Genomic DNA, 44,704 nt, shown 5'->3' on the forward strand with positions numbered 1-44,704 from the left:
TCGTAAAATTGGTCTTGTTAAAGATGCTTTATTTTAATTCAACCAACGGGTTTTCAATATCTATTTGATTCAGTACATTAAGACGGTGCGGATTTACAAGGAGAATATTGTCATTCATCTTGTCAAGAAGTTTTTGCGTTCCATTTTTGAGCTTAAACTCCAGTTCATCTCCATATAAAGGTATTATCTGATAAAAATTGACTTCCTCTCCATCAGGTAGTGTACAAGTATTTCCACCTATATTTCCACATGGGGGATTTATCAGAATGGAAGCACAAAGCTCTGTCGTATATGAAAGAGGTCCATCATAACTGACTGTATGACCCCAACCAAGCCAAGTATTGTTTTCTCCCGGGAAGCGAGCAAGTTCTTTCAACAACCGTATAGGCCAATACCATTTTTCGTCTTTCAAATGTTCTTTATCCAATTTCCAATACTCTGGCAGACAGATGACAAGTTCTGCCCGTTCCAGCTGATCTTCTTTCAATTGGTTAGGCACATTCATCAAGTGTGCCCCCATTCCCATTGTCACAAGTGTGTACCAGTTACACTCTTCAGATGGAGGAATCAAACAAATATCCACATGAATGTCCGGTGATACTTTTTCGTGAAAAACGAATTCAAAATTACCATAATAGTGCTCGATATGCTTTTCTATAATATCTATTTCATCTTCTGAGTACATTTCTGGAGCAATAGACTTATTGTCGCCATTATCATCATCACAACAACTTTCACACTTTATTTTTCGTTTTTCCAGTTCTTCATTACACTCATTTATTACAGCAACTGCACTGCTGTCCTCCGGATCAAGTTCCGCCCAGCGTTTGGCATATTCTATCGCCTTTTCTTCCTGTTCTACAAGATATTGGTATGCGTATGCCATGCGCTTGTTCCATCCTGCCTGACTTTCTCCGGCTTCACGGATCGATTCCAGCAGTTCAAGTGCTTTATTCAACGCCCTTTCCTTTTCGTCATCTTCCGGTTCTTCGCCATTATCTCCCAGAATCGCATAATTCTCATATGCCCGCACCAGCAACATGACCATGTCGTAGTCCTGTTCAGCTTCGGGAATGTCCTCAAGTGCTTTGATACACTTGGAAAACTTTTCCATGTCATTCCATTTCTCTATCTGGGCAAGAAACTCTTCTTTATTTTCCTTGGTGTATGGTATAGCCTCGCTGGCCGCTTCTGTCAGTTGGTGTATCCGTCCATTACGGATGAAGTCTGAAATGTAGAAAGAGTATTCGGGGTATTCATCGAGCAGAGGTATAACCTTCTTGACAAAAGCCCTGAGGTCATAGACAAACAGGTCGATATAGCTGTATTCCGTTCCGGTTGCACCCCCTGTTATCACACCGAGATTGCCCGGTTCAAGAATCTCTTCCGTTATCCTGTCTTCAAGATCATGACGGAAGTTCAGTATATTATCTTCGCCAACACCATTCTGGAAAACCATATAAAGAGCCTGAACGCCGAAACCGTCGGCATGGTCAAATATCTCGGTTGAACCATGATAATAGTCAGCTACGATGGAGCTCAGACAGGTAGATCCTACTATCACATCGAAGCGCAGTTCATCACTTTCCTTCGGGGTCAGTTGATATCCCGTATAAACGTCCTTCGGATTCTCGAAGAATTCATGGCCGTGGGATTTCACGGTTTCCTCTATGTGCTGTCTCAACCCGGACAAGGCAATCATACCTTCCTCAATTCCTGACGCCCTTTCTATACCATTGACATATTTGAACGAGACGCCTTCTCCCAGTACAAGTTCCAGAATGACATGAAAGTTTCCGTCACTATTTTCTTCCGGTAAGGCACAAAGATTTTTGTCGTAATACCTGATGTTGAAGTTTTCTCTTTTTTCGTCATAGGATGCTTTTACCATGATCTTGCCCATATCGACATCGGTATCGTGTACACGGTATGCGAAAGACCCGACCTTGCCCGGGTTGAAGGGGAAGAACTTCCATTTGCCTTTCAGACACTCCGGCATACAGGATATGATGTAAGGATAGATGATGAAGAGATCCGGCCATCCTTCTACCGAGAACGTGAACTCATGGTCACCTCCAATATTGAAGTGCATGTCTTCCGATATCAGATTGGTTCCTTTACTGATAAACTCTATGAAGGCATCAGCTTCCTCCATGGAGTTCGGACACATCATGCCTGACAACTTTTCTTCGTTTTCAACAAACCAGTTCCAGAATTCTTTCACTCGCCTGGTTAACGGCATGGCCATATTGCACTGACGGATGAAACTCAGGGTGTCTTCATCCTCCGGATTAAGTTCCCTTGCCTTGCTGAAATAATCCAGGGCCTCCCGATAATTGTTCAGAAAATACTGGGCATATCCCATCTGAAATTCCACCGTTCATCTTCAGCGCCTTCCTCCCTGACGGATTCAAGCAGTTCAGCGGCTTTGGCATATTCCTCAATATTGTTGTACGCCCTTGCAAGAAAGCCGGTCGTCTCAAAATCCCGTTCTGCTTCCGGAATCTGTTCCAGAGCATCGATGATTTCCTGATGCTTTTCGGCCTTGTGCCATTCGTCTATCTGCTCCATCAATTCGTCATTCATGTTCTCTCCGGTATATATGATTTGCTTTTTTTCTGGTTCTATAGGCTGGTCTGCAACCAAAGTCGGGAGGAATTCACTTGAAAGTTTTTTCAGGTCCTCTAACCGGGAGGCACACAACGTGAAGAGGGTGTACTGGTTGGGACACAGTGCATGACAGCTGTAAACGGGATAAGGTTCTTCATCCTCTGAATCTTGGTCGATACCCATGTCATAGAGGCGGTATTTTCCGCCGTCAAATTCCCTTTCTTCAATCATTTCCTCTTCCACATCAAGGAAATCCGGCTCACCATCGGTAGAGTATCCGGTGCATCTAACCGTGTGCCAGTTGTCTGCAGCCGCATCATAATAGACGAGGGTGCCTTCATCCGTATCTTCGAGATAGCTGCCCGGTAGGCTGAACCTGATCTTCCCGACCTTATGGTTGACAATTCCGCGCCGGTAGCCGATGGCAAATTCCGTTTCGTAGGGCGGTATCCCGTCAGTCGGGACAGGAACACAACCATGGAGTCTGCAAAGTTCCTCGTATTCCTTTTTGGGGAAAGGAAGAGACGGGTCAAGTGATGCTGTCGTTTCCAGCTCGCTTATGATGTACCCGTTGATACGGGCATCTTCTTCACTTCTTTCTGACGGCATGAAATAGCAGTCCTCCCACATGGCATTCAGGGCCATGCCTCTATGAAAACGTGCATCACGTTCCGAATTGTTCCAGATGAAGAAATCATCGGCAAAAGATTCGATTCCTTCTTCCCGGATACGCCTAACGACCTCTGAAAGACGGAAAGAACCCAAAGGTGAAATGACAATGCCGTTGTCTGATTGAGGGTAATATTTATTGATATCCCAACAGAATAACAAAGACGTGCTGCCTTTGTTATTCTGCTCCTGGATGATTTCAAACAGTTTGGCCAGCCACTTGTGAAAATGTTTCTTCTTCATGGCCTCAAAGTCCCTTTCCGTGTAATAGTCCGTCTCGTCTTCAACCTCAAACCGGGTACGGGTCGCCTGTTGAAGTCTGTCGATGAACTCTATTGCTGCCTTGTGGAAGCCGGGGCCAAGCATGTTGGTCTGGCAGTCTCCGTTTACGGAAATGACGTTGTCTGTATTTCCTTCTCCCTCATGTTGATAATTTAGGAACAAGTCGCCCAGCCTGCAAAAACTTACCGTCGAAGATGATTCATCGTGCTCTGCATTATAACCGGACTCAACAGCCTGACTTTCTACAGTCTGTTGAAACTTTTCAATATCCTTGATTTTAGTGTGAATGGTGAATCCAAGTCCCATAATTTCATTATTTTGTTTATAAATGCAAGATACCGATTTTATTCCAACTGGTCACATTTAATTTGTTAATAATAACAGAAATTTGGCACTATTGTAATACAATACGCCTTCCACATGGAAATCCATGCTTTTAATCATAGTTTAGCAACATTTTGTCAGTTCACTACATTGGGGTACAAGTTCTTCCGTAACACAAAAAATCCCCCTCCCATGAAAATCATGAGGAATTTAAGCGCATTTGCAGCTTTGTGTCAGAGGATAGCAATGAATTCACTCATTCTTGTCATTCTGGCCCAGAAAGGCAAACTGAAGTCTCAGGATTTCATCCATCGGAACGACTTTTCGGACTCTGCTCTCCAGACTTTCCGCCTCAGCCCAAAGGAAAGGATAAAAAGCTACGCCCTCACTGCTCTTCAGTTTCGAAGCATCGTTCTGCCAGCCGTCCCATCTGTAATCGGTATAGAACTTATCCGTATCGCCATGCAGACACCAATAGACGAATTGTCCAAATTTTATCTCCATATCTTCCATCTCCAGACAGTCGGGGGCAAAATAGCCGATATTGCCGTCGTCAAGACAGATGAACAATCCTCCCAGTATGTCTTCGCCGATCACTATCTCGTTGAACGGGAACAGACTGTTTCTAGTGACAAAGTTTAGTTCTCCCGAACCGTACAGCCTTATCCAGTTGTCAATGACTATACCACCTGTGTTTTCAAGGATTGCAGCCATCAGGCTACCGCTCTTGATCCGGTACTTCTCTTTCATTGCCTGCCTTGCTGCTTCATCCAGAGGCAGCACATTTATCGTTTTTGACGAACTTTTTATTTCATCAAGTATTCTCTGAAACATTTCATCGTTCATAGTCTTTATTTTTTTTCTGCTTAAAATTCTACTTTTCATCATACTCATTCAAAATAAATTGCACATTTATCTTGAACGTTATACCCATAGCATTTGCCGGAGGCCGTTATTACTTTTTTCATGTTTCTGTAAATCTTAAAACTCCATATCCTCCGTCCATTCCAAAGAGTCCACCGGACAAAGCTCTACTTTCTTCATTTCGTACCAAACGGTCAGCAATATCCTAATGCTGTCAGGCGTATATCCCTTAACCCATGTACATTCTACAAATTTTCGTCTGCCGTCTCTGATTTCCTCGAATGTGGCATGGCTCAGCAACCCTACACGGAACTCTCCAGCCATGTCCTCCTTTCTTACTTGCATGGCATAGACTGGTTTCCCGTAGCGTGTCGTGCGCCCGTCTTGGTCGATCAGACGCTGCAAGACTTCATTGGGCGTTTCCTGACGGGCTACTATGGCAAAACGTAGTGAAAGGTAATCCCTCCACCTTTGCGGTACTTCAGTCCGCTCATTCTCCGGCGGCATTGTCTTGTCCGAAAAAGTGGGAAACACAATATTCGCCGCCACCACCATAGCCACGATAACTGCCCAATAGACTGCTATTGCTCGTTTCCAGTAACGGGGACGTTCACGGAGTTCCTGCCGGACTTCCTTGCATATCTTCTTGTCGTCAAAAAATCCCAGAGGGATGGCTGACAGCAGCACCGCCAGACTCGCCAGACCGTAGAAAACAACCTTTTGTGGCACGTTTACCAGATGTACATACCCGTCTTGTCCCCTTGCCGCCAGAAATGTGCCGGCCAACAGGACGAATTCCGGGAGGATGCTCAGGAAGTATATTCCGGCAGCAAATGCCTTTCGCTTCCTTTTATTGTTCCATTCCGTGAAATGCGCGTAGGAAATTTTATGCAGCATCACCAACAGGCGGAAAAAACGGCTGAATATGTTTCTTCTATTTGTCATTTGAGTATTTCAGTTATCCATTTCAGAGCAGTTCCTAATAAAACCATTGCGGGAATAAGAAGCAAATAGAGAGGGAAAAAGAACAGGTTGCGCCGGAAGGGACTGAACTTGCGTCCCGCATAATGCTGCATGACCGCTTTCCGCCGGGAAGGCGGGTATATTTTGCCGAACAGACGGTCTGTCATGAAGACAGAAACGGAGGACACGATTAGAAGAACGGCTCCAAACACCTCGAATGCCAAGTCATCCAGAAAATGACCGCCTATGGTCAGAACCGGCATGAATATAAAAAACGTGATACAGGCCCACAGCATATCACTCCCACGGGGTTGTTTGAAACTGACCTTGTGATAATGCTCCCATGTTATTTCTCCCAACCAAAACAGATAGTCGAAGAAATAATAATGTCGTTCTTGCTCTTTATATTCCTGTTTCTTCATTCTAAACATAATGTTCGGCAGCCAATCGCTGTTTATGGCAATCTTTTCATTTCGCTCAATTACAAATATATATCATAAGGAAGAAACTTCAGAACATTCGGTCTTCCTTTTTTCTATGGTATGCTCAAAAGCATTTTTTGGGGATGCTTGTTTGGACGTTCTCCCTAAGGTCGATGGAGCTGTCTCGCCCGAAAGTTTCCCGGCGTTTAACCGTTAGTTAGGGACAATAAAGCAAACCCCTATCCATAAATGACTATACAATTCCAACAACATCGAAGTAGTGTCAGTACAAAATGTACCAACAGTATTTTTCCGCTATACTTGAAACGATAGCAGGCAGATGCGACAAAGCCGATGGCACTCCAACCAATCGCCACCCGGCTTGTAAAGATATAGTTTTCGGAAGATTCATAGCTCCAACCTAATCCTTCACAACCTATCGGGTAAAGTTCCGGATGCTTTGAGAATTGTATAGAATCACTGACAACCATCCACAGCAATAGCAGACAGCATAGTCCCCACAATATCCTTAATACCAATCTTGATTTCATATTGTTTTGTTCATCATTTCAGGTTATCGTGAATGGTCTAGCTCGATGTACCAACCTTCCTTGATGGGCTTGTAAAGCGTGGTGTCGTTGTACGTCCTGCGGTAGATCTCGTTTAGGTCGCCATGTTCGGTGATACGGATATTCCGACGGCTTCTCAATCCGGGATCGTAAACGAAACTCTTGGACGTTCCTGCATCTACGATACCGAGGGAGTAGTATGGCATAAAAAGGCTCACATATACCGAATCTGCCGTTTCCCATTCCCTGCGATCAACAAGGATAAAACCGCATCCAATCTCTGATAACAGGGAGTCGAGTAGGATTCGGTCTGGCTTTAACAGCCCATATACCGGGAGGTCTTGTTCGTCATTTGATTCATAGGATGTATCACTTTGCTCCATTGAATCAAGTATAATGATCCCGTCAGGAGAAAACGGCGGGTAGTGAAAACTACCTTCTGAACTCTCTGACATGATTTCGTACACCTTGCGGAACGCCGCCTCGTGCGTGGCAAAGTGGCGTATCATTTCCTCGTCCGATGGCGGCATGGGTGGATCTCCGCAACTTGCAGCAAACAGGCTTGCTAAAAGCAGGATTATGATAGGTATTCTCATTTTCTTATTTATCTTATGTCTGACGGATAAATAGTATTCAATGGTTCTGCCCTCTACTGGCGACCTTAGTTTCAATAATTATAGCCCCGTTGATTCCGGCTATACCATATTGGCAGTACGCCTGTTTGCCGTACAGTATCTTAATCTGTACATTTTCCACATTGTCCTTGATTATTTTATTCAACTTCCCAAACACTGCGGAATCTCTTACCATCGTACCGTCATAGATCCACAACAAATCCATTCCGTTTAATATGCCTTTCACTGTTTGTGCGCTGAAATATGGGCGATTATCCCCGGATATACGTATCTCACTGTCTGAAATACGCTTCAGGTATTTCCCATCCAGCGAAGCGGATATTGGCAAATCTATGTCTATGCCTTTGGTAGCTGTCTGTTCGGCGTTTGGCATGCCGATACGTCGCAAACAACCGTCTTGTGCAATCACATAAAACAGCGTGTAAGGCGGAAATAACCCCATCCCCTTGACCTTTACGCGCAGCGTGTCTTCTTGCAGAAACAGACGGTGTGCCGGTTCTCCTTCCAATCTGTAAGAAATGAAGCCGCTATCAGGCATTTCCACACACCGGTTACACACTTGCGCATGGGTGCAAAGCACACTGCAAAACAGCAGAAGCAGAACCGTTATTTTCGTTTGTTTGACAGACCAACACATTCTTATTTTTTTTACTTGATTCGGTATAATATCCGACGGATAGCTGACCGTTATCCGCATTTACATTTCATCAAAAATTGAATCTAAAAGACTATTCAATTCATCGTCTGTAAGATTGAAATTTTCTTGTTCAATTTTCATACTCTCGTATATTTCAGCCATTGCCTCGCCTTCGGTAGAGAAAAACTGGTCAGCTGATTTTATACCGTACTCGTCAACAAGCATTTTCCTAAATACTTGTTTAGCTTTTTCGATTTTACTTTCCATATCTATTTCCTTTGTTTATTGCGGATAATAAAACTATTATTAAGCCTTTATATCCCCTCAATTTTGCCGTCATTTTTATATTTCTTGTTTAATGTTCATATCTTATTTTCGACTCCAATATCCCAAAAACCTACTGAACAGTATCATCATAACCAGATACAATACTATTATACCATTTATCTCAACAAAAAGCACTAAGTCACCTGCCGTAGGAACACTTTCATACGTATTTTCGGTTAAATACTTGCCTTCATATCCTAAATAGATGAAATAATACTCGTATGTTTTATATACACCATTGAATAGCAATAGTATAATGGCAGACAATCTGAATTTATTATGACGCAGAAACAAGTGGAAGAAAAGGTCAAGAAATATGAATAATACGCAGATTACTACAAAACCAATCAACGCCATCAATCCGTCCACCGCGGCTCCCGGACCATCATTAACTTCAGTTATGCTCATTAATTGGTTGGGCTCCATCAAGACAAGAGCAAACATAAGTAAGTATATTACCCATGCAATCAGTTGTCCAACTTTTATTTTAGCTATCTTCATTATGGTTTATCGTATATGCGGATAATGTTCGGTGGATAATCATCATTAAAGGAGATTGATCCGCTTGTTATCTGCCCGCTTTATTCCTCTTCTTCGATGAAATGATTTATAAAGTAATTGAATGACTGGGCGATGTAACGAGTATTTGTTTCAAAGTTGTATTCTCTTGAAGCGTTTTCGTCCCACTCGTCAGTCAAGTAATAGTAAATCTTTTTATTCTTCAAGTTCAACGCATAATAGTTTCCACCCGAATCCATAGCAAAAGGCAACAGATTGCATGGCATTAAATTCCTACTCCATATATCTTTGGCTATGACTTCAATTGTTTCAAAAGCATTGGTGCGTTCCTTTATCGGAAAGAACGCATTTGTCTCCACCCGATCCAAATCCTCGTCCTGCGGTTGATAACAATATGGTGATGGCATACCACCGTTGAACTTGAGGTAAAAGTTCTTCATGCCTGCCGGAATTTTTACATTCAACTCAACCTCAAAATTCTTTATATCTTCTTTTGTTAGCGAAGCCGAACAGTCCGAAAGTTCAGGCATTACACCTGCTGTCTCCGTTTGTCCCTCTTCGATTTCTTCTATTGCTGGAATTGCTTTGTGCCCGTCCAAAACAACGAGATTGTCAAAGAAATCATCTATTGAATTTGCAACAAGTCGTGGCTCTCCAAAATTGAAGATTACATCTTGCATCCCCACAATAGGGTAAAGATAGATCTTTCCATTAACCAAGTCTATGGTAATCCGACCTTCATCGGTAGATTCCATAGCAAAAATAAGAATGCTATCAGATATAGCTCCTGCTTTTCTTAACTCTAATGTTTCGCCTTCTGCCGTATATCTGGGGTCATTCTTAAAATCCTTGTTATATTTGAATGGGAAGAAATCTTCAATTTCCACCTCTTGATATTTATTTATGCTTGCGGTCTGTTTCGTAGAACCTCCATTATATTGTAAATAGAACTCTTTCAGTCTTTCCGGCAAGGCATAACCCAATTTACTCTCTATTTCTTCAAAATCTTTGAGAGTAAGACTTTTTTGGCAATTTTCTAATTCTATTTTCATATTCATTCTTTTTATGGGCAGATAATGTTTGGCAGCGTTCCACTTATTCAGTCGGTTTGCTGTTTGTTATCAAATTCTCATTTATCCATTTCTTTACTTTTTTCGTTACAAATGACATTGGAGAAACACCTGAATTATTATTCACTGTTATATCTGCACCATTTTCCAATAATGTAATCGCAGATTTGTCATTTCTATCAAAAATGGCAATGAATAGCGGGGTACGACCATTTTCTTCTTGGATATTTAAGTTTGCCTTTGACCCTGCAAGAAGTTCTATAATTTCCGGGCTATTCTCTTGAGCAGCGAAATGCAACGCCGTCCACCCAGAGTCATCTTGCAAATCCAAATTCAAACCATTCATTTTGTATTGCTTTATTAGTTCAATGGCAAACGTACTCTTTCCTTCGACAATGAAATTCATTAATAGATTTCTTCCATCTCTATCCACAAAATCACATCCATACTTATCCACAAATGATATGACTTTTGTAAAATCATCTTCGTCGAATAATTCAAACATCAGATCTTCTGCTTCTTCGTTATATTTTGTACTCATAACTGCTTTATTTTAGAATTTGATAATGTTCGGCGGATAAACCACCTTAAAAGTTTCATCTGTTTGTTATCGACCTATTTTATTTTTAGTTTTTGACTATATGCAAGTATTACGAAACGATTATCTAATCCACAATCAATTACATCATTCTTTTCTAATTGAGAATAGGCTTTTACAAATCTATTTCGACATTTACTTGAATGTATGTAATGATTGAAGTAGTTCTCGGCTTGTTCCTTTTCACCATATCTCAACATATATGGCAGGGCAAGGAGAGAGTCTTTCGTGTATTGATTGAAACAACAGCCATGTTGCGTAATGAAGTCAATAGCCATTTGTCTATTCTCAAATAAATCAAATATCGGACAAGCATATTTTTCAAGTAAATCAATTATTGTTTTTATTGATGGAGCATAGCTTAGTCCGGCAAGATCCCAAGATTGATATTGATTTATTGGCGATAGGTATCCAATATGATTATGATATACTAAGCCATCATCATTGACATTGAGATTCTCTTCTTGCACCCACTTTTTCAAGTTTTTACAGGTAATCGTAATCAGTGGATATATAGCCACATTACAAGATGAATTATATACACTTGAACGAAACCATATTTCAAAAGTCAAATTTTTGTCTTTTGAAATCTTTTTCAAACATTGTCCATTTTTAGACGGCTTAAATCCCATTGCGATAAAAGGAATAGCTATCTCATTGCAGGCTTTAATAAATATATCTCTTGGTTTCATTTCTTGTTCTTTTCAGGTCGATAATGTATTTCAGCTAACTGCATTTAGCTGTTAAGTTGATTGTTACCAACATTTATTTTTTCAATTCTCCCAATAAGCATATATTGGCTATGTGATATTAAATATTCTTCATTTTTTTCTTCGTATTTATTTTCTAAACACAAAGCACCACCGACAATAACATCAACATTCGTTTCTAAATCAAAATATTCTTTTTCATATCTGGGTTTCAAAATTAGAATACAACTTTTTTGTCCATTAAAATCTAAAAAACTATCAGATTTGAAAAGAAGAAATGTAGGAGAAAGTTGCTTTATTACTATACCATGAAGAATATTACTACCATTATGATTGAAACCCCACGGTTCATCTACTGTTAGTTTGTACTTGACCATATTTATTAATTTTCTTTAGTTGGTAATGTTCGGCAGCTAATCGCCATTTTGGGCGATTAAGGTGTATGTTAGCATCACTTCTAATAAAAGAATCACATATCAGCTAATTTCCACTTTACTTCAGAAGCTGATACATCATCATCAATATATGCTTGCAAATAAGCAGCTAAATCTTTATATCGACTTTCACCGTTGCAATCATATACCCATAATTCCGGTTCTTCTGTACCGTCAAACCATATTAGGCAAATCATTTCATAGCCATTATCGCTTGCTGCAAAAATGGAAATTCTGTTTGGCGCAAATAGTCCAGTAGCATGGTCTTCCCAATAATCCTTTGAAGCTTTTATGTCGCGAACAATTCCTATCAACCGTTCATCCTTTTCATCTTCATTCCATGGACTTTCCATTTCTTTTGTATCAAGCCAATCTCCATGTGTCGCATTAATCCATTTACCAAATGCCCCATACCTGATTTTCAACATAGGAGAGACATTTCTATAAACTCCTTTTTCAAGGGTAGGCACTCCCTTATGAAAGTCGATAGCTTGGCTTATTTGAACCTTACCTTCTAAATCAATGACTTCATCAAGCAATTCTTTTATTGTTTTCATTCTTTTTTATTTGATGCTAATGCCCGGTGGATAATCGCCATTAAAGGAGATTGATCCGCTTGTTATCTTTTTTGCTACATTCCTTTTAAGTTCTCTTTTATTTCCTCTACTCTTGCCTCAATCTTCTCAAGGGGATATTTTTCACTTCCACCGAGAGCATATATCAATACTAACTCTCTCATTTCAGCGTAAAGAGCCTCTCTTATATCTGTTTTATTCCCAAGTTGGATACTTTCTTGAACATTTTGCTCTCGTCCTTCTAATAGCGAACCGTTGCATCGACTCTTTATATTTTCAACATCCGTCTCTGCCTGCATGATTCCCGCCAATGCCTTAGATTCATGCAGAACATCTTTACTTTTTCTTGAAGCATAATAGACTAAAGCCAACACCAGTTCGACTTGTGTCCATGTATTCCAGTTGCCAGTAAACGATACAGAAAGAAGTATTGAATACAGTTGAGTAAACTGATTAGTATAACCATAAATATACAGCCAAAAACACAGGTCTTTCAGATTTTCCAAATCTTTTGAAGACTTGAAGTTCATCTTTTTCAGAACCTTCTTGCTCAAACTCTCGATACGTTTATTCCCGAGAGAAGATAGGCTCAATACAATATTTGTTAGTTCTTCGTTCATCGCTTATTATTTATTCAAAAAGATAATGTCCGGCAGATAAACCGCCTTCAATGTTTCATCTGTTTGTTAGCAACCGCTTTTACCATTCAGGAAAATTATCTTCTATATATTGTTCTAACGATGGAGCGATGGTTTTTATTTCGGCATCACTATCATGATAGTATATTTCGACCTCTCCTTTAGAATTTATCATTATGGGATTGCCAGAACCATCATCTGAAATCACATAAGTATCTGTAACTTCAGGATGAACTTCTCTTAATGATTTAGTTTCTTCGACCACATTTTCATTGCCGTCTAAAGCATTAATCATCATTCCTGCGTATGCTGTTCCGAAATTCTTGATAAAGTCTATATAGTCAGAACTAAATTTTACTCCTAACTCTTGTTCCGCACATAATACCTGCTCATCAGATGCAGGTGTCCCAATCATATCATGTGCCGTTAGAAATCTTCTCAATCGTTCTATAAGTTCCTTTTTCATATTTATTTCCTCGGTGGCTAATGGGATGTAGATAGTAACCTGTTCGGGTTGCTTATCTACTTGTTAGCAATATTTTTATTCTAATTTAAAATACCATTCCAAAAAAGAATTAAAGTCTTTCCATTGTGGTAATAACTTTCCATTCTGGAAATTGATTAGTTTTTCGCCCAATTCAATTTCAAGAACTTCCTCTGTTTTACGATTATAAAAGAAACCACCTTCTGCTTCAAAACTATCTAATGGAAGGTATTCATCTGGTAACTTTAGGATATTCCGAGCAGATTCGATAGCATAACTCAAATCGTTCGAATAAATACTGAACCAACATACATTATACATTTCACTATGCCGCCCAAGAAATGTAATTTCAGTAGTATGTAAATTGAAAAATGCAAAATCACTATTCAAATCAACACCTAAATTGATTAAAGCTGCTTTGTATTTTTCATCTTCCTTTTCAGAATAGATGCCTTGTTGTTTCAGATGTTCTATTATTTTATTGCTCAGCATAATTGAATGGTATTTTATTCATTTTACATTTTATTGCTAACGTTATACTATCAGCCGATTTGGTTGTTATTTTCTTTAAGTATCAGACCTCGTCTTCCTCCATCAACAGATCGTCCAACGGGCTTTTGATATTGCTTTTGAAAGTGTCGGCTATGTGGACATACCTTTCCGTTGTCTTGATGTTGTTATGTCCCATAAGCTCTTTCACAATTTTGATGTCGGTTCCTTGCTCCAGCAAGTGGGTGGCGAACGAATGGCGCAGCAGGTGCGGATAAATCCGTTTCGTGATTCCCGCTTCCCGAGCCGCAGCCTTCAACCGTTTCGACACGATACTCTCGGTGAAAGGTTCGCCCGGTCTGTGTTCAAAGAGCCACACTTTCGGTTTGTATAGTCTGTTATATTCCGTCAGCTTTTTCATCAACGGTTTTGACAGCAGGGTGTAGCGGTCCTTCTTGCCCTTTCCCTGACGCACCCGTATCAGGGAGCGGGGTTCGTTGATGTCGCCGGGTTTCAGTTCCAGCAGTTCGCTGATGCGCAACCCTGCGGAGTAGAGTATGGAGAACATACAGAAGAAACGCAGGTCTGTCACTGTCACGTCGAGTATTTTCTTTATTTCCTCCTTGCTCAACACGTCGGGCAGCGTCTTCTCCCGTTTGGCACGGTTCACCTTGTAACACCGCCGTTCCTGACCGAGAACTTTCTCGTAATAGAACTTGATGGCGTTGATACGCTGGTTTTGCTGGCAGGAGGATATGTTTTTCTCATGGATGAGATACAGCAGGTAGTCGTTTATCTCGTCGGGAGTAACCGTTTCAATCTTACGCCCCTCGAAATATTGTTGGAAATCGCGGAAATAGGAGGTATATACCCTTACGGTATGGTCACTGTAACGCACTTGCTGGAGTTTTTCCAGATAACCTTCCGGCAGTGGCGGCCGTTTGTCTTCCTCTTTACGGGGTGCGGTTTCCTTGATGGCGGAATAGTCTATAAACGCCATTTTCACATAGCGGTCGAAGAACTCGGCAAGCACGAAATTCTCTGCCGGCAGATAAGCTCTGCCACCGACAAGCAGTACGTTTTCTTCCTTCGACAGCGACAAGCGGATGTCATTGTCATTACCGAAAGTCACTTCGACAAATTCTCTCCCGTTTCTTACCACAGGAGAAAGTTTGATTTTGGGTTTTGGAGTATATATTTCCATGTTTTTTAAATTTTACCGGTCCCACTCGTTCAGGATTTCTCCGCTTATGATATCATATCGTATCCAGTGTCCCGTCTCGCGTCCCTCGGTGTATTCGCCTTGGACTGCGATATCGTCCCGGTCGATTTCTTTCCACGAACCGTGCTTGTAGCCGTTCTTGTACGAGCCGGATTTGTAGGCGTACAGCTTGCCATGTAGGTGGGCCGTGTATTCGTAGGGGCCGTCCAGTTCGCCGTTCTTATAGTGGCTGACGGTTTTGCTGACCCATCTCTCGGTGGTATCCTCGCTGATTTTCCATTGTTTTCCCTCTTTCCGGTCGTCGGTATAGTTTGCCTCGTAGATCTGCTTGCCGCTTTTCGGGTCAAAGCGTTGTTCCTTGCCGTTCCGCTTGCCCTGCCTATATTCCTGAACCATGTCCGGCTTCCCGTCGCTGAACCATGTCCTTACCGTACCGTCTATCTTCCCGTACTGCATGGGTGCTTCCCGTTGCGGTGTCTTTCCGTCCTGATGATAGGAAACGAACAGACCATGCCGTCTGCCGTCGGTATACTTGCCCTTTTCCCGCAGGCTGCCGTTGCGGAAACGCCTGTACTCGCCCTGCATAACCCCTTTGGAAAAATGCACTATTTCCTCATCCTGCCCCCGCAAGATACGGAATTTGCCCGATAGCGGACGTTTTCCGCCCTTCAGATAATGGACGACTGTTCCATGCTGTTCGTCCGTGGTGGTTCGCAAGTCACCGGATTCCACGATCCGCTGTGCGAAGGCAGAACAACACAGCAGCGTGAGAACGATGGCCGCAAGCATTTTTCTTATGTTTCCCTTTACCTTTCTCATTCGTCCGGATATTCAAGTTTCAATGTCATGCCGTCCAAAGCGATGCCTTCGCTAAGCGTGATGGCAAGTTTCTGTTCTTCGGAGCATCCTATGGTTTCCCCGTCCTGCAAGGTGACATCATCCGACAGGATATAATGCACGATGTCCATTAGGAAATCACGGATGTCACTCAGATCGGCAGGGGCATACACTTCGATTTCCTCTTTCCCGAATTTTCTCAGTCCGTAGGTATAGATGCCGGGGATTCCTTTCTGTGTGCGGTAGATGCCGAACCATACCCAGTCCATGACGGGCAGTTCATCTTCTTGCAGGAGTGCGGCCATATCCCTGTAAAATTCGGGTTGGAACACCATACCGTCGGTATATACCGCTGTAGCGTAGGACTGTTTCAGGCAGGAAGACGTGGCTCTGGTGAACAGTTTGGCTCTCTCCAGCAGGTTGGATTGGTCTCCGGTCACGGATACGAGGATATGAGCCTCGTGTTGTCGTGCCACTTCTGTTGCATCTTTCCACAGGTAGTTGCCCTGTGCATAGTGTTCCGCTTCTCCGTTGGGTACGGGACCGGGCATGATGGCTATTGCCAATGTCATGCCGCTGAACATTCCGACAAGTACGTCACCGTTGTCGTCGTCATCGGTAAGGACGATTCCCCAGTCTTCCTCGAAGTCATGGATGAACTGTTTCTTGTCCCATTGATTTTGTGAAAGCAACACGGACGAGACAAAGCATCCTTTGATATTATCCTTTTCCATATAGTTCTTTCTTTTTGAGTCGTCAATTATTGAAGATTCTTGCGCAAGATAGGTATTTTACCCTGATTCCTTGGTACTTTCATCTGTTAATATACGATAAATGCAGGCCCTGCCTGTGACTTTACAGATAAAGGTTGCGCTCCGTTCAATAGATGCGCACATACTGTACTTCCCCGTCAAGCAGTTCAACATAGCGGTTGTCGGAAAAGCGCAATGTCTCCAGAGTCCTGCCTTCCTTCTTGACTTCCGATTTGTGGTATGGTTCGCCCCATGCGGCGATGACCATTTCCCTCGTCATGCCGGTATCGACCTTGCGGAAGGCAATCAGCTTCCCGTATTTCTCGCCGTACCGTTTTTCCAGCTGGCCGATACGTGCCGTGCTTACAAACTCGTACACCTCGTCACCGCCTATAGGAAATGCTTCCACACGGACACCGTCAGCACCTTCCATCAGCAGAAACGCCCCGTCACTGTTCATCTTCAGGCCGATGTCCACACAACGGTACTCCGCACCTTCAGCCGGGGTGATTACCTGACCGTCCTCGGTCTCGACGGCCTTGGCAAGTGACAGGAATGTCTGTCCGACAAAGCGTTTCAGTTTCTCATAATACCCTATACAGGTCATGCTCAGCGGATACCTGAATGGGTTGTAATACATCTCATCACCGCTTTCTTTTTCACGGAGCAGCAGGCAGCATCCAGCCGACAGGTAGTCTGTCTTTGTCCAGACCTTCACTACCTCGTAATATTTCCCCACCACCTCTTTAGAAGGGGTGGTACTGATGTTGACCGCCTTGTACACCGTTCGGTCATCCCCGGTAAGGAAATTGACCGTGTAGAAAGCATCCCAGTAGCCGTTCCTGTCATTTTTTACCCCATGCATGTACAGGGTCTGTCCCGGAAGGGAAGTGAAACTCCGCTTCTCCACGTTCGTCAGGCTGTCATAGGGGTGGGCATTTGTCACCGTGTACTCTTTCAGTCCATCGTTCTTGGGAACGATGTTAAGCTGTGCATGGGCATACATCACCGTGCACAGGAAGAAGGTTATAATTGGAATTGTTTTCATACTCAATCACTTTTTAAGTTTACAGGTGGCATCCGGGAAAGAGCACTCAGCTATTTGCCGGAAATAGAGAACAGGTACAGAGACAGTCCTATCCCGACGGCAAGAATCACTCCCAGCCAGAACCGGAAAGTTTTCGGACCGAGCAGATTCATCCAGAAGTTACCTCCTGTACTACCCGGACGGGAATACGTCCACTTCCAGCCACAGATGACACCGACAAGCCATATCAGAAGCAGGCCCGCCACGACCAGATAGCCGTAGCGGGGTTCCTGCTGTATCAGATTCGGAAAATCCTTTATTTTATCCAACCATTCCATATCTCACCGGTTTATTTTTTCAAGAGCGCCGCAAATTCTTTAAGCTGTGGCAGTCCGTCAAAGAAATCAACGTCAAATTTGGCCGTTGAGCCGTTGGCGAGGGTGATTGTCAGAATACCATTGTCGTAATTGTAGTTTGAACTGGATATTTCCGACAATGTAAAAGAACGCATCTCAACATTTCCTTTCACGATGACCGGGTATGTCACCTTATCGCCGTCAACCGTGATGATACAGCTTTTGGCAGCCAACTTGCGGGCCTTATGTATCTTCCGCCAGGCTCTGAACAGCATGTACAGTCCGACAAGGGCAAGGATGATGGCTGTTGGTAACGGTCCGAGGATGCGAAGTGTACCGACTTTTATACCGAAAGGATAAACTACCGGTACTATTATCAGTCCGGCACCGACAAGGATTTCAGTCAGATTGTCCTTGATGGACGATTTGGAAGAATAATTGAATGTAGCCATATTCGGATATTAGTGAAGTTATTCGTTCGGTGATATTATTTTATGAAAAAGTACCAGATAAGCAGAGCCGCGGTGATGATTATGGACAGGACCGTCATGGCCGACCTGTATTTTTCGACAGCAGGCGATTCCTGCGGAGCTTCAAATTCCAGTATCGTAGGTGCTTGGCCTATCGCGCTATTAGGAATAGCCTCTATCTTGAACTCGTTGGGCTGTTTTTCAATGCCGATCAAGGCATAGGCACAATCAAGCTGATTGGCCTTTCTTGGCGAGAATACCGATTTGCTGAACAGGATGACGCCGTCATAATGATCGCTTATTTCCATTACCGAATCCATATCCCGTTGTCCTGTCAGTATATGACGGCCTGTATCAGGATCTACTATGTAATAGTCATAGCCACAGGACTGTACGGAATCATAACGGATTTCACCGATTTCCAGCGTATCCACTTCAGCCTTGATGCTCTGAAGGGTGGCCTCGTCAATTTCAGTCCCTTTCAACGGGCAGGCATACAGGCAATAGCGGCTGTCTTCGTGCATCACGGTTCTGATGGGATAGAGGTTTACTACTTTGCGGTTTTCCAGTTTGAGGTATGTCTTAGACAATTTGCCGATTGCTTTCCCGTTATAACCGGCCGGAACAGCACCTCCTTCAAGAATGGCTGACAGATTTTTAAGTTCGCTCATGTTGTAATTCTTTTTATTCGTTTTCGATTATTGTTGATTATTTGATTCCATTTTCTACAGTGAGACAGAAGTTCACCTCCCTGTACAGTTGTTCCAGCAGATGTTCGTCATCCAGCGACTTCCTGCCGGGACGTAAGAAACCGTCCGGAGTGTCGGATGCGTAGTAGAACATGTTCCCGTTGAAGGAGAGCATCAGGTCACGGCTGAAGGATTTCCGCAGGGCGGTCAGCTTCCGCATCATCGCCGGGGTGAGCACCATGCGGGCTTCCACCTCGTCATCCGCGTACACGGCAAAATGCCTCTCGAACTCCGGGTCTTCCAAATGTACGAATTTTGCCCCGTACTTTTCCTTCATTCCCTGGATTGTTTGCGCCAGGTAGCCGATTTTGTTTTCCAGATGGTCGGGCAGCAGCATCACGTAGCCCCTGAAGGTGCGGTTCAGCTTGCAGCACCCGAACATGCCCCTGAAACTGTGCATCGTGCTCTCTATCCTGACTCCGAATATCGGACGGATAAAATACTGGTACGGCACTTCAAGGAAGTTGAAGGCCGAGAAATCTTTCGAATTGGCTGAAGTCACACCGGCATCCACGACAGTCATCATGTCATTTCCGACGGGAATGTCAAGACGGCCGTAACAGGTCGAACTTACCGAATTGCCCGATGACAATGCCGTTCCGAACAGGCGGCTGTCCGCAAAGACTTTCGGCTGTATGGAACCGGAAGGATTGTACCTTGCTCCCGGGAACAGCAGGTAGATGATGTGGGCCATCGTGTAGGTTTCCCTCTTGTTCAGCGCGGCAAAACATTTCATGAATGCGAAATGAAGTACAAAAAATACGGCAAAGCCTATCATGAGGTATTTTCCCGTGGTGACGGAAGTCTCATAGTCAGTACGGTCCACGAGGAATCCGCCGAAGATACAGAAACCGAACCACACGACGGTACACAGATAGACAATGGAGGTCAGGATGCGGAACACAATCCGGAGCATCCTGATACGGGACATCTCTTTCTTCATGTGAAGGGAAATGCCCTTGAAATCTATATTCTGACTTTCTTCCATGCTTTACTTGAATAATTCTCCCACTTTCACTTCCTTGATCTCACTTTCCGGGAACTCTATCAACTCCTGCTGCTCATGCTTGCGCCAGGATGCGATTATCGACGACGGAAACATTTCAATGTAATTGTTATAATCGGTAGCAGCGGCATTGTAGGTGCGCCGGATTGCCTGCAGCTCATTCTCCATGTCCTCGATCTGGACCTGAAGATGAAGGAACTGCTGGTTCGCCTTCAGCTCCGGGTAGTCTTCCACCGCCACATTCAGTCTTGACAGAAGCGAGGACATTTCCGTACCGCTTTTTATCTGCTCGGACTCTGTAGCGTTCGAAGCCCTTGACCGCAAATCGGCAATGCGGATGAGAATCTCATTCTCGTGCCCCATGTATGCCTTTACGGATGCGACAAGATTGGGGATCAGGTTATTCCTCTGTTTGAGGACCACGCAGATACCACTTCTGCATTGCTTGACCCGGTTCTTCTTTGCAATAAGGCTGTTGTTAGTGAATACTGCCCATAAAATAATTATGAGCAGTACCACGATAATACATATAACGGCTATAATCATATTTTCAGATGGATTTAGACATACAATTCAGCCGGTATGACTCTGATTGTCCCTTCCCAGTAGAAGTGGGGGACGATGCCGTCTGAAGGAAGATAGCCTTGGGGAAGTTCCTTGTAATAAAGGACAAGTTTCCTTACTTCCACATCGGCGCCTTCCACGATTTCACCACTCAGTTTCACGGTTGACCAGCAGTCCTCCTCCTTGGCAAGACTGACTACGCCCTCACATCCGGGAGCTACCGGCTGCCTGCCTTCACACATGTTGCGCAGCTTTTCCATCACTCTCTTCAGCCATTCCATATCGTTCATGTGTCCCTTGTCCAGTGCGTATATGCCAATACCATGGAAAGAGTCGTCCTTGTGCTTCACGCCTTTCCACGCCTCTGCCGGGGCACTGACAATCCCCGCGTAAACGATATATCCTTCCGTGAATTTTCTCAACCACTTGCTTTTGCCCAGCCATGGTGCCTTTCCTGCAAGTTTCTTGAAGAACTCGGTCTCAGAACTGCGTGGCGTCTGCATGTACGGTTTCATCTTGTCAAGCTGTGTCGGGTTCTTGTACAGTTCCCTGTCTCGCTTGGCTTCTTCGGCCTCCTTTGCACGCCGTGCGGCCAGTTTCTCCCTGTATTTACTTACGTCAAGACCTTGTGCTTCCATTTGGTCAAGATCATTCTCTGTCATGGTTTTCTCCCATTCTGTTGCTGCATTTTTGAAAAGTGCCATAATCGTAAAACTTTTAAGATATTGTTGATTCTATTTTTTTTGGATTCTACCATTCGATTGCCTTCCAAGGGGAATCTTCTTTATTGAGAAGCGCTCCCACGACTTCATCCGCAGTCTCGTAGTCATCTGTTTCGCCTCTCCATATTCCGCGTCCCACGGCAAAGCTGTTGCCGTATTCTTCCCATGAACTGAAGGATTCCTTGGCTATGCCGGCAGTGGTTCTGATGGCTTCCCACATTTCGTCTTCATTGATGTAGCCGCAGATGAAAGCCCAACGGGCCATGTTCACGGCACGTACAAGGTCCCATGCCAGCACGGTTTCGGGCAGGTCCGCTTCCGTCGTTTCATTTACTCCCATTACAAATTCAGCTATCGTGAACGCATCGCCGATCTTGCTGTCCTCGTCCGCCTTTTCTTCCTCGGTGATGGCCTCGATTCCACGCTGGCGGATTTCAGCCAAGGCCGGATCCGCACCGGCATGTTGGCCTTCGTTCAGCAGCCATGAGATGGTCTCCAGGGCACTCTTCCTGTCAGTAACTTCCCACCATTCCTCAAGCATTTCCTTAAGGGTGTCCGTGCCTGCTGTACTTTCAAGGGAGTCCACGTTGTCATCGTTGTATAGGAACAGAGGTGCCCCATAAGCCAGAAGTTTGTTCTGTTCAGGTGTCAGGCTGTTGTCACCCTTGCGGGTGATTTCCCAACCTGCATATACGTCAAAACCGTCCGAGAAATCCGGTAAACCTTCCGGCATGAATCCGGCATTCATTGCCTGCTGCATCATGTTCCCTGCGAACTCGATGTTTTTGCTGTAGGTCTCCATTATCGCCTCGGGATCCTGGGCGGATTCTGCCATCATCTTTGCCTGGTATGCCTGTGCCTCCGCAACTCCCGGGAACATCTCGGCCGAGTCCTGCATCAGCTTTTCATGCATCTTCATCAGGTCGGTGCCTTCAAATCCGGGTACGTTGCCATACAAGGCTTGCGCCTGTTCCAGTGCTGCTTTCATGGCCTGAGCCTGTGCTTCTCTTGCGATTTCCTCGGGTGTCTGAGGTGTCTTCTTGGTTTCTTCTGCCATATCTTTCTAATATTAAATTTGTTAATGAATATCTTACCTGTTTATTCCGCTCCGTTTTCAAGAAGTTTTTCCACGATTTCGTTGAAGCCGCGCTCTCCTGCATAGTACAGGGCGGTGTGCTGGAGGTTGTCTGAGATGCTAACATTCGCGTGAAATTCAAGCAGGACGGACACAAAATCGTTGTGGCCCTCCTTGGCTGCAAGAATAAGCGGGGTTTCCCCGTTGTCATTCTGTGCGTCAACCGCAGCTTTGGCCTTCAGCAGAGCCTCGCCTATAAAGCGGTTACCTGAAATGGCCGCGTAATGTATCGGGGCATTGCCGCTCAGCATAGCTTTGCCGGGATCGGCTCCGGCCCCGAGAAGAAGGTTGACCATGACAAGATTCCCCTGCATACAGGCGAGTATCAGCGGAGTCTCTCCGCCGTCATTCGTCGAGTCAAGCATGGACTTGTCTGACAGGAGCAGCGTGCGGACAATTTCACCCTGTCCGTTATACACGGCCTGATGAAGCGGGGTGTTGCCACGTGCATCCCGGTCATTCCCGCACGAGAGTCGGGCGACCACTTCCCGCAGCCCGTGGGCTGTGGCATAGTCGATGGCCTTGTGGCCGGAGGCATCGGCGACCTCCGTATCGGCTCCCTGATCCATCAGGAAAAGGGCGGCATCTGTACGCTTGTTGTCAAGCAGGCATATTAGCGGGGTTTGTCCTTCATTGTCCGTCACGTTGATGTCGGCCCCCTTCTGGAGCAGCTTCCCGAGGATTTCCTTGTTGCCGCTCCGTGCCGCCGCGTGGAGCGGGCTTTCGGAACGGTTGTTGATACATGACGCGTCGGCATCGTTGTCAAGAAGCAGAGCCACTATGTCCCTGTAACCTTTCTGACAGGCATAATAAAGAGCAGTGTTTCCTTCCTGATCCCTTTTGTTGATGTCAATTCCTCCCTTTTTCAGGAATATCTGGACAATGCTTTTATGCCCGTTTCGGCAAGCATTGAGAAATGTCTGGTTGTTGTCCATATATCTTTGTTTAAGAATATTTCAATAATAGTCTTACGAGATTGTCATTGTTGTAGTCTGCCGCCACGTCCATGGCCGTTTTGCCTTCATTGTTTACGGCATTTACGTCAGGCAGCTTGAAGTCCAGCAGGAGTTCAATCGCTTTCTGTGCCATGCTGTCACGACAACATGCCGCCACATAATGCAGGAGGGTGTTTCCCCGGTTGTCCGTCTTGTTCACGTCAGCTCCGGCTTCGAGAAGCTTTTCGAGGATTTCCGTGGGGTCGTCAGAACCGGCTGACCAGCCGTAAGGCACATATTTTTCGTTCGCCTTATGACCACCGAAGAGCATCATCATGGGAGTTTGGCCGGAAAGATTGGCGGCGTTGGGGTCGGCCTTTCCCTTGAGCAGCCAACCGAATGCCATTTTACCCAACCTGTAGCCGGTATGGCGGCAGGAAAGGGCAAGTGCCGTGTTGCCTTCTGCATCAACAGGAAGCTCGGGATTCCAGCCTTTTTTCTTCATCAGGTCAAGCAGCCCCTTGTAAACCTCGGTATCCTTGCAGAAATAGTCCTTGCTCACCCATACCGAAAAAGCCGTTTCTTCATTCGGGAAACGGTAATTCGGATTCGCTCCGCCGTTCAGAATCATGGCCGGAGCATCCTGTATGCTGTCAAACCAGCTGAACGCACAAGCGAGGGGCGACTTGCCTGCAAAGTCATACATATCCTTGTGCTCGCACACCGTCTGCAGGTCTGCACCCGAACGCAGAATGGCATCCAGCGCCTCCATATCCTTCATGTACATAGCCTGGAATATGTCCATGTTGCCGTGCAAGGCCGAAAGTTCGTCAACATCGGGGTCGCTTCCGGAAAGGAAGGCCGCGATCTTCATCGCCTTGTTCTCTATGGCGGCATCCCAGGCTGTCTTTCCACTGTTTGACTTGTCTTCCGGATCGACCTTGTCTTCTTCAACAAGCCTTCTGGCAAGTCGGTAGGCGGCTTCGCCATCATCCTCCAGCCTTGCAATCCTGCTCCTGATTTCCTCTATCTTGTTTTCGGGGTAACTGTATTGTACGGATTCGTCCAGTTCCTTTTTCGCGAACCGGATATCCCTTCTGATGTCGCCTGAAGCGGCACAAAAACCGAAAAGCACGTTCTCGCCGTTAAGGTCGGTTGAGTTGACGCGTGTTCCGGAATTTATGATCGCTTCCGCCATCTTGAAATGACGGTTCCTTACGCACTCGATAAGGGCCGTCGTATTCTTAGCCGAACGCGGTATATTCGCTCCTTGTTCTATGAGCACGACGGCTATTTCTTTCAGTTTGTCTTCATCTGCACAGCCGGCACTGGTTCTGCCGAGGATATGAATCGGGGTGGAACCGTTTGCATCCTTCGTGTTGGGTTCGGCATCACGTTCAAGAAGTATCTTGACCCCCTCCGTGTCTCCATACTGGCAGGCAAGATGCAACGGAGAACGGTCTTCGTACTGTTCGTCGCTGTCATCGACGGACACTTCCCGGAGCGCCTGATGAATTGCATCCTTCGGCTGACTTGTCGAGTAAAGCCTGTATATGTCACTGTATTTCATGGTTGTATGTTTTTTATCAGTTCTTCAATGTGTTGATATTTATTGCCCAAACGGGCGTGGATAGTCCGCACCTCCGTGTGCAGGTGCAGTCTGGCCGACACTTTCGCTTTCAGCCTCAACAGTTGTACGGCGGCGAGGTTATCGGGAGCATCCTCCGGCATGGGACAACCGGCAGGGCTTTTTTCGTATTCCCAGCGGAGGACGGCTTCCGGCAGGTTTTCCGGCAGACGTTCCGTTAACGGTGGCAGCAGCCTCTCCGCTTCCAACAGCAAGGAACGGCAGTCATTATACAGAGAAAGGTAGTAGCAGCATAACGCCTTGTTGTAAAGTGTCGGCAGGTCAGACTTTCCTGCCTGCGTGAAACAGGAGAAGGCAAAGGCATATTCGCCACTTACCATATAGGTAATACCTGCGGAGAAAAGTTCTTTTTTCTGGGATTCAGGCATGGTTTGTTTATTTCCATATATTCCAATCATAGATACTTAAACACTAAAAGAGATTTCAGACTGTTATGGGTGGAAACAAAAAACCGACGATATTCGGGCGCAGAGAACGCTCCCCAGTACCGTCGGACCATAAAAATATCCTGCCTTTTTTGAGACAATATGGCAGAGGATGAGTATTTATAGGAACTTTTGTCGTAAGACAAGGATAACCCCGGATAATTGATTCCGGTAATCCATTGTAAATTAAATGTTTTATTATATATTGACGCGCGATAATTGTGTGTGTGTGTGTGTGTGTGTGTTTACACGAATTTTCCACACTGCCAAATTATCAATACACTTTTTAAGGGAATATGTAAGGTAACTAATGCACACAAGAAAAACGTCCGCTTTATGCGAAGCTTCGCTCAAACAAATATCATTTGTTAAAATCGAGCGACATTTTACAATGTATCCATTGTCATACATATCAGTTTATTAGAGTGAATACTTCTTCAAATACAAAATTAGAAAAATGTTTTGTTCTGCAATGAAATAACCGACACTTTTTTCAGGGAAAAATAAAAATGGCTTTATTATAATTGCCTTGTACCATAGAAAACGGGCAGAGAGCATGCAGTTGCTCATCTGCCCGTCCTGTAGGGAGAACCGTTTCATGCCGCTATCGGATTCACTTTCAATGTAGTCTGAAAGATGAACGCCTCTACTTTCATGTTGATTATGAAACATTGTTGGTGTGCGTGATAAGACTTCATGCCTTATTCAAACCTAAATCCAACGGGCACAAAAACAAGTAAATAATTATTCAATGTCTTGAGATTATTAAATACCGCAAAGGCAGTAAGGAATATAGCAGATTGGATTATTCTAAAAGGCCAAATTTATATCTTCTTTTGGCGGCATATTACAAGGAACTTGCCACCCGTTCAGGGGGGCTCTTGTGGAAACGGAACTAACAAACAAGCAGTAATTTCGTTTCTTGTTCATGGTAAAGACTACGACAACAAATCCGGTAGCGGTATTTACTGTTATTTAGGTCAGCCACGGGTTTCGATACGGGTCATAATCTGTTTGGAAAGTAGCCAGTTGCCAATCGGTAACCGGCTTTTTCGTGTCATCGACTTTACGGGGGATTTGTGGATTAAGTCGCAATTTGGCGGCATCATTAAGCCATTTCATGCTGTCCTCGTAATCGCGCATACGGACAACACTGACATTATTCGGGGCAATGAGTTTCGTGAGCTCGTAGATAGCCAATCGAACCATATGCTTCTTGAGGTTGTAGTTTCGTGGATCGTGTAATGATAGGTTTAGACCGACTTGCGGCGTGTCCGCGTTCACATCCGTTTCCGGGTAAAATACCCGTCCGTCATAAACTACATATTCGTGTTCCGACAATTCGTAGGCATTGTGTGATGAATCGTAATCGGCTATGGCTCCCCAACAGTCGGACACCATAGGGTCAAGATTGCAATCGAAACAGTCAAGCGTCATCAAAGTATAGAACGCCCCTTCATATTCAACGACTGACCACAGAGGATACTCGACAGGCTGCCATAACGTGACTTCCGTCTCGATCCAACCGCCGACCATCGGGATACGGATATCATCGAACTTGTACCCGTTTTCGGCAAGGCAAATATAGACAACACCGTTGTAGTTTACTTTATCACCCGGATAATAGGTGTTGAACTGGGAATAATTTACAACTTGTCCCGCATCGACGTGGATATCGGAACACTCTTCCCAATAGATTGCCGTTGCCGGCTTGCGATAGCCGCTGACGGAGCGTGTCACCTCATGGATTTGTCCCTCGAAATAGACATGCACACCCACGGGATAGGTAATTCGACGGTCGTATTCGGCGATATATTTTCCTTTTGCAAGTTCCTTTTCAATCTCGTAGTTCTCCGACAAATATTCCACAATGCTCATCTCCGCCGATTCTTCCGCCTGGATGAATCGTGCATCATTGCCCCGCGTGAGTTGTGCTAGTGCTTCCGGAGTAATTATCCCAAGATAGTCGTCATTATTGAGAAACCGTCTGTACATATCCTTGTTCCGTTATTAGTATGAAAATCCTTCCTGAATTACCGATGTGGAGACCACATACCCGTTCCCGTCGCCTCCGCTCTTGAACTTGTACCAGCTGTCGCGCAGGTAGTAACAGAGCAGGTAGTCAAGGCAGTCGGACAAGTGCCCGTACCGTTCATATTTGACACCGGTTTTCGGGTCGGTGGTCTTCTGTTTGCTCTTGGTACCGTCCTCGTTACGAAGCTGGTAAATCAGATCCTGGGTAAGTTTGCGACATTTGATATCGATTTGTATCTCCCAGCCTTCATAGCCCCCGAATACCTCGTTGACGAACTCGCACCGTGTAGCCTGCGGAGGCTGCTTGCGTAACAGCTTTACCTTCGGTCGCAGGATTCCTCTGCCGAAAGTGTCCGTGATGATGGTATAGTTGTTGATGCCGTCCTCGTTGGTGGTGGAGCGTTGTAACCCGGAAGGGTCACCGGTCACATCCACTCCGCCGATATGCTTGTCCCGGTAAAGTTTTAAGCGTACTTTCCGTGCCAACGCAGGTGTGTTGTTCTCCTTTTCCTCCGGCTTGCCGAGTATCTCTTCCAGTATATAGACCTTCCTGTTTTCATAGTCTATTTGTGCGGAGAGCACCGACATTTGGGGGGCAACATTGAAGTCCCACACCGTGATGAGCGGCTTGGTCGGATCGTATGCTTTTTCTTTCAGTCCGGTAACGAGATGCCGGGAGCCGTCGAAACTGTTATAAATCGCCATATCGTTGGCTTCCACGAAATCCCAGTTGCCATAGAGCAGGCGTTCCTTTGTCGCCTGATCCCGGATCTTGTTCAGGGCCGCCTCGTACACCTGACGGAAAGCGATATTCGGGTTGTCAAACACGGAAAAAGGTATATACGCTTCACCCTCGCGGCAGATGACCTTGTCTCCGTTTTCGTCCTGCACGAAGCGGGAACGCACCCAGTTAATCGTCGGATTGGTGGTGAGCAGCATTCTCGGAGTCTTGAATGTCTCATGGGTTCTCCAGCGGAGACGGGAGAACAGCACTTCGACGGCCCGCTCCGAGATTTCCGACACCTCGTCCACCATGGCGATGGTGTATTCCGAAGAGCCGAAACGCTCGAAGTTGGGGTCGCTGGGGATATCCGCCATCTCCTTCATGATGATGACCGAGTCATTCCAGAATGTGAGCGTGCCTTCGAGGTTGTTTATCTTGTAGTTTGTATCCTCTTTCAGTCCCCAATCCTTCAGAATCGACTTGATGGTATTCCATGTCGATTCCTTCAACGACTTGAGTGTCTTACGGGCCACCACCGCACGGATATTCTCGAACCGGATACATGAAGACACCAGCCAAACGCTGCCGATATACGATTTTCCGCCGCCGGCCGCTCCGCCTCCCAGTATCAGCTGCGGCAGGTTCTGCGACTTGCAATGCCTGCATTGGGGCCTGTACTGAGGGTTGCCTTGCTGGTCATAGCCGATAAGGATTTGCTCGATCTCCCCGCCACAATGGGGACAATAGTTCGGTTGCAACAGTTTCCAGAGTTCATACTGCCGTGGGGACGGTTTGAACTCGATGCGCAGGTTTCTGGGTGGTTTGAGCCTGTTGACCGCCATTAGATTTATACAATCTGAATGGTTATGTCCCTTTCGGACTCGAGTATAGCATACAGTTTTTGGAATGTAGTACGGGATTCCAAAACTTTTCCCTTGACCGTATTCTTTCCCACGATGATACAGCCGGCGGAATCGACTTCGGTATTGCCGGAATGGATCAGGATGCCGAGGAAATGCGGCACATCATGCAGATATGGCATTTTCTTCTTGTACCTGGGACTGTACTGAAGAGTGACTTTATAAGTCCCGGCAGGAATGGCAGTCTTGGCATAGACCTTTTCCTTGCAGGTACAGGAACGGCCGCGAGGAGTATCCGGACAGGTTGCCGGAAGTTCCCTCACGGCATCTTCGATGGTATTACAGAAAAATTTGCCGTCGATGGACAGGTCACCTATGGTATAGGTCTGACCTTTGAATTTGCGGTTGAGTGTCAGCTTCATACTTCGATACTATTTGTATCGAAAGAGTAGAGACGGACGCCGGCTAATGTTTATTATATGTGTTTGTAAAAGGAGGATATTTCAGGAAATGATGTATCTTTGTGAACGGATTGACAGTATTTAATCAAGAGTTAATATGACAAAAGCGGATATCGTCAGGGAAATAGCAACGCAGACCGGTCTGGAGAAGCAGGTCGTGTTACAAGTTGTCGAAGGATTCATGGATAGCGTAAAGTCTTCCATGATAAACGGCGAGGAGGTTTATCTTCGCGGCTTCGGCAGTTTCATCATCAAGCACCGTGCGGAAAAGACAGCACGCAACATAAGCAGGAATACCACGGTGATAGTGCCTGCCCACAATATCCCGGCATTCAAGCCGTCAAAAGCCTTTGCAGGAAGGATGAAATCAGACAAATAAGGTGATTATATGCAACAGGAGCGTTATTCAGATGCTCCTGTTACTTTATACAGGGCAACGAGGTTGGCATTGTCCGATTGGAACAGGAAACGGCCGTTGCTTAAAAGGCATTCGTGGATGGTGTTGTCATTAGGATCCGACTCCAATAAAGCCCCCGCCTTGTTTTCATCGATAAGAAGCATTTCTATGCCTTGTACGGTGGCGGCAGTTGCATCAGCAGGAATTTTCAAAAGTTCATCCATCAGATTCATGTCGTTCATAATATCTCCGTATTTGGCTTGAGTCCCGTCAAGCATTCAATGTACCAAGACCAAAAAGCGTGGGACATAACCCGTAGCACCGAGGTTCTGGTAAACCTATCCGCAAACAAGTTAAGCCCACGCAAAAGCATAGGCGAAAACTGTTTGTCCTGCGGATAAGTGAAATTTACCAGATTTCGGTGCATGACAAAAGCTAACGCTTTCCGTATTTTATTATGTCGTTCTGCCAATATGGTTTTTATGCCGCATCTGCAGAAGAACCGGCCATTATGTGATAACGACCGGACGTGTAAAGGTTATTTCTTAGACTCTTCCAAGGAAACCTTACGAAACTCTTTCATCAGTTTTTCCAGTTCCAACGAAGTCTTACGGGCACGGGTCCCTGCGGCCTTGTTGCCTTTTTCAATCTGAAGTGCCGCATCCGTGGAGAATGTAGCATATACTTCCTGTATTTTTGAAACCAATTCTTTCATATAAATTCTATTTAAGTTATTGACCACAAAGGTAATGAAAATAATCGAGAATAAGAGCGATTTTGTCAATATTGCAAATATCACATTGGTAATCAATGACTTTTAACAGCCATTACACCGTATGATTTATCCATCAGAGAAATTGTCAAGGTGTTTACAACTTTATGGATATGTCTGGTCAGAACATTTCTTCCATCTGCCGCTTGATTTCTTCCCGCTTTGTATTCTTGTAGTAATGCTTATAGATGGTCAATGGGCTGTTACCAGCCATCTCTGCAACCACATACGGATTATTACCGGCATCTACCATCTTCGATATGAAAGAGCCACGGGCGGAATACCATGTGATGTTTTCTTTAATGCGCAGCATCTTGCATGCTTTCGTCAAGGTTTGTGAAAGGCGTGTGGAAATTTGCTTGACACGTGTAGTCTTCTTGGAAGTGGTCGTGTGTTTATGAGTAAAAACAGGAAATACATAATTTCCATAACTTTGCCCACGGTATTTATTCATGATGGCTTTTGCTTTACTGAGTAATTCCGGTTTGGCTGTTTTGGGAAACTTGATACGTTCATAGACGATGCGGTCTTCCTGGACCAAATCCCATGTCAGGTTACATACATCGACATTCGCCATACCTCCGGTATAGTAGCTGAACAGGAACAAATCAAGATGCAACTGCTCTTTTTTCGTAAACAAGGTACGGTCAACATTTGCGATTTTAGCTATGACTGTTTCCGGAACTGCTCTTGAAGTGGTTTCCGGCCAATTAATATCATCACCGAGACAGAGGAAGTTATCCATATTCACCCCGTACATCTCTTTCTTTTCTGCCTGCCTGCATACGGCACGGAGCAACCTTAGTTTGTGTGTAAGTCCGGCCTTGTTGCCATTTCTGATACCTCTTTCTTTAAGCCAAAACGCAAAGTCAAGAAGAAACTCTTCTGTAATATCCGTAAAGAAATAAGAGGAAAAGGCTTTTTCATATTTTTCCTTTGTAAACGCCTGCAGTTCACGCTTGAGATAGACATACCGTTTAGCATTGGTCGTGCTGTCGACAATCTGACCGTTCTTGATGCGTTTCTTGTTTTTGAATGTCTCTTCAAGATAATCGATCATCTGCTGGACACTCTTTACTTTGACCTCGGGTTTGGCCGCCTTGATTTCATCGAAGCAATGTGATAGCTGGACGGGCGACCAGTTCCTGCCTTCCATCTCCCAGGTATCGGCGACATGCAGATATTTGGTTCGCAAATCGAAAAGCAGTTTGTTCTTGGTAGTGGCCTCCGCACTCCCTACACGGAAACTCTGAGACTTGACATCCCAGTCTTTTAATAGCCCTGTGATGTTTATAACCTTCGGCACACGGGCGTAACCGGTCTTGAAGAAAATTATCTCCAGCTTGACCATCTTGGTGTCTTTCGGGTTCTGCTTACCCCTGATGTTAATCGTGTACATAGACTGATAACGAGTTAGTTAATGACTTATTATTAATTCGCATTAGTAGGAATCAATTGGTATTAATTAACCTACATAGAAACCTACATGAAAAGAGTAGTTTCCTTAGCGAAATAATGTTTATACGGATAAATCCGTACTTGTGTCATTTACTAACTCGTTGTCAATCAACTATTTTCCCTAATCACAAAAGTTGTGTCCGAAAAAAGGGTGTGCCAGAAAGGCCGTACGTAAACCATTCATAACAGTTACCAGAAACTTGTGAAACACCGCCGTTCCGAAGAGAGGGACCCGACGCGGAAAGCGGCATGACAAATATAAGTCTTTTTAAACCAAATATCCCCCGACGACGCCACGGAGAAGCTACTTCGACCGGATTCTACTCCCCTTTGACCGGATCGAATCCTTCGCGGAAGAATACAAAATCTAATTTTGAATGACGGAAAAACCACCCGAAAAAACTACTGTCTGACATGAGAACCCGAACCTATCGCACAGCATTGCTGTCGACCCTTCTTCTCGCGGGATGCACTCCCCGGGAGACAATGCCGGAACTGACCGATCGCGTCTTCGCCGTAGCCGCGGCCCAGTACGAACAGCTCGAAGGCCGGCTGACCGACGAGACGCTTCCGAGATCGGTGGCCTCCGACGGAAAATTCATCCCTTCCAACATCCGCTGGTGGTGCAGCGGATTCTATCCCGGCTCGCTCTGGTATATATATGAGTATACCGGCGACAAGACATTCCGCGAACTGGCCGAAAAAAACACCTTCAAACTCTATCCCCTCAAACAGAAAGGCACGGACCACGACCTGGGATTCCAGATGAATTGCAGTTTCGGCAACGCCTACCGGATCACCGGCGAGCAGAAATACCTCGAACCCATCCACACCTCGGCGCGGGTCCTCGCCGGAAGGTTCTCGCCCGTGACGGGCGTCATCCGCAGCTGGGACTTCGTGCGCAAGGGCCGCGACTGGAAATACCCGGTGATCATCGACAACATGATGAACCTCGAACACCTCTACAACGCGGGCCTGCTCTTCGGGGACGACACCCTGAAGAGCGTCGCGGTGACGCACGCCAACACGACCCTCTGCAACCATTTCCGGCCCGACTTCACGAGCTATCACCTGGTGGACTACGACCCCGCCGACGGCCGCGTCCGCCGGAAGGAGACCGTGCAGGGCTTCAGCGACGAATCCGCCTGGGCGCGGGGACAGGCCTGGGCGCTCTACGGCTACACGATGATGTTCCGCCTGAGCGGCTACGAATGTTACCTCAACCAGGCCGAGAACATCGCCGGCATGCTGTTGGAGCGGCTTCCCGACGACGGCACGGAATTCAAATGGAGCTAGGTGGCCGGGCTTGAGAACTGGGACCAGCTGACGCCTAGACAGAGGGCCGTGTTCTTCTGCTGCGACGGGCTGAAAAGCAACGCGAAACTGGCGTCGCAGAAGACCCAAGCGATCGGCATCTGCGGACAGGACATCTTCGACCGCTACTACCTCGACAACGGCAACGAGGCCCGGATCAAGGCCGCCTACGACAAGCGCGACCCGCGGCTCAAGCAGACGATCGTCACCCCCTACGAACCGGTGGACTGCTTCACGGCGGGACTCAACGGCAACGAGAACATGATCGGCAAGCAGCTCCGCTGGCCGCTCTACCTGCAAGGAACCAGCGGCGGCGACTTCTGGCTCGACAAGCGCACCTCGGCCTACTACTGCTACCGCAAGTACGTGCGTTTCCTCAAGGGCGAACTGATCGACCGGCAGCGCTGCTACACGGACTTCCCGCTCATCCGCTACACCGACGTCATCCTGCAATGGGCCGAGGCGCTGATCGAGCTGAATGAGTTCACCCCGGCGAAGAACCTCATCGACCAGGTGCGCGCCCGCGCCCACATACCGGGCATCACGATCGGCGACCTCGACGCCATGCGCGAGGCCGTACGCTACGAGCGCCGCGTGGAATTTCCGGTCGAGGCGGTGAACTTCTTCGACGAAGTGCGCTGGGGAACCTATAAGGAGACCAAGTCTCCAGGTCTGCGAAGGGGGGGGGTACACACCCCCGAACCGGCCGATAACCCGGAAGGCCGGCAGCCGGAGACGAAACCCTTCCACATCATGGTCGTGGAGGACACTCCCGACCTGCGAGAGTTTCTGGTCAAGAATTTCGAGGACACCTACGGCGTCCTTTCGGCGAAAAACGGCGCCGAAGCCCTCGCCATCCTCGAACAACAGGCCTGCGACCTGATCATCAGCGACGCCCTGATGCCCGAAATGGACGGTTTCGACCTGTTGATGAAGGTCCGTAACGACGAAATGCTGTGCCACATCCCGTTCATCCTGCTCTCGGTGGTCGACTCCGTGGACTCGAAGATCAAGGGACTGGAATACGGGGCCGACGTCTATATCGAAAAACCCTTCTCGCTGGGTTACGTCAAGGCGACGGTGGAGAGCCTGCTCGAAAACCGGAAACGGGCCTTCCACCACTTCGCGTCGCGGCCCGGATTCCAGTACGAGAAAGACGATATGGGCCGCAACGACCGGCAGTGGCTGGACAAGCTGACGGGCATCGTCCGCGAGAACCTCACCTGCGAGACGCTCTCCGTGGACCTGCTCACCGAGAAAATGGCCTTGAGCCGTTCCAGCCTGCAACGGAAGCTGAAAGGGCTGACGGGCGTCTCGCCCAACGAATACATCCAGTTGGTACGGCTGAAAACGGCCGCGCAGCTGCTCCGCAGCGGCGAATACCGGATCAGCGAGGTCTGCTACCTGACCGGATTCAGCAGCATGTCGTGGTTCGCCAAATGTTTCACGAAGCAGTTCGGCATGCGCCCGAAGGATTTCATCCGGCAGAATCAGGACGGGAAATCATCCGGATAAGAGTGCGGGAGCGCTGTTCTTCCAAAAAATGCTCCCGCTCCTGCCGCTATCTGCGGAGAGCCCGGTTTTCAGGGTTTGGTCACGCGCCTCTCCGCAGGGGCCTTGAAGCCCTCCTTGCCCTGCCCGTAGGGCAGTTCGGGATGCGCGGGACGGATCGTGTCGTAGCGGATGATGTATCGGCGCAGGCGCTCGGCTTCGGGAAACAGTGACGCCCGCCGTCGGAAAACGCCCGCCGTCGGCGCTAAAATCGCGGCAATCCCGACACGGAAATGCCGTTCGGCGGAAAATTCCCGGCAAAGCCCGGCCACAAAACGCACGGAATAATTAACTTTGCAGACAAGAACCCAAAAAACCGACCCATGAAAAGAAATTTCATCGCATTATGCGCCCTGCTGCTGGCCGCCTGCGGAAGCCAGGAGCCGAAAATCACCCTCTTCAGCAACGAAGCCTTCCAGACGGAAGCGGACGGCAAACCCGTCGGAATCTACACGCTCCGCGCGGGCGACGTGACCATGCAGGTCACCAACTACGGCGCCCGCGTCGTGTCGCTCTGGACTCCCGACCGCGCGGGCGACTACGAAGACATCGTGCTCGGCTACGAGACGATCGACCGTTACATCAACAATGACGGCGAACGCTTCCTCGGCGCGGTCGTGGGACCCTACGCCAACCGCATCGCCAAGGGCAGCTTCACGCTCGACGGCACGGAGTACAACCTGCCGATCAACAACAACGGCCAGACGCTCCACGGCGGAATCGACGGCCTGGACCGCGTGGTCTGGGACGTGGTTTCGGCCTCGGAAGACCAGCTGGTGATGAAGTACCTCCACGCCGACGGACAGGAGGGTTTTCCGGGCAACCTGCAAATCGAGATGACCTACTCGCTCACGCCCGAAAACGAATTCCGGATCGACTACAGCGCCACGACCGACAAGCCGACCGTGGTGAATCTCTCGCACCACCCCTTCTTCAACCTCAAGGGCGAGGGTAACGGCACGATCCTCGACCACGTCATGACCATCAACGCCAGCCACACCACGCCGGTCGACTCGGTGCTGATCCCCACCGGAGAGATCGCCGACGTCACGGGCACGCCCTTCGACTTCCGCCAGCCGCACGCCATCGGCGAGCGCATCGGCGCCGACAACGAGCAGCTGCGCAACGGCGCGGGCTACGACCACAACTGGGTCCTCGACCGCAAGACCGCGGACGGCATCGAGCCGGCAGCCACGGTCTGGGAACCCGCTTCGGGCCGCACGATCGAGGTGCTGACCGACCAGCCCGCCATGCAGTTCTACAGCGGCAACTTCTTCGACGGCAAAGCGAACGGCAAATACGGCAAACCGCTGCGCTACCGCGAATCGCTGGCGCTCGAAACGCAGAAGTATCCCGACAGCCCCAACCACGACAACTTCCCCTCGACCGTACTGCGTCCGGGCGAAGAATACACGCAGGTCTGCATCTACCGCTTCGGGGTGAAATAACGCCCGCCCCGGTGGAAACACACGAACGCCGCCGCAGGGGATCATCCCTTGCTGCGGCGTTTTCCGTCGGACCCGGAACGCCGGATTGTCTGCGAGCATCCGTCAGGCGAAGACGCCCTGCGCCGGAAATCCGCCCTACCGGCAGCTGAACGCGACGCTTCGGGAGGCCCCGTGCTCGTCGATCACCGTCAGGCGGTGACGCCCGGGAGCGGGCCGGACCGAAAGTTTGTGCTCCAGCGAGGTCGCGCCGAGATACCGGTCGTCGAGATGCCAGAACAGCACGGCGTTGCGGTCGCGGTGCACGGCCGTGAAGACAAGGCTCTGCTGCCGGCCTTCGAGCGACTTCGGGGCCACCAGCACGCGCCCCGGCTGCGGATAGATGATCTCGATGGGGTCGTTTCCCGCCCCGCGGCCCGACAGGCCGGGGTGCAGCGGCGGCAGCGGGCGGTAGTCCGGATGCTGTCTCCGGTAGTACCACTCCTGCGCGGGCGGCAGAATGAACATCGGCCTGCGGACGATACGGGCCGGATCGCAGCAGTCGGTCGTCACGCGGTATTTCAGGTCGGGACTCAAATTGACGATCCGGTGATAGGGGCAGACCTCGCCCGGGGCGGCGGTCCGCGGAATCATCAGCGTATCGCGGTCGGGGCACACCTGCGAGGCCAGAAATCCGCTCTGGCGGCAGACCACGGCGGGTTCCAGGTCATCGTAAGGCTCTGCGAACCACTCGCTCCCGGGCAGCAGGCCAAACACCTCGAACAGGACGGGCGCAGCGTACCCCACGCCCGTCATCAGCGGCCGCCCTTCGCCCGAACAGTTCCCGACCCAGACGCCCACGGCGTAGTCGGGCGTCGCCCCGACGGCCCATGCGTCGCGGTTGCCGTAGCTCGTCCCGGTCTTCCAGCCGATCTTCTTCGACGAGGCGAAATACTGCCACTCGCCCTCCTCCTCGGGGCGCGTGACGCGGCTGATCGCCTCGAACATCAGCCACAGCGCACCCCGCGAGAGGGGAATGTCGCCGGCCGCAACGGTCTCGGCCGACGACGCGTCGTAGTGCGGCCGGCGGATCGTCTCCTGCCCGCCGAGTTTGGCCGCCATCAGCATATAGGCGGCCGTGAGGTCCCACAGCGTGATCTCCGCGCCGCCCAGGATCAGCGACAGCCCGTAATGGTCGGCGCTGCGGTCGATCGTGCGGAAACCCAGCCCCTGCACCAGCGACAGAAAATTCTCCCGGCCGTATTTGTCGAGCATCCGCACCGACGGGACGTTGAGCGAACACTCGACCACCCGGTCGGCGGGAACCGCGCCGTCGAACGTGCGGTTGTAGTTCTGCGGCGTGAAATCCCTGTAATAGGTCGGCACGTCGGGGAAAAGCATCGTCGGAAGCGCCGTGCCGTCGTCGAGCATCCCGGCGTAGAGGATCGGTTTGAGCACGCTGCCGCTGCTGCGCCGCGCGGGGATGACGTCGACACCGGTTCCCGCACTCCGGTCCCCGGGGTCGTAGACGTTGCCGGCATAGGCCAGCACCTCCCCGCTCCGCACGTCCATCACCACGACGGCCAGGTTGTTGATCCGGTTGCCCCGGTACTGCGCGTTGTAACGCCGCGCCAAGGCGTTCACCCGCCCCTGAAGGTCGGCGTCGAGCGTCGAGCGCAGCGCCCCCGTGCGCATCTTGCCCAGCAGGTGCATCGCCTCCATCGGCATCGGTTCGGGAGCTTCGGGCAGCGGTTCCAGCTTGGCCAGGGCGCACGTCAGGGAGTCGATGTGCCCGCCGCTCCGGATGCGGTCGAGCAGCCTGTCGCGCTTCTCGCGCAGCCGTTCGCGGTTGCGCTTCATGTGGATCAGCGAAGGCGCGTTGGGCAGCACGGCGAGCAGGGTGCTTTCGGCCCACGAAAGGTCCCGCGCGCTGCGGCCGAAATAGTACCACGAAGCGCTCTCCAGCCCCACGACATTGCCGCCGAAGGGCGCATGGGCGGCATACAGGGCCAGGATCTCCTCCTTACTGCACCGCATTTCGAGCCGCAGCGCCAGCACCGCTTCGACGAACTTTTCGCCAAAGGTCCGGGGCTTCCCGCCGCGGCTCAAACGGATGGTCTGCATCGTGAGCGTGCTGGCGCCGCTCTCGATCCGCCCCGCCGCGAGGTTCTGCCCCACGGCGCGCGCCAGCGCCAGCGGATCGACTCCGAAATGACGGTCGAAACGCTTGTCCTCGTAGGTCGTGATTGCGGTGCGGAACTTCCCGGGCACGCTGTCCGTCGGAAAGAACCGCCACTGCCCGTCGGGGGCGACCTTCGCCGAAAGAAGCCGCCCGTCGCGGCTCCACACCGTCGCGGAGAACGGCTCGTCGAAGAGCGTCCGCGGCAGGGCGAGGAAAAAGCCCGCGGCGAGCAGCAGGGTAAGCCCGACCGCGAGGAGGCAGATTCTTTTTTTCGACATCATTTTTGACATATTTTATATATCTTTGGTGAAAGATATGCGCACCCCGCCGTATCCAACGCAAAGTTACCTAAAAAAACGCACCATGAAACCATTCCGCGCCGCATTGTTTGCCCTCATCGTCCTGCTGTCCGCCGCATGCAGCCGCCCGGCGAGCGACATCGTCGAGTCGTCGACCAACGGACTGTCGGGCGTCCGGATGCCGGTTCAGGTGACCCTGCGCGAGGGCGTCGAACTGGCCGAAGACGACCTGGAGGACGCCGTATCGTTCACCCCGTCGGCCGACGTCGAAGTTTCCCGGCTGGGCGTGCGGACGCTGCGCATCGTCCCGAAATCGCCCCTGAAGAGCGACACCCGCTACAAGGTGGCGCTCGACGCATCGAAACTCACCGGCGGAAAGGCCAAAGGCGTCGCCGAGTTCGAATTCTCGACGCCGAAACTGCGTTTCTCCTACAACCCCTGCTGGTTGCAGCAGAGCGACGACCTGAAATACTACGTGCTGGTCGGCGAAACGGTCTCGTCGGATTACGCCGCCGACGACTACGTGGAGCAGCGGCTCAAGATCAAGGGACTTCTGAAACCCGAAGTGACCTGGACCCATTCGGAGGACGGCACGGTCCACAAATACCGGGTCGAAAACATCCCGACCCGCAGCGACGAAAGCTACAAGCTGACCCTCGACTTCGACCTCGACCCGAAGCGGAACGTCGAGATGGAGGTCCCCCGCAAGGGCGAATACATCGTACTGGACCACACCGTGCAGACCGAGCCGCTGGCCGTGGTCGTCACCTTCTCCGAGCCGCTCAAACCCAACCAGGATTTCAGGAACCTGATCCGTTTCGACCCGAAATTCCGGACCTCGGTCGACCGGAACCGCCTCTACATCTACCCCGAAACGCAACTCACGGGGAACTACGAGGTCGAAATCAGCCGCGAGGTGCAGAACAAGGCGGGGCGCCGGCTCGACGAAAGCTACACCTTCACCGCGGCGCTGCCCTCGCAGGCCCCCGCGATCCGCTTCACGGGCAAAGGCTCCATCCTGCCCTCGTCCAACCGCATGAGCCTGCTGTTCGAATCGGTGAACTTCGCCCGGGCGCGGGTGCGCGTGCGGAAGATCTTCGCCAACAACCTGCTGCAATTCTTCCAGCGGAACTACTACGGCGACACCTATTTCTCCGACATGGAGTACGTCTCCCGCATCGTCCGCGACACGACCATCGACCTCGGAGACAAGGCCTCGACGCGGCTCGACCGCACCAACAGCTACTCGCTCGACCTCAGCCGCCTGATCACCGACAGCCGGAAGTCGATGTACCTGCTCGAAATCAAGGGCGTCGACCCGCTGATTCCGGTCGAGAGCAACGATTACGACTACTATTTCGGCGACTACCGGACCTACGCCGAGCGGTCGAAGGTCGTCATCCAGTCCGACATCGGCATCATCTGCAAGAGCAGCGGCGACGGGGAGCTGATCGTCTACACCACCGACCTGGTCTCGGCGCGCCCGAAAGGCAGCTGCAAGGTCCGGGCCTACGACCGCCAGAACCAGCAGCTGGCCGAAGCCGTCACCGACTCCGAAGGACGCGCCGTGCTGAAATGCGGGGACGAACCCTACACGGTGCTGGCCGAGGCTAACGGCGACGCGGCCTTCGTCCGGGTGGAGCGGGGCGCGGCGCTTTCGTTGAGCAATTTCGACGTGGGCGGCACGACCGACACGAAGGGGATAAAGGGCTATCTGTTCGGCGAACGGGGCGTCTGGCGCCCGGGCGACGAAATTTACCTCACGCTGATCGTCGCCTCGGACAACCCGCTGCCGGAGAACCACCCGGCGTCGCTGGAGTTCTACAACCCCAACGGGCAGTTGGTGCAGTCGGCGGTCAGCAGCGGTTCCACGGACGGAATCCATACGTTCAAATTACGGACGACGCCCGCCTCCCCCACGGGAATCTGGCGCGCGAAAGCGACCTTCGGCGGCGCGACGTTCGAGAAAAACATCCGCGTGGACGCCGTCAAGCCCAACCGGATGAAGATCGAGATGCGCCTCGGCGACGGACAGACCGTCGACGCGAAGGAGTTCACCGGCCGGCTGACGGCCCGGTGGCTGCACGGCGCACCGGCCGCAGGATCGAAAGTCACGCTCCAGGCGCAGCTGTCGCAGATTCCGACGCGCTTCAAGGGTTACCCCGACTATTCGTTCGACGACGCCACGAAGCAGTTCGCCCCCGAGGAGCGGGAGATCGTCTCCGGCACGACCGGCACCGACGGCGCGCTGCAACTGACCACCGACCGGCTCTCCTCGCTGGAAGGGTTGAGTCCGGGGATGCTGAACGGCAAATTCACCGTCAAGGTCTTCGAAAAGAGCGGCGATTTCAGCGTCGACCAGCAGATCGCGGCCGTCTCGCCCTACGACGCCTATTTCGGAATCGGCGTAACCGCCCAACAAAGCGACTGGGGCGAGGAGTACCTCGACAGCAAACGCGGCCATGCGCTGCGGCTCGTCCTGCTCGACGCCCGGGGCCGCCCCGCGACGGGCACGGAGGAGGCGACCGTGACGGTTTACAGGATGAGTTCCTACTGGTGGTGGGACGCCTCGTCGGCGGCTTCCCAGGCCCGCTACGCCAAAAGCGCGCTCAACGCCCAGTACAAAACCCTGCGGGCCACCCTCTCGAACGGCACGGGACAGGTCACGATGCGCTGGAGTGCGGGCGATTACGGCTATTACCTCATCCGCGTGACGGGCGCGCGGCAGGCGCATTCGGCGACGTGCGTCGTCTGCGTGTCGTCGTCCGATCACCGGGGCGGCATCTCCTCGGTGACCGACGCCGCGACACGCCTGGCCATCGCCCGCGACAAGGACAAATACGTGCCGGGCGACAAGGCGAAGATCACCATCCCTTCGTCCCCGGGCGCCCGGGCCTTGGTGAGCGTCGAGAGCGGCAGCTTCGTCCGCGAAAGCCGCTGGATAGCATGCACCGACCGGCAGACCTCCTTCGAGATTCCCGTCAGGGAGGGCATGGCCCCGAACGTCTACGTCTCGGTGACCCTCGTCCAACCCCACGGCAACACGCTCAACGACGCGCCGATCAGGCTGTTCGGCGTTCTGCGGCTTCCGGTCGAGGACGCCGGCACGCGCCTTGCGCCCGTCGTCGAGATGCCCGAATCGGTGAAACCCGAGTCGGAAATCACGATCCGGGTCCGCGAGCGGAACGGCAGGCGGATGAGCTACGTGCTGGCGCTGGTCGACGAGGGACTGCTGGGGCTGACGCGTTTCAGGACGCCCGACCCCTACCTCTATTTCAACGCCACCGAAGCGCTGGGCGTCCGCACGTGGGACCTGTTCGACCATGTCATCGGCGCCTACGGCGGCCGCATCGAGCAGCTGTTCGCCATCGGCGGCGACGCCGAGCAGCCGAACACCGGAGCGCTCCGGGCGCAGCGGTTCAAACCCGTCGTGCGGTTCCTCGGCGCCGAGAAGCTGGGCGCCGGGAAGACCAACACCCACAAGATCGCGCTGCCGCCCTACTTCGGGTCGGTGCGCGTGATGGTCGTAGCGTCCAACGGCCGCGCCTTCGGCTCCGCGGCGAAAGAGGTCGCCGTGAAAAAACCGCTCCTGGTGCAGGCGACCCTGCCCCGCGTGGTCTCCACGGAGGAGGAGATCGAACTTCCGGTCACGGTCTTCGCCCTCGAAAAAGGGGTCGGTAAAACCGACGTCCGGGTGAGCGTGAACGAAGCGTTCTCCGTGGTCGGGCCGCAGAGCCGGAGCGTCTTCCTCGGCGACGAGGGCGAACAGGTCGTCACCTTCCGGCTCAAGGCGGGCCGGCAGACCGGAATCGGGAAGGTCCGCGTCTCGGCGGCCTCTTCCGGCGACAACTCCGCCTCGGAGATCGAGATCGACGTGCGGGAGCCGAATCCCTACGTCACGACCTCGGAAGAGCACATCCTCCAGCCGGGCGAAACGGTCTCCGTCAAGCCCCTGAAAGCCTCCGGAACGGCCCGTCTGGAGCTTTCGTCGATTCCTCCGATCGACCTTTCGCGCCGCCTCGAATACCTCGTGCGCTACCCCCACGGCTGCATCGAACAGATCACCTCGGGAGCCTTCCCGCAACTCTACCTACACTCCATAGCCGAGTGCGACGAAGAGATGTTGCAGGACATCGACCGCAATATCAAGAGCGTCCTGTCGCGGCTGGGCGGCTATCAGCTCTCTAACGGCGCATTCGCCTACTGGAGCGGCGGAACCTCGCCTTCGGAATGGGGCACGGCCTATGCGGTCCATTTCATGGCCGAAGCCGCGAAATACGGCTACGCCGTCGACCGGACGACGCTCGACCGCGCACTCAAATACCTGCGCGGCAACACCTTCGACAATCCGCTGACGCTGGCCTACGCACAATACGTCCTCGCACTGGCCGGCACGCCCGACCGGGGCGCCATGAATCGCCTGCGGGAGAGGTCGGCGCAGGCCGGCAGCGACGCGCGATGGCTGCTAGCCGCAGCCTACGCCCTCGACGGCAACCGGAAGGTGGCCGAAGAGCTGACCGCACAGACCGCCGGCACAGCGGCTCCGAAGGCCGACCCCTACGACGGGACCTATAACAGTCCCGAACGGCAGATGGCGATCGTGCTGATGACGCAGACGCTGCTCGGACAGCGCGAAGCGGCGTTCCGCACGACGCTCAAAATGTCCGACATCCTGAAGAAGGACAAGTGGTTAAGTACGCAGTCGACGGCCTGGATGCTCAACACGCTGGCGAATTTCGCCTCCACGGGACAGACGGGGATCGACGCCCGGATCGGCCGGGAACCGATCCGAAGCGCCAAGTCGATCGCCTCCATGCCGCTCACCGCCCCAACCGAAGTGAAGAACACCGGTACGGGCAGCCTCCATCTGGTCGTGAGCCAGAGCTACACGCCCGGCAAGGGCGAGGAGGCGGAAGCCGCAAGCGGCCTGAAGATCGACGTCCGCTACCGGGACATGAACGGCGCGCCGCTCGACCCGCGGTCGGTCGCCGTGTCGACGGACTTCTACGCCGTGGTGACGGTCACGAACACCAGCGGCTACGAGCGTTACGCCGACCTGGCCCTGACGCACATCGTCCCGGCAGGCTGGGAGATCACCTCCGAACGGGACCTTTCGACGGTCACCTACCAGGACATCCGCGACGACCGGGTTTTGAGCTACTTCGACCTCCGGAGCGGCGAAAGCAAGGAGATCCCGATCAAACTCACGGCGACCTACAAGGGCCGCTACTACCTCCCCTCGGTCTGCTGCGAGGCGATGTACGACAACTCGGTGCGGGCGCTCCGGAAGGGCGAATGGGTCGAGGTCGTCGGGCAGACGCCGGCCGGAAACTGAACGACACGGCCCTGAAATAACGGAACATCCCCGTAATGCGTGCGAATTTCCGGGGATAAAAAACAGAGGTATAAAAAAGTGTAAAGCAAAAGATAATCAAATAATTATACACTTTTCTTCAGTACCTTTGTTTTAGAAAAAAAGTAGAATAAGGTAATGTTAAACGAGGTTTTGGTTTCCAAATCGTTACCTCGTTTCTTTCGCTCTATTATTCATAGAAACGTGA

44 protein-coding genes are annotated in these 44,704 nt (G+C 49.9%); 5 read left to right on the forward strand and 39 right to left on the reverse strand.

Annotation, left to right across the window (positions count from 1 at the left end):
- Positions 1–28 precede the first annotated feature (28 nt).
- From DWW03_RS16915 to DWW03_RS14365, 34 genes are all read right to left on the reverse strand, one after another.
- Entirely contained in the window at positions 29–2,377 is a 2,349-nt protein-coding gene (locus tag DWW03_RS16915; protein ID WP_259301994.1) for a suppressor of fused domain protein, read from the reverse strand.
- Positions 2,341–3,867, reverse strand: a complete 1,527-nt coding sequence (locus DWW03_RS16920; RefSeq protein ID WP_259301995.1) for a tetratricopeptide repeat protein — start codon at positions 3,865–3,867, stop codon at positions 2,341–2,343. The genes DWW03_RS16915 and DWW03_RS16920 overlap by 37 nt, the downstream gene beginning before the upstream one ends.
- A gap of 270 nt (positions 3,868–4,137) precedes the next feature.
- Positions 4,138–4,731 (reverse strand): DUF2625 family protein, encoded by a 594-nt coding sequence (locus DWW03_RS14200; protein ID WP_009316581.1) that lies wholly within the window; start codon positions 4,729–4,731, stop codon positions 4,138–4,140.
- 135 nt (positions 4,732–4,866) lie between these two features.
- The gene (locus DWW03_RS14205; RefSeq protein ID WP_009316582.1) at positions 4,867–5,694 is read right to left on the reverse strand and encodes a hypothetical protein; all 828 of its coding nucleotides are present in this window, start codon (positions 5,692–5,694) and stop codon (positions 4,867–4,869) included.
- Entirely contained in the window at positions 5,691–6,134 is a 444-nt protein-coding gene (locus tag DWW03_RS14210) for a hypothetical protein (RefSeq protein WP_225982423.1), read from the reverse strand. The genes DWW03_RS14205 and DWW03_RS14210 overlap by 4 nt, the downstream gene beginning before the upstream one ends.
- Before the next feature lie 574 nt (positions 6,135–6,708).
- Positions 6,709–7,299 (reverse strand): DUF4948 family protein, encoded by a 591-nt coding sequence (locus DWW03_RS14220; protein ID WP_004328529.1) that lies wholly within the window; start codon positions 7,297–7,299, stop codon positions 6,709–6,711.
- A gap of 37 nt (positions 7,300–7,336) precedes the next feature.
- Positions 7,337–7,876 (reverse strand): hypothetical protein, encoded by a 540-nt coding sequence (locus tag DWW03_RS14225; RefSeq protein ID WP_225982424.1) that lies wholly within the window; start codon positions 7,874–7,876, stop codon positions 7,337–7,339.
- 159 nt (positions 7,877–8,035) lie between these two features.
- Positions 8,036–8,242: a hypothetical protein gene (locus DWW03_RS14230; protein WP_004328531.1), complete on the reverse strand. Its 207-nt coding sequence runs from the start codon at positions 8,240–8,242 to the stop codon at positions 8,036–8,038.
- Positions 8,243–8,344: 102 nt separating this feature from the next.
- Positions 8,345–8,803 (reverse strand): hypothetical protein, encoded by a 459-nt coding sequence (locus DWW03_RS14235; protein ID WP_004328532.1) that lies wholly within the window; start codon positions 8,801–8,803, stop codon positions 8,345–8,347.
- An 80-nt stretch (positions 8,804–8,883) separates the two neighbouring features.
- Positions 8,884–9,879, reverse strand: coding sequence for an SMI1/KNR4 family protein (locus DWW03_RS14240; protein WP_117701955.1), 996 nt, complete (start codon positions 9,877–9,879; stop codon positions 8,884–8,886).
- A gap of 37 nt (positions 9,880–9,916) precedes the next feature.
- Complete coding sequence (locus tag DWW03_RS14245; protein WP_007662657.1) at positions 9,917–10,432, reverse strand: ankyrin repeat domain-containing protein; 516 nt, start codon at positions 10,430–10,432, stop codon at positions 9,917–9,919.
- Positions 10,433–10,506: 74 nt separating this feature from the next.
- Positions 10,507–11,181 (reverse strand): hypothetical protein, encoded by a 675-nt coding sequence (locus DWW03_RS14250; RefSeq protein WP_115649178.1) that lies wholly within the window; start codon positions 11,179–11,181, stop codon positions 10,507–10,509.
- Between the two features lie 44 nt (positions 11,182–11,225).
- Positions 11,226–11,576, reverse strand: a complete 351-nt coding sequence (locus DWW03_RS14255; protein WP_048317449.1) for a hypothetical protein — start codon at positions 11,574–11,576, stop codon at positions 11,226–11,228.
- Positions 11,577–11,668: 92 nt separating this feature from the next.
- Complete coding sequence (locus DWW03_RS14260; protein ID WP_048317453.1) at positions 11,669–12,190, reverse strand: hypothetical protein; 522 nt, start codon at positions 12,188–12,190, stop codon at positions 11,669–11,671.
- Positions 12,191–12,264: 74 nt separating this feature from the next.
- Positions 12,265–12,828, reverse strand: coding sequence for a DUF6707 family protein (locus tag DWW03_RS14265; protein ID WP_008627649.1), 564 nt, complete (start codon positions 12,826–12,828; stop codon positions 12,265–12,267).
- Between the two features lie 79 nt (positions 12,829–12,907).
- Positions 12,908–13,312 carry an SMI1/KNR4 family protein gene (locus DWW03_RS14270; protein ID WP_028728888.1) on the reverse strand — a complete coding sequence of 135 codons (405 nt, stop codon included), beginning with the start codon at positions 13,310–13,312 and terminating at the stop codon, positions 12,908–12,910.
- A gap of 75 nt (positions 13,313–13,387) precedes the next feature.
- On the reverse strand, positions 13,388–13,822 hold the full coding sequence (locus DWW03_RS14275) for a hypothetical protein (protein WP_117899992.1): 435 nt from the start codon (positions 13,820–13,822) through the stop codon (positions 13,388–13,390).
- Positions 13,823–13,904: 82 nt separating this feature from the next.
- Positions 13,905–15,023, reverse strand: a complete 1,119-nt coding sequence (locus DWW03_RS14280; RefSeq protein WP_009316590.1) for a tyrosine-type recombinase/integrase — start codon at positions 15,021–15,023, stop codon at positions 13,905–13,907.
- 12 nt (positions 15,024–15,035) lie between these two features.
- Positions 15,036–15,860: a toxin-antitoxin system YwqK family antitoxin gene (locus DWW03_RS14285; protein ID WP_009316591.1), complete on the reverse strand. Its 825-nt coding sequence runs from the start codon at positions 15,858–15,860 to the stop codon at positions 15,036–15,038.
- On the reverse strand, positions 15,857–16,612 hold the full coding sequence (locus DWW03_RS14290) for a DUF4261 domain-containing protein (RefSeq protein ID WP_009316592.1): 756 nt from the start codon (positions 16,610–16,612) through the stop codon (positions 15,857–15,859). The genes DWW03_RS14285 and DWW03_RS14290 overlap by 4 nt, the downstream gene beginning before the upstream one ends.
- 145 nt (positions 16,613–16,757) lie before the next feature.
- Positions 16,758–17,678 (reverse strand): hypothetical protein, encoded by a 921-nt coding sequence (locus DWW03_RS14295; RefSeq protein WP_004328541.1) that lies wholly within the window; start codon positions 17,676–17,678, stop codon positions 16,758–16,760.
- A 50-nt stretch (positions 17,679–17,728) separates the two neighbouring features.
- Positions 17,729–17,995, reverse strand: coding sequence for an immunity 17 family protein (locus tag DWW03_RS14300; RefSeq protein ID WP_004328542.1), 267 nt, complete (start codon positions 17,993–17,995; stop codon positions 17,729–17,731).
- A gap of 11 nt (positions 17,996–18,006) precedes the next feature.
- Entirely contained in the window at positions 18,007–18,465 is a 459-nt protein-coding gene (locus tag DWW03_RS14305) for a hypothetical protein (protein ID WP_009316593.1), read from the reverse strand.
- 35 nt (positions 18,466–18,500) lie between these two features.
- Complete coding sequence (locus tag DWW03_RS14310; protein WP_004328544.1) at positions 18,501–19,154, reverse strand: hypothetical protein; 654 nt, start codon at positions 19,152–19,154, stop codon at positions 18,501–18,503.
- A gap of 37 nt (positions 19,155–19,191) precedes the next feature.
- Positions 19,192–20,220: a DUF3137 domain-containing protein gene (locus DWW03_RS14315; RefSeq protein WP_004328545.1), complete on the reverse strand. Its 1,029-nt coding sequence runs from the start codon at positions 20,218–20,220 to the stop codon at positions 19,192–19,194.
- A gap of 3 nt (positions 20,221–20,223) precedes the next feature.
- Positions 20,224–20,784 carry a LemA family protein gene (locus tag DWW03_RS14320; protein WP_117701956.1) on the reverse strand — a complete coding sequence of 187 codons (561 nt, stop codon included), beginning with the start codon at positions 20,782–20,784 and terminating at the stop codon, positions 20,224–20,226.
- A gap of 14 nt (positions 20,785–20,798) precedes the next feature.
- Complete coding sequence (locus DWW03_RS14325) at positions 20,799–21,506, reverse strand: hypothetical protein (protein ID WP_004328547.1); 708 nt, start codon at positions 21,504–21,506, stop codon at positions 20,799–20,801.
- A gap of 46 nt (positions 21,507–21,552) precedes the next feature.
- On the reverse strand, positions 21,553–22,581 hold the full coding sequence (locus DWW03_RS14330) for a DUF1266 domain-containing protein (protein ID WP_004328548.1): 1,029 nt from the start codon (positions 22,579–22,581) through the stop codon (positions 21,553–21,555).
- Between the two features lie 41 nt (positions 22,582–22,622).
- Positions 22,623–23,594 (reverse strand): ankyrin repeat domain-containing protein, encoded by a 972-nt coding sequence (locus tag DWW03_RS14335; RefSeq protein WP_117701957.1) that lies wholly within the window; start codon positions 23,592–23,594, stop codon positions 22,623–22,625.
- A 10-nt stretch (positions 23,595–23,604) separates the two neighbouring features.
- A complete protein-coding gene (locus tag DWW03_RS14340) occupies positions 23,605–25,164 on the reverse strand; it encodes an ankyrin repeat domain-containing protein (protein WP_117701958.1) in 1,560 nt (519 codons plus the stop codon).
- Complete coding sequence (locus DWW03_RS14345) at positions 25,161–25,610, reverse strand: hypothetical protein (RefSeq protein ID WP_040293443.1); 450 nt, start codon at positions 25,608–25,610, stop codon at positions 25,161–25,163. Before DWW03_RS14345 ends, DWW03_RS14340 begins: the two co-directional genes overlap by 4 nt.
- A 1,032-nt stretch (positions 25,611–26,642) precedes the next feature.
- Positions 26,643–27,662 (reverse strand): hypothetical protein, encoded by a 1,020-nt coding sequence (locus tag DWW03_RS14355; protein WP_117701960.1) that lies wholly within the window; start codon positions 27,660–27,662, stop codon positions 26,643–26,645.
- Between the two features lie 15 nt (positions 27,663–27,677).
- Positions 27,678–29,267 (reverse strand): phage terminase large subunit, encoded by a 1,590-nt coding sequence (locus tag DWW03_RS14360; RefSeq protein WP_004303996.1) that lies wholly within the window; start codon positions 29,265–29,267, stop codon positions 27,678–27,680.
- Positions 29,268–29,272: 5 nt separating this feature from the next.
- Positions 29,273–29,707, reverse strand: coding sequence for a DUF5675 family protein (locus DWW03_RS14365; protein ID WP_004293512.1), 435 nt, complete (start codon positions 29,705–29,707; stop codon positions 29,273–29,275).
- Between the two features lie 136 nt (positions 29,708–29,843).
- Between DWW03_RS14365 and DWW03_RS14370 the strand changes: the two genes are divergently transcribed.
- Positions 29,844–30,125, forward strand: coding sequence for an HU family DNA-binding protein (locus DWW03_RS14370; RefSeq protein WP_004293511.1), 282 nt, complete (start codon positions 29,844–29,846; stop codon positions 30,123–30,125).
- A gap of 23 nt (positions 30,126–30,148) precedes the next feature.
- Here the strand turns inward: DWW03_RS14370 and DWW03_RS14375 are convergent, their stop codons facing one another.
- From DWW03_RS14375 to DWW03_RS14385, 3 genes are all read right to left on the reverse strand, one after another.
- Positions 30,149–30,385, reverse strand: a complete 237-nt coding sequence (locus DWW03_RS14375) for a hypothetical protein (protein WP_008860755.1) — start codon at positions 30,383–30,385, stop codon at positions 30,149–30,151.
- A 296-nt stretch (positions 30,386–30,681) separates the two neighbouring features.
- Entirely contained in the window at positions 30,682–30,858 is a 177-nt protein-coding gene (locus tag DWW03_RS14380) for a histone H1 (RefSeq protein WP_004293509.1), read from the reverse strand.
- A 178-nt stretch (positions 30,859–31,036) separates the two neighbouring features.
- On the reverse strand, positions 31,037–32,314 hold the full coding sequence (locus DWW03_RS14385) for a phage integrase SAM-like domain-containing protein (protein WP_004293508.1): 1,278 nt from the start codon (positions 32,312–32,314) through the stop codon (positions 31,037–31,039).
- 473 nt (positions 32,315–32,787) lie between these two features.
- Here DWW03_RS14385 and DWW03_RS16925 point away from each other — a divergent pair, with 473 nt between their 5' ends.
- Together DWW03_RS16925 and DWW03_RS16930 are read left to right on the forward strand one after the other, a co-directional pair.
- Positions 32,788–33,669, forward strand: coding sequence for a glycoside hydrolase family 88 protein (locus tag DWW03_RS16925; RefSeq protein WP_229104389.1), 882 nt, complete (start codon positions 32,788–32,790; stop codon positions 33,667–33,669).
- A complete protein-coding gene (locus tag DWW03_RS16930) occupies positions 33,670–35,202 on the forward strand; it encodes a RagB/SusD family nutrient uptake outer membrane protein (RefSeq protein ID WP_249370377.1) in 1,533 nt (510 codons plus the stop codon).
- Positions 35,203–35,270: 68 nt separating this feature from the next.
- Here the strand turns inward: DWW03_RS16930 and DWW03_RS14400 are convergent, their stop codons facing one another.
- On the reverse strand, positions 35,271–35,510 hold the full coding sequence (locus tag DWW03_RS14400; protein ID WP_147344325.1) for a hypothetical protein: 240 nt from the start codon (positions 35,508–35,510) through the stop codon (positions 35,271–35,273).
- 51 nt (positions 35,511–35,561) lie between these two features.
- On the opposite strand from DWW03_RS14400, the gene DWW03_RS14405 reads away from it, so the two are divergent.
- Positions 35,562–36,686 (forward strand): aldose epimerase family protein, encoded by a 1,125-nt coding sequence (locus DWW03_RS14405; protein ID WP_022061811.1) that lies wholly within the window; start codon positions 35,562–35,564, stop codon positions 36,684–36,686.
- Between the two features lie 135 nt (positions 36,687–36,821).
- On the opposite strand, the gene pbpC is transcribed toward DWW03_RS14405, so the two are convergent.
- Entirely contained in the window at positions 36,822–39,125 is a 2,304-nt protein-coding gene (pbpC, locus tag DWW03_RS14410) for a penicillin-binding protein 1C (protein WP_022061812.1), read from the reverse strand.
- An 82-nt stretch (positions 39,126–39,207) separates the two neighbouring features.
- On the opposite strand from pbpC, the gene DWW03_RS14415 reads away from it, so the two are divergent.
- Positions 39,208–44,478: an MG2 domain-containing protein gene (locus DWW03_RS14415; RefSeq protein ID WP_118406929.1), complete on the forward strand. Its 5,271-nt coding sequence runs from the start codon at positions 39,208–39,210 to the stop codon at positions 44,476–44,478.
- Positions 44,479–44,704 lie beyond the last annotated feature (226 nt).

Source organism: Alistipes sp. AF14-19, from assembly GCF_003461645.1.
In the GTDB taxonomy this organism is placed as follows: domain Bacteria; phylum Bacteroidota; class Bacteroidia; order Bacteroidales; family Rikenellaceae; genus Alistipes; species Alistipes shahii.

Coding starts and splice junctions, on each gene's coding strand:
- DWW03_RS16920 (WP_259301995.1), bottom strand. CDS start 3,867: ATGGGACTTGGATTCACCATTCACACTAAAATCAAGGATATTGAAAAG.
- DWW03_RS14200 (WP_009316581.1), bottom strand. CDS start 4,731: ATGAACGATGAAATGTTTCAGAGAATACTTGATGAAATAAAAAGTTCG.
- DWW03_RS14205 (WP_009316582.1), bottom strand. CDS start 5,694: ATGACAAATAGAAGAAACATATTCAGCCGTTTTTTCCGCCTGTTGGTG.
- DWW03_RS14210 (WP_225982423.1), bottom strand. CDS start 6,134: ATGAAGAAACAGGAATATAAAGAGCAAGAACGACATTATTATTTCTTC.
- DWW03_RS14220 (WP_004328529.1), bottom strand. CDS start 7,299: ATGAGAATACCTATCATAATCCTGCTTTTAGCAAGCCTGTTTGCTGCA.
- DWW03_RS14225 (WP_225982424.1), bottom strand. CDS start 7,876: ATGCCTGATAGCGGCTTCATTTCTTACAGATTGGAAGGAGAACCGGCA.
- DWW03_RS14230 (WP_004328531.1), bottom strand. CDS start 8,242: ATGGAAAGTAAAATCGAAAAAGCTAAACAAGTATTTAGGAAAATGCTT.
- DWW03_RS14235 (WP_004328532.1), bottom strand. CDS start 8,803: ATGAAGATAGCTAAAATAAAAGTTGGACAACTGATTGCATGGGTAATA.
- DWW03_RS14240 (WP_117701955.1), bottom strand. CDS start 9,879: ATGAATATGAAAATAGAATTAGAAAATTGCCAAAAAAGTCTTACTCTC.
- DWW03_RS14245 (WP_007662657.1), bottom strand. CDS start 10,432: ATGAGTACAAAATATAACGAAGAAGCAGAAGATCTGATGTTTGAATTA.
- DWW03_RS14250 (WP_115649178.1), bottom strand. CDS start 11,181: ATGAAACCAAGAGATATATTTATTAAAGCCTGCAATGAGATAGCTATT.
- DWW03_RS14255 (WP_048317449.1), bottom strand. CDS start 11,576: ATGGTCAAGTACAAACTAACAGTAGATGAACCGTGGGGTTTCAATCAT.
- DWW03_RS14260 (WP_048317453.1), bottom strand. CDS start 12,190: ATGAAAACAATAAAAGAATTGCTTGATGAAGTCATTGATTTAGAAGGT.
- DWW03_RS14265 (WP_008627649.1), bottom strand. CDS start 12,828: ATGAACGAAGAACTAACAAATATTGTATTGAGCCTATCTTCTCTCGGG.
- DWW03_RS14270 (WP_028728888.1), bottom strand. CDS start 13,312: ATGAAAAAGGAACTTATAGAACGATTGAGAAGATTTCTAACGGCACAT.
- DWW03_RS14275 (WP_117899992.1), bottom strand. CDS start 13,822: ATGCTGAGCAATAAAATAATAGAACATCTGAAACAACAAGGCATCTAT.
- DWW03_RS14280 (WP_009316590.1), bottom strand. CDS start 15,023: ATGGAAATATATACTCCAAAACCCAAAATCAAACTTTCTCCTGTGGTA.
- DWW03_RS14285 (WP_009316591.1), bottom strand. CDS start 15,860: ATGAGAAAGGTAAAGGGAAACATAAGAAAAATGCTTGCGGCCATCGTT.
- DWW03_RS14290 (WP_009316592.1), bottom strand. CDS start 16,612: ATGGAAAAGGATAATATCAAAGGATGCTTTGTCTCGTCCGTGTTGCTT.
- DWW03_RS14295 (WP_004328541.1), bottom strand. CDS start 17,678: ATGAAAACAATTCCAATTATAACCTTCTTCCTGTGCACGGTGATGTAT.
- DWW03_RS14300 (WP_004328542.1), bottom strand. CDS start 17,995: ATGGAATGGTTGGATAAAATAAAGGATTTTCCGAATCTGATACAGCAG.
- DWW03_RS14305 (WP_009316593.1), bottom strand. CDS start 18,465: ATGGCTACATTCAATTATTCTTCCAAATCGTCCATCAAGGACAATCTG.
- DWW03_RS14310 (WP_004328544.1), bottom strand. CDS start 19,154: ATGAGCGAACTTAAAAATCTGTCAGCCATTCTTGAAGGAGGTGCTGTT.
- DWW03_RS14315 (WP_004328545.1), bottom strand. CDS start 20,220: ATGGAAGAAAGTCAGAATATAGATTTCAAGGGCATTTCCCTTCACATG.
- DWW03_RS14320 (WP_117701956.1), bottom strand. CDS start 20,784: ATGATTATAGCCGTTATATGTATTATCGTGGTACTGCTCATAATTATT.
- DWW03_RS14325 (WP_004328547.1), bottom strand. CDS start 21,506: ATGGCACTTTTCAAAAATGCAGCAACAGAATGGGAGAAAACCATGACA.
- DWW03_RS14330 (WP_004328548.1), bottom strand. CDS start 22,581: ATGGCAGAAGAAACCAAGAAGACACCTCAGACACCCGAGGAAATCGCA.
- DWW03_RS14335 (WP_117701957.1), bottom strand. CDS start 23,594: ATGGACAACAACCAGACATTTCTCAATGCTTGCCGAAACGGGCATAAA.
- DWW03_RS14340 (WP_117701958.1), bottom strand. CDS start 25,164: ATGAAATACAGTGACATATACAGGCTTTACTCGACAAGTCAGCCGAAG.
- DWW03_RS14345 (WP_040293443.1), bottom strand. CDS start 25,610: ATGCCTGAATCCCAGAAAAAAGAACTTTTCTCCGCAGGTATTACCTAT.
- DWW03_RS14355 (WP_117701960.1), bottom strand. CDS start 27,662: ATGTACAGACGGTTTCTCAATAATGACGACTATCTTGGGATAATTACT.
- DWW03_RS14360 (WP_004303996.1), bottom strand. CDS start 29,267: ATGGCGGTCAACAGGCTCAAACCACCCAGAAACCTGCGCATCGAGTTC.
- DWW03_RS14365 (WP_004293512.1), bottom strand. CDS start 29,707: ATGAAGCTGACACTCAACCGCAAATTCAAAGGTCAGACCTATACCATA.
- DWW03_RS14370 (WP_004293511.1), top strand. CDS start 29,844: ATGACAAAAGCGGATATCGTCAGGGAAATAGCAACGCAGACCGGTCTG.
- DWW03_RS14375 (WP_008860755.1), bottom strand. CDS start 30,385: ATGAACGACATGAATCTGATGGATGAACTTTTGAAAATTCCTGCTGAT.
- DWW03_RS14380 (WP_004293509.1), bottom strand. CDS start 30,858: ATGAAAGAATTGGTTTCAAAAATACAGGAAGTATATGCTACATTCTCC.
- DWW03_RS14385 (WP_004293508.1), bottom strand. CDS start 32,314: ATGTACACGATTAACATCAGGGGTAAGCAGAACCCGAAAGACACCAAG.
- DWW03_RS16925 (WP_229104389.1), top strand. CDS start 32,788: ATGAGAACCCGAACCTATCGCACAGCATTGCTGTCGACCCTTCTTCTC.
- DWW03_RS14405 (WP_022061811.1), top strand. CDS start 35,562: ATGAAAAGAAATTTCATCGCATTATGCGCCCTGCTGCTGGCCGCCTGC.
- pbpC (WP_022061812.1), bottom strand. CDS start 39,125: ATGATGTCGAAAAAAAGAATCTGCCTCCTCGCGGTCGGGCTTACCCTG.
- DWW03_RS14415 (WP_118406929.1), top strand. CDS start 39,208: ATGAAACCATTCCGCGCCGCATTGTTTGCCCTCATCGTCCTGCTGTCC.